Annotated in this window: 48 protein-coding genes and 1 tRNA gene (1 of these 49 cut by a window edge); 18 read left to right on the top strand and 31 right to left on the bottom strand. The window is 69.0% G+C overall.

All coding sequences use genetic code 11. The features are described from left to right. Positions 1–475, top strand: a 475-nt coding sequence (locus H521_RS22240; RefSeq protein ID WP_156891304.1) for an HNH endonuclease signature motif containing protein, incomplete at its 5' end; no start/stop codon positions are given. A gap of 49 nt (positions 476–524) precedes the next feature. On the opposite strand, the gene H521_RS22235 is transcribed toward H521_RS22240, so the two are convergent. From H521_RS22235 to H521_RS0107985, 4 genes are all read right to left on the bottom strand, one after another. Beyond that, positions 525–1742, bottom strand: a complete 1218-nt coding sequence (locus tag H521_RS22235; protein ID WP_022892505.1) for a hypothetical protein — start codon at positions 1740–1742, stop codon at positions 525–527. Positions 1743–1815: 73 nt separating this feature from the next. Further along, complete coding sequence (locus H521_RS22230) at positions 1816–2307, bottom strand: DUF2017 family protein (RefSeq protein ID WP_022892504.1); 492 nt, start codon at positions 2305–2307, stop codon at positions 1816–1818. Further along, positions 2304–2594, bottom strand: coding sequence for an ATP-dependent Clp protease adapter ClpS (gene clpS / locus H521_RS0107990; RefSeq protein ID WP_022892503.1), 291 nt, complete (start codon positions 2592–2594; stop codon positions 2304–2306). The genes H521_RS22230 and clpS overlap by 4 nt, the downstream gene beginning before the upstream one ends. Before the next feature lie 60 nt (positions 2595–2654). Continuing rightward, positions 2655–3803, bottom strand: a complete 1149-nt coding sequence (locus H521_RS0107985) for a class I SAM-dependent methyltransferase (protein WP_022892502.1) — start codon at positions 3801–3803, stop codon at positions 2655–2657. 156 nt (positions 3804–3959) lie between these two features. On the opposite strand from H521_RS0107985, the gene H521_RS22225 reads away from it, so the two are divergent. After that, complete coding sequence (locus H521_RS22225; protein ID WP_022892501.1) at positions 3960–4655, top strand: hypothetical protein; 696 nt, start codon at positions 3960–3962, stop codon at positions 4653–4655. A gap of 34 nt (positions 4656–4689) precedes the next feature. Here H521_RS22225 and H521_RS0107975 read toward each other — a convergent pair whose 3' ends face one another. The 4 genes from H521_RS0107975 to dnaK all read right to left on the bottom strand — a co-directional run bounded on the left by H521_RS0107975 (position 4690) and on the right by dnaK (position 8741). After that, positions 4690–5103, bottom strand: a complete 414-nt coding sequence (locus H521_RS0107975; protein WP_026482055.1) for a heat shock protein transcriptional repressor HspR — start codon at positions 5101–5103, stop codon at positions 4690–4692. Between the two features lie 9 nt (positions 5104–5112). Continuing rightward, on the bottom strand, positions 5113–6111 hold the full coding sequence (locus H521_RS0107970) for a DnaJ C-terminal domain-containing protein (protein WP_022892499.1): 999 nt from the start codon (positions 6109–6111) through the stop codon (positions 5113–5115). A 120-nt stretch (positions 6112–6231) separates the two neighbouring features. Continuing rightward, positions 6232–6870: a nucleotide exchange factor GrpE gene (locus tag H521_RS0107965; protein ID WP_022892498.1), complete on the bottom strand. Its 639-nt coding sequence runs from the start codon at positions 6868–6870 to the stop codon at positions 6232–6234. A 2-nt stretch (positions 6871–6872) separates the two neighbouring features. After that, complete coding sequence (gene dnaK / locus H521_RS0107960; protein WP_022892497.1) at positions 6873–8741, bottom strand: molecular chaperone DnaK; 1869 nt, start codon at positions 8739–8741, stop codon at positions 6873–6875. Between the two features lie 304 nt (positions 8742–9045). Here dnaK and cmtR point away from each other — a divergent pair, with 304 nt between their 5' ends. From cmtR to H521_RS0107940, 4 genes are read left to right on the top strand one after another with little or no spacing between them, the layout of a single operon-like run. Then, positions 9046–9399, top strand: coding sequence for a Cd(II)/Pb(II)-sensing metalloregulatory transcriptional regulator CmtR (cmtR, locus tag H521_RS0107955; protein ID WP_026482054.1), 354 nt, complete (start codon positions 9046–9048; stop codon positions 9397–9399). Further along, complete coding sequence (locus H521_RS0107950) at positions 9396–10061, top strand: cation efflux transmembrane domain-containing protein (RefSeq protein WP_040424014.1); 666 nt, start codon at positions 9396–9398, stop codon at positions 10059–10061. The genes cmtR and H521_RS0107950 overlap by 4 nt, the downstream gene beginning before the upstream one ends. 43 nt (positions 10062–10104) lie before the next feature. Beyond that, positions 10105–10728: a hypothetical protein gene (locus tag H521_RS0107945; RefSeq protein WP_022892494.1), complete on the top strand. Its 624-nt coding sequence runs from the start codon at positions 10105–10107 to the stop codon at positions 10726–10728. Then, positions 10725–11405, top strand: a complete 681-nt coding sequence (locus H521_RS0107940; protein WP_022892493.1) for a class I SAM-dependent methyltransferase — start codon at positions 10725–10727, stop codon at positions 11403–11405. Before H521_RS0107945 ends, H521_RS0107940 begins: the two co-directional genes overlap by 4 nt. A 13-nt stretch (positions 11406–11418) precedes the next feature. Here the strand turns inward: H521_RS0107940 and H521_RS22220 are convergent, their stop codons facing one another. Beyond that, entirely contained in the window at positions 11419–12009 is a 591-nt protein-coding gene (locus tag H521_RS22220) for a TOPRIM nucleotidyl transferase/hydrolase domain-containing protein (RefSeq protein WP_022892492.1), read from the bottom strand. A gap of 218 nt (positions 12010–12227) precedes the next feature. Between H521_RS22220 and H521_RS22215 the strand changes: the two genes are divergently transcribed. The 3 genes from H521_RS22215 to H521_RS22210 all read left to right on the top strand — a co-directional run bounded on the left by H521_RS22215 (position 12228) and on the right by H521_RS22210 (position 15379). Then, positions 12228–13133, top strand: coding sequence for a serine protein kinase RIO (locus H521_RS22215; protein WP_022892491.1), 906 nt, complete (start codon positions 12228–12230; stop codon positions 13131–13133). Between the two features lie 140 nt (positions 13134–13273). Continuing rightward, a complete protein-coding gene (locus H521_RS0107925) occupies positions 13274–13816 on the top strand; it encodes a hypothetical protein (RefSeq protein ID WP_022892490.1) in 543 nt (180 codons plus the stop codon). A gap of 156 nt (positions 13817–13972) precedes the next feature. Further along, a complete protein-coding gene (locus H521_RS22210; RefSeq protein ID WP_022892489.1) occupies positions 13973–15379 on the top strand; it encodes an MFS transporter in 1407 nt (468 codons plus the stop codon). Positions 15380–15421: 42 nt separating this feature from the next. On the opposite strand, the gene H521_RS25435 is transcribed toward H521_RS22210, so the two are convergent. Beyond that, positions 15422–16132 carry a MarR family winged helix-turn-helix transcriptional regulator gene (locus tag H521_RS25435; protein ID WP_084512074.1) on the bottom strand — a complete coding sequence of 237 codons (711 nt, stop codon included), beginning with the start codon at positions 16130–16132 and terminating at the stop codon, positions 15422–15424. 157 nt (positions 16133–16289) lie between these two features. Here H521_RS25435 and H521_RS24955 point away from each other — a divergent pair, with 157 nt between their 5' ends. After that, positions 16290–16907, top strand: coding sequence for a hypothetical protein (locus H521_RS24955; RefSeq protein WP_022892486.1), 618 nt, complete (start codon positions 16290–16292; stop codon positions 16905–16907). A 95-nt stretch (positions 16908–17002) separates the two neighbouring features. Here the strand turns inward: H521_RS24955 and H521_RS22195 are convergent, their stop codons facing one another. Further along, the gene (locus H521_RS22195; RefSeq protein WP_040424189.1) at positions 17003–17662 is read right to left on the bottom strand and encodes a TetR/AcrR family transcriptional regulator; all 660 of its coding nucleotides are present in this window, start codon (positions 17660–17662) and stop codon (positions 17003–17005) included. 67 nt (positions 17663–17729) lie between these two features. On the opposite strand from H521_RS22195, the gene H521_RS22190 reads away from it, so the two are divergent. Then, positions 17730–18641, top strand: coding sequence for an alpha/beta hydrolase family protein (locus H521_RS22190; protein ID WP_022892484.1), 912 nt, complete (start codon positions 17730–17732; stop codon positions 18639–18641). Between the two features lie 6 nt (positions 18642–18647). On the opposite strand, the gene H521_RS0107890 is transcribed toward H521_RS22190, so the two are convergent. After that, the gene (locus tag H521_RS0107890; protein ID WP_051159207.1) at positions 18648–19193 is read right to left on the bottom strand and encodes a TetR/AcrR family transcriptional regulator; all 546 of its coding nucleotides are present in this window, start codon (positions 19191–19193) and stop codon (positions 18648–18650) included. An 88-nt stretch (positions 19194–19281) separates the two neighbouring features. On the opposite strand from H521_RS0107890, the gene H521_RS0107885 reads away from it, so the two are divergent. Next, a complete protein-coding gene (locus H521_RS0107885; RefSeq protein WP_022892482.1) occupies positions 19282–19674 on the top strand; it encodes a DUF4267 domain-containing protein in 393 nt (130 codons plus the stop codon). A 30-nt stretch (positions 19675–19704) separates the two neighbouring features. On the opposite strand, the gene dcd is transcribed toward H521_RS0107885, so the two are convergent. The 3 genes from dcd to H521_RS22180 all read right to left on the bottom strand — a co-directional run bounded on the left by dcd (position 19705) and on the right by H521_RS22180 (position 25944). Beyond that, the gene (gene dcd / locus H521_RS0107880) at positions 19705–20310 is read right to left on the bottom strand and encodes a dCTP deaminase (protein ID WP_022892481.1); all 606 of its coding nucleotides are present in this window, start codon (positions 20308–20310) and stop codon (positions 19705–19707) included. A 9-nt stretch (positions 20311–20319) separates the two neighbouring features. Beyond that, the gene (locus H521_RS22185) at positions 20320–22527 is read right to left on the bottom strand and encodes an MMPL family transporter (RefSeq protein ID WP_022892480.1); all 2208 of its coding nucleotides are present in this window, start codon (positions 22525–22527) and stop codon (positions 20320–20322) included. Positions 22528–22614: 87 nt separating this feature from the next. Next, positions 22615–25944, bottom strand: coding sequence for a 3-keto-alpha-glucoside-1,2-lyase-like domain-containing protein (locus H521_RS22180; RefSeq protein ID WP_084512071.1), 3330 nt, complete (start codon positions 25942–25944; stop codon positions 22615–22617). Positions 25945–26279: 335 nt separating this feature from the next. Here H521_RS22180 and H521_RS0107865 point away from each other — a divergent pair. Beyond that, positions 26280–26353 (top strand) — tRNA-Gly (locus H521_RS0107865). Between the two features lie 85 nt (positions 26354–26438). Here H521_RS0107865 and H521_RS24950 read toward each other — a convergent pair. Further along, positions 26439–28691 (bottom strand): DUF2339 domain-containing protein, encoded by a 2253-nt coding sequence (locus H521_RS24950; protein ID WP_156891303.1) that lies wholly within the window; start codon positions 28689–28691, stop codon positions 26439–26441. 245 nt (positions 28692–28936) lie between these two features. On the opposite strand from H521_RS24950, the gene H521_RS0107845 reads away from it, so the two are divergent. Then, positions 28937–29182 (top strand): RNA-binding S4 domain-containing protein, encoded by a 246-nt coding sequence (locus tag H521_RS0107845; RefSeq protein ID WP_022892477.1) that lies wholly within the window; start codon positions 28937–28939, stop codon positions 29180–29182. A gap of 88 nt (positions 29183–29270) precedes the next feature. Here H521_RS0107845 and H521_RS0107840 read toward each other — a convergent pair whose 3' ends face one another. The 4 genes from H521_RS0107840 to H521_RS22165 form a co-directional block, all read right to left on the bottom strand. Further along, complete coding sequence (locus H521_RS0107840; RefSeq protein WP_022892476.1) at positions 29271–35792, bottom strand: hypothetical protein; 6522 nt, start codon at positions 35790–35792, stop codon at positions 29271–29273. A gap of 330 nt (positions 35793–36122) precedes the next feature. Then, positions 36123–38858: a LuxR C-terminal-related transcriptional regulator gene (locus H521_RS0107835; RefSeq protein ID WP_169513973.1), complete on the bottom strand. Its 2736-nt coding sequence runs from the start codon at positions 38856–38858 to the stop codon at positions 36123–36125. Between the two features lie 282 nt (positions 38859–39140). Further along, on the bottom strand, positions 39141–39743 hold the full coding sequence (locus tag H521_RS22170; protein ID WP_022892474.1) for a hypothetical protein: 603 nt from the start codon (positions 39741–39743) through the stop codon (positions 39141–39143). After that, entirely contained in the window at positions 39740–41332 is a 1593-nt protein-coding gene (locus tag H521_RS22165) for a response regulator transcription factor (protein ID WP_022892473.1), read from the bottom strand. The genes H521_RS22170 and H521_RS22165 overlap by 4 nt, the downstream gene beginning before the upstream one ends. A gap of 150 nt (positions 41333–41482) precedes the next feature. On the opposite strand from H521_RS22165, the gene H521_RS0107820 reads away from it, so the two are divergent. Beyond that, positions 41483–42187 carry an SOS response-associated peptidase gene (locus H521_RS0107820; protein ID WP_022892472.1) on the top strand — a complete coding sequence of 235 codons (705 nt, stop codon included), beginning with the start codon at positions 41483–41485 and terminating at the stop codon, positions 42185–42187. Here the strand turns inward: H521_RS0107820 and H521_RS22160 are convergent. Further along, entirely contained in the window at positions 42168–42983 is an 816-nt protein-coding gene (locus tag H521_RS22160; RefSeq protein ID WP_022892471.1) for a DUF2306 domain-containing protein, read from the bottom strand. The two genes, H521_RS0107820 and H521_RS22160, sit on opposite strands and share 20 nt — an antisense overlap. Positions 42984–43221: 238 nt before the next feature. On the opposite strand from H521_RS22160, the gene H521_RS0107810 reads away from it, so the two are divergent. Continuing rightward, positions 43222–43506, top strand: a complete 285-nt coding sequence (locus tag H521_RS0107810) for a (Fe-S)-cluster assembly protein (RefSeq protein WP_022892470.1) — start codon at positions 43222–43224, stop codon at positions 43504–43506. Positions 43507–43555: 49 nt separating this feature from the next. On the opposite strand, the gene H521_RS0107805 is transcribed toward H521_RS0107810, so the two are convergent. The 3 genes from H521_RS0107805 to H521_RS0107795 form a co-directional block, all read right to left on the bottom strand. Then, complete coding sequence (locus H521_RS0107805) at positions 43556–44353, bottom strand: class II glutamine amidotransferase (protein ID WP_245560952.1); 798 nt, start codon at positions 44351–44353, stop codon at positions 43556–43558. A 137-nt stretch (positions 44354–44490) separates the two neighbouring features. Beyond that, positions 44491–45795, bottom strand: a complete 1305-nt coding sequence (locus H521_RS22155) for a serine hydrolase domain-containing protein (protein WP_051159206.1) — start codon at positions 45793–45795, stop codon at positions 44491–44493. A gap of 78 nt (positions 45796–45873) precedes the next feature. Then, complete coding sequence (locus H521_RS0107795) at positions 45874–47181, bottom strand: ATP-dependent DNA helicase (protein ID WP_022892467.1); 1308 nt, start codon at positions 47179–47181, stop codon at positions 45874–45876. A 142-nt stretch (positions 47182–47323) separates the two neighbouring features. On the opposite strand from H521_RS0107795, the gene H521_RS0107790 reads away from it, so the two are divergent. Continuing rightward, complete coding sequence (locus H521_RS0107790; RefSeq protein ID WP_156891301.1) at positions 47324–48370, top strand: hypothetical protein; 1047 nt, start codon at positions 47324–47326, stop codon at positions 48368–48370. A 17-nt stretch (positions 48371–48387) separates the two neighbouring features. Here the strand turns inward: H521_RS0107790 and H521_RS0107785 are convergent, their stop codons facing one another. The 5 genes from H521_RS0107785 to rpmB form a co-directional block, all read right to left on the bottom strand. Continuing rightward, on the bottom strand, positions 48388–50367 hold the full coding sequence (locus tag H521_RS0107785; protein ID WP_022892465.1) for a bifunctional copper resistance protein CopD/cytochrome c oxidase assembly protein: 1980 nt from the start codon (positions 50365–50367) through the stop codon (positions 48388–48390). 132 nt (positions 50368–50499) lie between these two features. After that, positions 50500–50787 (bottom strand): HU family DNA-binding protein, encoded by a 288-nt coding sequence (locus H521_RS0107780; RefSeq protein ID WP_022892464.1) that lies wholly within the window; start codon positions 50785–50787, stop codon positions 50500–50502. Positions 50788–51035: 248 nt separating this feature from the next. Beyond that, on the bottom strand, positions 51036–51341 hold the full coding sequence (gene rpsN, locus H521_RS0107775; protein ID WP_022892463.1) for a 30S ribosomal protein S14: 306 nt from the start codon (positions 51339–51341) through the stop codon (positions 51036–51038). 3 nt (positions 51342–51344) lie between these two features. Continuing rightward, positions 51345–51512 (bottom strand): 50S ribosomal protein L33, encoded by a 168-nt coding sequence (gene rpmG, locus H521_RS0107770; protein ID WP_022892462.1) that lies wholly within the window; start codon positions 51510–51512, stop codon positions 51345–51347. Next, on the bottom strand, positions 51512–51748 hold the full coding sequence (rpmB, locus tag H521_RS0107765) for a 50S ribosomal protein L28 (protein ID WP_022892461.1): 237 nt from the start codon (positions 51746–51748) through the stop codon (positions 51512–51514). Before rpmB ends, rpmG begins: the two co-directional genes overlap by 1 nt. 262 nt (positions 51749–52010) lie before the next feature. Here rpmB and H521_RS0107760 point away from each other — a divergent pair, with 262 nt between their 5' ends. Beyond that, complete coding sequence (locus tag H521_RS0107760; protein ID WP_022892460.1) at positions 52011–52403, top strand: MmcQ/YjbR family DNA-binding protein; 393 nt, start codon at positions 52011–52013, stop codon at positions 52401–52403. A gap of 73 nt (positions 52404–52476) precedes the next feature. Here the strand turns inward: H521_RS0107760 and H521_RS0107755 are convergent, their stop codons facing one another. Beyond that, a complete protein-coding gene (locus H521_RS0107755; protein ID WP_026482048.1) occupies positions 52477–53373 on the bottom strand; it encodes a glycine betaine ABC transporter substrate-binding protein in 897 nt (298 codons plus the stop codon). Between the two features lie 83 nt (positions 53374–53456). After that, positions 53457–54189, bottom strand: partial view of an ABC transporter permease gene (locus H521_RS22150; protein WP_084512068.1) — the 3' portion only. The gene runs 191 nt beyond the window's last position; 733 of the gene's 924 nt are visible here — the last part of the coding sequence; its start codon lies beyond the right edge, outside the window; its stop codon occupies positions 53457–53459.

The following is a 54189-nucleotide window of genomic DNA, read 5'->3' as shown; positions in this document are numbered from 1 at the left end:
CGGGCACCTCGACGGCTACGGACCCATCGACCCCGACACCGCCCGCCGACTCGCCGCCAACGCACCATCATTCGTGCGGCTGCTCACCCACCCCATCACCGGCACCGTGCTCGACCTCGACCGCACCAACTACCGACCACCCGCCGACCTGAAACGCTGGCTCCAAGTCCGCGACGGCACCTGCCGCTTCCCCGACTGCAACCGCAACGCCACCCGCAGCGACCTCGACCACAACCGCGACTGGCACGCCGACACCGGCCCCACCAACCACGACAACCTCGCCCACCTCTGCCCCCTCCACCACCACCTCAAACACGAAACATCCTGGACGCTACGACACCTCCCCGGCGCCACCCTCGAATGGACCTCCCCCACCGGCCGAATCCACCGCACCCAACCAGCACACACCATGACGGGCCACACCCATTACGAGGTCGAAGCCGAAGCCAGATTCGCCGGTGATCCACCGTTCTGACGCACGACCGCGGCGTGACTCGGCACGCCGTTCGAGCAGGTGCTGCCCGTCAGACGCGATGAGCCGAGGTGGGCGCGAGCACCTCGGATACCGGCGCCGCCGCGGCATCCGTCTTGGGCTCGCCGTGCATCGCGCCCGAGTTGCGGAGGAAGACGATGATCCAACTGAAGATGAGCACGGCCGCGACGAGTTCGACCGCGGTCAGGTTGTAGTACCCGGTCGCGAAGAACACGGCGAGCACCACGATCACCCCGACGTAGACGTAGCCGAGCAGCACGAACACCCGCGGCATCGACGGGATGAACCAGCGCAAACCGATCACGAGCACCGAGTAGGCGACCGCCATGCCCGTCGCCACGGTGTTGTGCAGAATGAAGAACTGGTCGACCGGAAAGATCCCGACGCAGGCGAGGAAGGTGCCGATCAGGATCATGCCGACGCGCACGATGTTTCGCCCGCGCACCTCGACGTGCGTCGTCGCGGGCACTACCGCGGTGGCGTAGCGGGCGATCGTCGTGACGATCACGCCGGCGACGATGAGGGTCACGTTGAACGCGAGCGACGAGATGTCGTTCGTCATGCCGAGGGCGCTGAGGTTCATCTTCCACCAGAGCGGATCGCTCGAACTGAGCATGCTCGCGAGCGCACCCACCACGAGGAAGAGGGCCAGCACGAACGACAGCAGCATCGGCGTGAGGTGCGCCGAGGAGAGGAACACGGCATAGGCGGTGACGGCCATGCCGACCCCGGCGAGCACGGCCCCAGGGATGGTGAAGACGACCGCGCCCTGGAAGCTCTGTTCCAGCAGGTCGGCGAGGCCGACCCAGCCGAGCAGCGCGATGAACGCGTGGGCGAGGGCGATCGCGGTGAGGTCGAACCAGTGGATGCGCGCGCCCGGCGCGTCGAGGCCGGGCATCGTCGCGTCGGCGAAGCCGGCCGACCGTCGGGTGCGCAGCACCAGCCGGCCGAGCACGAACGCCACGATGGTGGCGAGCGCTGCGCCGATGGCCACGAACTCGCCGAGCGAGCCAGGGCCCGCGATCGGCAGATCGCGGCCGAGGAACACGATCCACGCGACGAGTCCGCCGACGACGAAGGTCGCGGCGCCGATGAGCAGTGCGATCGATTCGAGCGACTCCGCGGTGGCCGCCGGATGCCGCAGCACCCGGGCGATCGACGACGGGGCCGGGGCGATGCTCGGGGTCGGGGCGATGCTCGGGGTCGGGGCGGTGCCCACTGACGAACTGCTCACGGTGGCTCGGCTCACGGGCTGCTCCTTCGAGGTCTGCTCGGCATCAGCATGTCAGCGATCTGCGCGCCGAGCGGGGAGCGACGCCGGGTCAGCCCGTGATCGGGTCGAGCACCTCGAGCATCGAGCCCTGCACGAAGCCCGCCCATTCGTAGGCCGCGCGCAGGTAGTCGTCGCGGGACTCGTCGGAGCCCGCCTCGTCTTCCTCGACGATGCCGACGCGCTCGGCGAGGATCAGCCGCAGGTCGGTGAGGAAGGTCAGCCAGCCCCACGCCTCGGCCTGGTCGAGCTCGATCTGCACGACCCCGCCCGGCTCTTCGACGGCGGTCGCATCGCGCACCCGCTGCGCTGCCTGCCGCTTGCCGTCGACGAGGCTGTCGCGCGTGTACCGGGTGAAGTCGTGGGCGGCATCTCGGTCGTCGGGATAGGCGTTCGGCAGCAGGCGGCCGAGCGCGGGGTCATCGGCCTCGCCGAGCAGCAGCACCGAGTCGACCTGGTCGGCGAGCTCTGAGAGCAGCATCGCCTCTTCAGTCTCGAGCACGATGCGCACGCCGTCGCCACCGCCGAGGCCCGCGACGATCATGGCTCGAACCGCTCGACGGTGGCCTGCAGTCCGTAGCCGTGCATCGCCTGCACGTGGCGCTCCATGGCTTCACGATTGCCAGTGGCGACGATCGCCCGGCCCTCGGTGTGCACGAGCAGCATGAGCCGCTCGGCCTCGTCACGGGCGAGCCCGAAGTAGCTGCGGAAGACGTAGCTCACGTAGGTCATGAGATTCACCGGGTCGTCCCACACCACGACGCGCCACGACGGCTCCGGCGTGGAACGCACGGCGCTTTCGAGGTCGAGTTGCTCGATCGTGGTCGTCATGGTTCAAGCCTGACACGATGCGACGGTGCACGCACCCCACCCGTGGGCGAGATCGTCATGTCATGCCTCCCGCCTCGACGCCGTCACCGTGAACTTCGCGTTACGGCCGATCTGCCGCGTCGGCCCCACGACGCGCTCGAGCAGCGGCCGATAGCGCAAGTGCGAGTTCCAGACGCACCAGAGCTCGCCGCCCGGCGCGAGTACCCGACCGGCATCGGCGAAGAGGTGCGCGGCGATGCCGGTCGAGATCGCCGCGTCGCTGTGGAACGGCGGGTTCAGCACGATGAGCGTCTCGCTCGAGTCGGCGAACGACTCGAGCCCATCGGCCTGCTCGACGCGCACCCGATCGGCGACGCCGTTGGCCTCGGCGGTCAGGCGAGCGGATGCCGCGGCCGACGCCGAGCGATCGGTCGCCGCGACCCGCACCGCAGGGCGGGCGCGCGCGAGCCACGCCGCCACGATGCCCGTGCCGCACGCGAGGTCGACGGCGGTCGCGGCATCCGGAACCGCATCGCCCAGGTGCCCGAGCAGGAACCGCGTGCCGATGTCGACACCGGTGCCGGCGAAGACGCCCCCGTGGGCGACGACGGTGAGGCCGAGATCGTCGTGGCGCGCACTGCGCGGCCAGCCTGTTTCGGCCGGTCGCGTCGGCACGCCAGTGCCCCGCCGCGCCACGAGCACCCGCGACTTCTGCCGCGCGAGACTCACGTCGAGCCGGCCGAAGCGCCGCTGCAGCACGTCGTTCATCGCGAGCGACATGTGCTTGATGCGCCCGCCCGCGACCACCACGACCTCGGGGTCGGCATGGGCGGCGATCAACCCCGCCACCTCGTCGAGCCGGTCGAGCGATCGCGGCAACCGCACCAGCACGAGCCGGGCGCCGGTGAGGAGCTCTGCGCCGAGCGGCATCGACCGCACGAGCGGCTCGGCGCCGAGCCGCTTCGCGTTCTCGGCCAGCGCGCGTTCGCCCGTGACGAGGTCTTGGTGCACGCGGATGCCGGTCGCGCCCGCGTGGGCCGCGGCTAGCGCGAGCGCACCGTACGAGTCGTCGACGACCGTGATGGTGCCGGCGCCGGCCTCGCCGTGCACGGTGGGGTCGATGAGCGCTCGGGCCTCGTCGAGAATGAGGCGGTCTGCGGCATCCGATGCCTCGAGACCGGGCCCTTCGACGTCGGGGTGTCGGCGCAGTGCGCCGAAGTCGAAGGGCATGCCCCAAGGGTACGCGGGCGACCGCCGACGCACGCGCGCCTGATCACGGGCGCAATCCTGGGTGCGGTTCACATCGAGGTTTGCTACTCTCGGGGCCGCATGCAGCACGCACAGCCAGGGGGTCGGCGCGCGGCGCGACACGGAGTCGCGACGCCCGTGTCGCGTGCCCAGGGCACGACGGCGACGCCACTGCGCGTTGCGACCCGGAGTCGGCGCTCCCTCGCCGCAGCGGCCGTGCTCTCGGTCATCGGCCTCCTCGCGGGCCTCGCGCTCGCGCCGCAACCGCGCGCGGGCGAAGTGCTCGCCTTCGCCGCGGCAGACTCGTCGCACGCCGCGTCACCGCACACCGGCGACGCGCAGAGCCTCTCGGTCGCACCGGATGTCGCGGCGCCCGCGATCTCGCACGAGTCCTACGCCGCGACGACCGGCACGCAGACGCTCGTCGCCGGCGGCACGAACGTCGACTGGGCGAAGCTCGTGCTCATCGAGGGCGGCTGGCCGCTCACCGAGGAGAACGTGACCTTCATGATGCGCTGGATGCGTCAGGAGAACGGCGCCGACAACTGGTGGAACCGCAACAACCCGCTGAACAACGGTCAGGGCTCGGGCGGCGGTTCCGGTCTCGGCAGCTACCCGACGCTCATCGAGGCCGCCTATTACGCGGCCGAGAACCTGCAGTCGGGGCGCTACCCCGCAGTCGACGCGGCGCTCGCCAGAGGCGATTCAGCGGATGCCACGGCGCAGGCGATCTGGGCGTCGGCGTGGGCCTCGAGCCACTACGGGTACGGCACGCACTGGAGCTCGCGCCCCTACGAGGCCATTGAGGCCCCGGCCTCGGCCTGGGGTCGCTGAGGTCGCTGAGGTCGCAGCGAGCCTGCGAAGTTGATCAGCGATCGAGCGGACGCCACACGACGACCGCGTTCTCACGCCTGATGCGCGTGCCGGCACGCACCGACACCACCTCGCCCGCCGAACCGGCGGCGAAGACCCGGCGCCCCGGCCGGTTCAGCATCTCGTCGGCGAGCGCGGCCTCGAGCTCGCGCACCCTGGCGCGCAGCGTCGTGACTTCGTCTTCGAGGCCGAGCACGCGGCGGATGCCCTCGAGGCTCACGCCCTCGCTCGAGAGCTGCGCGATCTCGCGCAGCTGCACGACGTCGTGCATCGAGTACCGTCGCGACTTGCCCGCGGTGCGGGTCGGCGAGACGAGCCCGAGCCGGTCGTACTGGCGCAGCGTCTGCGGGTGCATGCCCGCGAGCTCGGCGGCGACCGAGATGACGAACAGCGGGCTCCGCTCGTTCATCTCCACCGCCTAGTCCTTGGCCTTGGCGAGCAGTTCGTCGCGCGGGTTCTCGTCGGGCAGCAGCGCCGCGAACTCCTCGAGCTTCTGCTCGGCGTCTTTCGAGAGGTGGGACGGCACGGCGATCTGCACGACCGCGAGCAGGTCTCCGACGCCCTTCGACGTCTCGACGCCGCGGCCCTTGACACGCAGCACCCGCCCGCTCGGGGTGCCGGCGGCGACCCGCAGCTTCACGGGGCCGCCGCCGAGCGTCGGCACCTGGATGGTGGCGCCGAGCGCGGCTTCGGCGAACGTCACGGGCACGTTGACCCGCAGGTTCAGGCCGTCGCGCTCGAAGACCGGGTGCTTGCGCACGCCCACGGTGAGCACGATGTCGCCGGGCGCGCCGCCGTCGGGCGAGGGCTGGCCCTTGCCGCGCAAGCGGATCTTCTGCCCATCGGCCACTCCGGCCGGGATGCGCACGGTGATCGGCTTGCCCTCTGCGGTCTGCAGGGTGATCTGGTCGCCCTTGGTGGCGGTGATGAAGTCGAGGGTCGTCGAGGCAGTGACATCCCGCCCCTTCGACGGACCGCCGGAACCCCGGTAGCCGCCGGTCGGTTGGCCGAATCGGCCACCGCCGAAGAGCCCGCCGAGCAGGTCGTCGTAGTCGCCGCCCTGCTGGAACGTGTACTGCTGCTGGCCGCGGCCGGCGCCCTGGCCGAACATGCCGCCGAAGACGTCTTCGAAGCCGCCGCCGGCGCCGCCGCCGCTGCCGGGCGCCGTGAAGCGGGCCCCGGAGCCCATGGCGCGCACGGCGTCGTACTCCTTGCGCTGCGCGGGATCGGAGAGCACCGAGTTCGCCTCGCTGATCTCCTTGAACTTCGCCTCGGCGGCAGCGTCGCCGGGGTTGGAGTCGGGGTGGAACTTGCGGGCGAGCTTGCGGTACGCCTTTTTGAGTTCGGCGTCGCTCACATCTTTGGAGACGCCGAGCACCTGGTAGAAGTCCTTGTCGAACCAATCCTGACTGGCCACTGGCACCCCCTTCTCGTACTGAATCTAACGTTCGTCGTCGGTCGAGTAGCGACGAAGGAGCGTATCGAGACCTCGCGCGGGTCTCGATACGCGCTTCGCGCTACTCGACCGACGGACGCACTACTGCGGCGTCTTCACGACGACCTTCGCAGCACGAAGCTGCGTGCCGCCGAGCGTGTAGCCCGTCTCGACGACATCGGCGACCGTGTCGACCTCGACCTCATCGGAGGGCTGCTGGAAGATCGCCTCGTGCCGCTGCGGGTCGAACGGCTCCCCGACCTCGCCGAACGGAGCGAGGCCGAGCTTCTCGACCGCGCCGCGCAGCTTGGCCGCGATGGTCGCGAACGGCGCGTCGCTCTCGAGATCGCCGTGCTTCTCGGCACGGTCGAGGTCGTCGAGCACGGGCAGCAGCACGGCCACGGCCGCGCCGACCGCGCGCTCGCGCTCGACCTCGCGGTTCGCCTCGGTTCGCTTGCGGTAGTTGGCGTACTCCGCTGTGATGCGCTTGAGGTCGGCGAGGTGCTCGTCGCTCGGCTCCTGCACCTCGGCGTTCGCCGCGTTCAGGATGTCGTCGACCGTGAGCACCTCGTCGTCGTCACCGGCAGCGGATGCCGCGGCATCCGTCTCGGCCTCGGGCGTCTCGGCCTCGGACTTCTCGGCTCCCGGCGTCTCGGCCTCGGGCGTCTCGATGTCGGGCCCCTCGGCCTGGGTGAACTCGTCACCCAGACCTTCGGGCTCGTTCTCGTGCTGGCCTGACATGGTTACTTCTTCTCTTCTTCGTCGTCGATGACCTCGGCGTCGACCACGTCTTCGTCAGACGTGGCCTCTTCACCGGTGGGCGTCGCGTCTTCGCCGGCGGGAGCGGCCGCGTCGGCCTGCTGGCTCTGCGCGTAGATCGCCTCGCCGAGCTTGCCCTGCGAGGCGTTGAGCTTCTCGAAGGCCGACTTCACCGCGGCGTCGTCGTCACCCGCGAGGGCGGTCTTCAGCGCGTCGACGTCGCCCTGCACCTCGGACTTGACGTCGCCGGGGAGCTTGTCGTCGTTGTCTTTGATGAGCTTCTCGATCGAGTAGACGAGCTGCTCGGCCTGGTTGCGGGTCTCGGCCGACTCGCGACGCGCCTTGTCTTCGGCGGCGTGCTCCTCTGCCTCGCGCACCATGCGCTCGATGTCGTCTTTCGGGAGGCTCGAGCCGCCCGAGATCGTCATGCGCTGCTCCTTGCCGGTGCCCTTGTCTTTCGCCGACACGTGCACGATGCCGTTGGCGTCGATGTCGAAGGTGACCTCGACCTGCGGGACCCCGCGCGGAGCCGGCGCGATGCCGGTGAGCTCGAAGGTGCCGAGCGGCTTGTTGTCGCGAGTGAACTCGCGCTCGCCCTGGAAGACCTGGATCGCGACCGACGGCTGGTTGTCGTCGGCGGTCGTGAAGGTCTCGCTGCGCTTGGTCGGAATCGCCGTGTTGCGCTCGATGAGCTTGGTCATGATGCCGCCCTTGGTCTCGATGCCGAGGCTGAGGGGGGTGACGTCGATGAGCAGCACGTCTTTGCGCTCGCCCTTGAGAACGCCGGCCTGCAGGGCGGCGCCCACGGCGACGACCTCATCGGGGTTGACGCCCTTGTTGGGCTCCTGGCCGGTCTCCTGCTTGACGAGCTCGCTGACCGCGGGCATACGCGTCGATCCACCGACGAGCACGACGTGCGCGACATCCGACAGCTTGATGCCGGCCTCGCGGATGACGTCTTCGAAGGGCTTCTTCGTGCGGTCGAGCAGGTCGCTCGTCATGTTCTCGAACTCGGCGCGCGTGAGCGTCTCGTCGAGGTTGGCGGGGCCGTTCTCGGTGAGCGAGAGGTAGGGCAGCTGGATGGAGGCCTTCATGTTCGAAGACAGCTCCTTCTTGGCCTGCTCAGCGGCCTCCTTGAGGCGCTGCTTGGCGATCTTGTCGTTCGAGACGTCGACGCCGGTGGTCTCCTTGAACTTCTTGATCAGCCAGTCGACGACGCGCTGGTCCCAGTCGTCGCCGCCGAGGCGGTTGTCGCCGGCGGTCGCGCGCACCTGGATGGTGGAGAAGTCGTCGTCTTTGCCCACTTCGAGGAGGGAGACGTCGAACGTGCCGCCACCGAGGTCGAAGACGAGGATGAGCTCGTCTTCTTTGCCCTTGTCGAGGCCGTACGCGAGCGCGGCCGCGGTGGGCTCGTTGATGATGCGCAGCACGTTGAGGCCTGCGATCTCGCCGGCCTCTTTCGTGGCCTGGCGCTCGGCGTCGTTGAAGTACGCGGGCACGGTGATGACAGCGTCGGTGACCGTGTCGCCGAGGTACTGCTCGGCGTCGCGCTTCAGCTTCTGCAGGATGCGGGCCGAGATCTCTTGCGGCGTGTACCGCTTGCCGTCGATCTCGTCGGTCTTCCAGTCGGTGCCGACGTGGCGCTTGACCGACGCGATGGTGCGGTCGACGTTGGTGACGGCCTGGCGCTTCGCGGTCTCGCCGACGAGCACCTCGCCGTCTTTCGTGAAGGCGACCACCGACGGGGTGGTGCGAAGGCCCTCGGCGTTCGCGATGACGGTGGGCTCGCCACCCTCGAGAACGGCGACGACCGAGTTGGTGGTTCCGAGGTCGATTCCTACTGCACGTGACATGTGTTTCTCTCCTTCTCTCCGCACCCCGGCCGTGTCGTGCGAGCATGAAGCGCGAGCGATGACCAGACGGCACGGATGCCGGTTCGAACCGTGCCGGCTCGCAACCGAAGTGCCTGAGCCAAGACTTGAGCCTTGACGACTCAAGCCTCTCAATGCCTCGTGAACGTGTCAAGTCGAGGCGGCGAAACTTGAGTGTACTTGACTCAACTCACAGGTGGTGCCCAGTATTCCTCCGGTGTGCGGCTCGTGAAGTCGGCGGGCGCCTCGGTTCCAAATAGGTCAGCATTGGCTGTATAGTCAGCGTGTGCTGACTCTTGCCTCGCGCCTCGACGTGATGAACCGGCTCGGCCGGGCCATGGCCGACCCGACGCGGTCCCGAATCCTGCTGACCCTGCTCGATCGACCGAGCTACCCGGCGGTGCTCGCCCGCAACCTCGCGCTCACCCGGTCGAACGTCTCGAACCACCTGGCCTGCCTGCGCGACTGCGGCATCGTCGTGGCCGAGCCCGAGGGCCGGCAGACGCGCTACGAGATCGCAGACCCGCACCTCACTCGCGCCCTCAGCGCTCTCGTCGACGTCACGCTCGCCGTCGACGAGAGCGCGCCCTGCATCGACCCCGCGTGCACGATCGACGGATGCTGCGAGGTGGCGGGATGACCGCGGCATCCAGCGCAGCGCTGAGCGACGCCCGGCGCAGCCGGCTCCACCGCCGGGTGCGATTCATCGTCGGCTTCACGATCGGCTACAACGTGATCGAGGCGATCGTCGCGATCTGGGCCGGGTCCGTCGCCTCGTCGGCTGCCCTCATCGGGTTCGGCCTCGACTCGGTCGTCGAGGTGCTCTCGGCCGCGGCCGTCGCCTGGCAGTTCACGCGCGCCGACCCCGAGCGCTGGGAGCGGGCCACGGTGCGCACGATCGGCATCGCCTTCTTCGCACTCGCGGCCTACGTGACCGTCGACGCGGTGCTCGCCCTCACCGGCGTGCAGCAGGTCGAGCACAGCCCCGTCGGCATCGGCATCGCCGCACTGAGCCTCGTCGTCATGCCGGCGCTGGCCTGGTTCGAGTTCCGCACCGGGCGCGAGCTCGGTTCGCGCAGCGTGCAGGCCGACGCGAAGCAGCTGCTGCTCTGCTCCTACCTCTCGGCAACCGTGCTCCTCGGCCTCCTGCTGAACTCGCTGTTCGGTTGGGCCTGGGCCGATTCCGTCGCGGCGCTCGTGGTCGCGGTGCTCGCGATCCGCGAGGGCGTCGAAGCCTGGCGCGGTGACGTCGAGTCGCCGTTCGAGGTGATCGCGGAACTCGAGGAGCACGAACGGGCGTGAGACCGGCCACCGACCGGCAACCCGGGCACGTTACGATGCCCGCATGTCGAAGCAGCCGACCGAGGAAGACACCACCGGCCACGTCGTGCACCTGCTCGATCGGCTCGACGGAGCGGCGGCCGCACCCGAATCGCTCCTGCTCCCGAAGCGCATGCGCGCGCCCGGCCGAGTGGTGTTCGCACTCGTCAGCCTGGTCGCGAGCGTCGGCGCCGTGTTCGCGATCACGATGCTCTGGATCGAGGAGACGCCGGGCTGGTGGTTCAGCCTGATCTTCACCGTCATGATCGGCGGCATCCCCGTCGCGTTGTGGGCGATCCTGATCGGTTCGATCGAAGAGGCGCGGGTCGAGCGCGCGATGCAGCTCGCCTGGCGGGACGGCCGGCACCGCGCCCGGGCCGCGGCGGGCACCGTGGCCGAGCGACGCACCGGTCTCTCCGACGACGGCTCGGTCTCGTCGTTCGACCTCGTCGTCACCCTCGGCGACGGCCAGACGATCGCTGGAAGCTGGCGGCCGCCCACGGCATCGGGCCGGCGGCTGCTGCAGACGCAGGTGCCGGGCGTCGGCACGCTCGTGCGCGTCTGGAACCTCGCCGATGCCGGCGCGGGTTCGAGCGCGAGCCCGGTCGTCATCGAGGTGGCCGACCCGACCGTCGTCGTACAGCCATGAGCGCGACGCGCACGCCCGAGCCGGGCTCTCCCGAGCCTGGCAGCGCCGCCGACGTCGTGCGCGCCTGGGACGCCCGCGCCGACCGCTATCTCGACCTCTTCCGGCACGAGCTCGACGGCAAGCCCTTCGACCGTGCAGCACTCGCCGAGTTCGCCGCTCGGGTCGGGCCGGGCGGCCGGATCGTCGACGCCGGCTGCGGCCCGTGCGGTCACGTGGCGGCCCTGCTGGCGAGCCACGGGCTCGACGTGCTCGGCATCGATCTCTCGCCACGGTGCATCCGTCTGGCTCGATTGGAGCAGCCCGCCATCGACTTCGAGGTCATGGATCAACGACTGATCACGGCCGATGCATTCGGCGGCCCGATCGACGGGCTGGTCTCGTACTACTCGCTGCACGACCAGCCGAAGCGCCTGCTCTCGACGACGTTCGCCGCATGGGCCGCGGTGATCCGGCCCGGCGGGCGGCTGCTCGTGGTGGCGAAGGCGGGCACGAGCGACGGTGTCGTCGATGATCCGCTCGGCAGCGGCATCCGCGTCTACTGGGCCGAGTACACGGAAGCCGAGCTCGCCGCGGCGGCCGAGGGGGCCGACTTCTCCGTCGACACGATCGCCGCCCGCGATGCGTACGACGACGAGATCGACGCGCGGCGCATCGCGTTGTCGGCCGTGCGGACCTGAAGCAGGTTCGTCGTCAGGGCCGGCGCATCGCGACGGTGAGCAGCGCCCGCAATGCCCCCGGGATGCGCGATTCGTCGAGCGCGTCGATCCTGATCGGCGCGAACCGCGCCTTGCGACCACTGTGCGTGCCGAGGAAGCGGCGCAGCTGCGCATCCGTCGGCCGCTCGCGCTGGGCGGGCTGGTACTGGAACCGGCGGAACCGCGGGAGTTCGCCGTGCTCGGCCAGCAGTTCCTGCATGCGTTCGACGCCGAGGGCCCGAATCAGCTCGCCCTCGAGATCGGGCTCGCACGAGAAGAAGCCGCGCTCGGTGAGCTCGGCTTCCGTGCCGGCCGGCCCGAGGCCGCGCGCTTCGAGGGCACGCTGCACGTGAGCGGTCTCGGGCGCGTCGAAGAGACCGAGCACGCGCCCGGCGGGGCGGCCTGCGACGAGCTCGGCGAGGTGCCGATGCAGGTTCGTGACACCGTCCATCGAGACGACGGTCACTCCGGCGCCGACCAGGTCGTGCCCGAGCCGCACGGCGAGCGCCTCGACGGCGAGCCGGTCGCTGTGGCCCTCGACGAGCAGCACGGTGACGGATGCATCGCGCAGCACGTCTCCCGGCATGCGCCGACACTACTCCGTGAAACCGACACTGGACGATGAGCTCCGTGCGCCGTAAACTGCCCGAGTTGCGTGAATCGCGTGACATGGCCCGGTGCATCCGGTGAAGAGAGAGGAGTCGATCATGGCTGTCGTTGTCGTGAACCTCCACGTTCCCTTCACTTGCGAGGCCTCCACCCGCTAAGCGGCCCGGTGGCCTCCGCGACCTTCGGAGATCCACCTTGCACATCACCTCGTCACTCGACGAATCCGCCGTCGTGCGTGCGCACGCGGCATCCATCCCTCTCACGACCCCGCGTTTCGACGTGGGCGACCTCGCCTTCCAGACCACGGAGCCCGGCGAGGACCAGCGCTGGTCGACGTGGCCGGCGACCACCCCCTCCGAGCGCGGCCCCGAGCCGCGGCCGGCCTGGCTCGTCACGGACGCCGCGGCGATCGACACCGAGCTCGGCGTCGTGAAGTCCGGCAAGGAGGCCGACCTCTTTCTCATCGAACGAGCCGTGCCCGGTGCCGAACCCGGCACCCTCGGACGCAGCACGCTGCTCGCGGCGAAGCGCTATCGCGGCAGCGAGCACAGCGACTTCCATCGCTCGACGGTCTACACCGAGGGCCGCACCACCCGTCGCAGCCGCGACGCGCGAGCCCTCGCCAAGGGCACGACGTTCGGCCGCGAGGTCGCGCGCATGCAGTGGGCGTACGCCGAATTCGAGGCGCTGAAGCGACTCACCGAGCTCGGCGCCGCGGTGCCCTACCCGGTGCAGGTCAGCGGCACCGAGGTGCTCATGGAGTTCATCGGCGACGGTCGGGTCGCCGCCCCACGGCTCGCGCAAGTGCGCGCGACCGCCGCCGAACTGCACGACCTGTTCCAGCAGATCGTGGGCTTCATGCGCACCCTCGCGCGCGCTGGTCTCGCGCACGGCGACCTCTCGCCGTACAACCTGCTCGTGCACGAGGGACGCATGGTCGCGATCGACCTGCCCCAGGTGGTCGACGTGATCTCGAACCCGCAGGGCTTCGAGCTGCTGCACCGCGACTGCGTCAACGTGTGCGACTGGTTCACGAGGCAGCGACTCGAGTGCGACGCCGAGCAGCTCTTCAGCGAGCTGATCGGCGAGGTCTACAGCTGAGGGCGCGGTCGCGAGCGGATGCCGGTGGCTCGCGACATCCGCTGTGCCCTCGCTCCTGAGCTCAGGGGCAGCCCTGAGTTCAGGTCACGATTCGTGCAGCCCCATTGCCGAGAGGAAGAGCGGTTCCTTAGCGTCTGGGTATGGGCATTCGAAGCGCAGCGATCGCGGCGAGCACCGCCGGCATCCTCACTTTCCTCTTGAGCGGATGCGCCGCATCCGCGCCGGCACCGTCGGCCACCGGCACCACGGTCGCGTCGATGTCGGCCGAGCCGACGACACCCGCAACCGATGCCGCCGACTCGCCGACGTGCGACACGGTGCTGACGTCGGCGGAGTACGCGAGCCTCGCCGAAGACGGCCACGCGCTCGACGACTCGACCTTCCTGCTCGGCCCGGCCATGGAGCGAATGGATGCGGCCGACGCCCTCATGTGCAGTTGGAGTCGCCCGAACGGCGACGTCACCGTCTGGTACGGCCGCCTCGAGGTGGGCGACGAGGGCGAAGCGTGGATCACCGAGCTCGAGGCTGAGGGATGGCTCGAGGACACCGTGCAGGGCGACGGCAGCTACCAGGCCCCCGCCGACTACGACCCGAACTACCAGCCCTCGGTGCTGCTGCGCGACGGGGTGCTGCACTTCGTGAGCTACAACCCGCTGCTGCTGTCGGTGGCCGAACTGCAGTAGCCGGCCGCGCGGCGCGAGCGGGGCATGGGCTCGCAGCGATACAGTGCCCACGGATCGATGAGGATCCCGGTTCGAGTGCGGCCGGTGCGATCGGGCGAGACCCGGCCGCTCACGGCGCGCCACTCCCCGTTCACCTGAGAGAACGAGACTGCAGCCATGACCGACCCCGACGCGCCGCGCTCGCCAGAAGCACCTCGAAACTTCCCGCCGTCGCATCTCACGCCGCCCGACGGTGCCGCCGCGACGATCGGGGTGGCGACATCGCAGGTCGAGGCGGTCACCGAGGCCGGCGCCCGTAAGGGGCGCATCTTCGCGTGGGGTCTCTGGGACTGGGGCTCGGCGGCGTTCAATGCGGTCGTCACGACCTTCGTGTTCACGGTGTACCTGACGAGCGAATCGTTCGGGCCCGCGGGCACCGTCGAGGCGCAGCTCGGCTGGGCCCTCGCGATCGCCGGGCTCTTCATCGCCCTGCTCGCGCCGATCACCGGTCAGCGCTCCGACACGAGCGGTCGCCGCAAGCTCTGGCTCGCGGTGAACACCTACATCGTCGTCGCGATGACGGTCGCGATGTTCTTCGTGCTGCCCGCACCGGAATACCTGCTGCTCGGGCTCTTCCTCGTCGCGGCCGGCAACGTGTTCTTCGAGTTCGCCGGGGTCAATTACAACGCGATGCTCGTGCAGGTCTCGACTCCGCGCTCGATCGGCAAGGTCTCGGGCTTCGGCTGGGGCATGGGCTACGTCGGCGGCATCGTGCTGCTGCTCATCGTCTACTTCGGCTTCATCCAGCCCGAGGTCGGGCTCTTCGGCGTCACGGGCGAGAACGGCCTCGACGTGCGCGTGACGATGCTGGTGGCCGCGATCTGGTTCGGGCTCTTCGCCCTGCCGGTACTCTTCGCCGTGCCCGAGTACCGCAACCCGGCGGCCGTCGACCGGGAGAAGATCGGGTTCTTCGCGTCGTACGCGCGCCTCGGCCGCGACATCAAACGACTCTGGAAGGAGCAGCGCAACACGGTGTGGTTCCTGCTCGCGAGCGCGGTGTTCCGCGACGGGCTCGCCGGGGTCTTCACGTTCGGCGGTGTGCTCGCGGCATCCGTCTTCGGGTTCTCGCCCGGTGAGGTCATCATCTTCGCCATCGCCGCCAACGTCGTGGCCGGCATCTCGACGATGGCCGTCGGCGCGCTCGACGACCGGCTCGGCGCGAAGCCCGTGATCATGGCGGCGCTCATCGGGCTCGTCGTGAGCGGTCTGCTCGTCTTCTTCCTGCACGACGGCGGCCAGATCGTGTTCTGGACCGCGGGCCTCGCGCTCTGCCTCTTCGTCGGCCCCGCGCAGTCGGCGAGCCGCACCTTCCTCGCCCGGCTCATCCCGGCCGGCCGCGAGGGAGAGGTCTTCGGCCTCTACGCCACGACCGGCCGCGCGGTGAGCTTCCTCGCGCCGACGGCGTTCGCGCTGTTCGTCACGATCGGCGGCGAGCCGTACTTCGGCATCCTCGGCATCGTGCTCGTCATCGCGCTCGGCCTCGCGCTGCTGATTCCGGTGAAGACGAGCGCGCCCACGCGGTGACGCGGGTCGCCGCACGACTCGTATCCGGAGATAGGCCGCTGATCAGTCGCGCGGCCAAGCGGCGATGAAGCGGGAGAAGAGCCGGGCGAACTCGGCGGTCTCGGCCGGGGTGAATCCGGCGAGCGCGGTCTCGACGGCGCTGCGTCGGGTGTCGCGTGCGCTCGCGAGGAGCGTGCGCCCCGCAGCCGTGAGCACGAGGGCGCTCCGCCGCGCGTCCGAAGGATCCGCTTCGCGGCGCACGTGGCCCGCCTCGACGGCGGCCTGCACGAGCCGGCTCGCACGCGGCTGATCGACCCCGATCGCCTCGGCCAGCTGGCTCACCGACGGCGGGTGCTCGGCACCCTCGAGGGCGTCGAGCAACCGGAAGCGGGCGGCGTGGGCGAGCCCGTGCCGCGACGGCATGCCGCGAGCCTCGCCCGGTGCATGGTCATGTGCACCGTCGTCGGGTGCACCGCGGTCGATGTGACCGCCGCCGTCGCCCCGGCCACCCCGCGGCCCGCCCCAGCGACGCCCGCGTTCATGGTCGCGTTCGCGATCGTGGTCGCCATCGCCGCCATGGCCGCCATGCCGGTGACCGTCGCCGTGCCCGCCCCGGCGCTGCAGCCGCCGTTGCTGCTGGTCGCGGCGCATCGTGACGAGTGCCTGCTCGATGAGCGCGATCGGGTCGGTCGAGTCGCCGTCCGCGCCAGCCGAGCCGTCCGAGCCGTCCGACCCTGAGCGTTCGCCGGGAGGGACTTGACTCGATCCATTCATGTATGTCATTGTACATATACATGCTACTGAGCATGCAAATGAATCCGGCAGCACAGCGGGCCCGAGCGAGAGCCGCCCCAGCACCGCTGCCACAGCGAGCGAGCCTCCAGCGCCGCCGCGACACCCGACGCGCAACCGCGTCACGAAAGGAACACCCATGTCGAACCACGACAACAGCACCCCAGACACCACCACGCCCGCCCCTGACGCTCGCCGCCCCTTCGGCTTCTGGCTCCGGGTCATCGACCACCGCCTCGACGATGCGATGCGCGAACTCTTCGCCGCCGAGGGCATCACCCGACGCGACTGGCGTCGACTCAACCTCATCGCCGGCACCGTCGGCGATGCTCGCATGAGCGAGAAGCTCGCCGCACGCCCCGAGCGGGTCGAACCGCTCGTCGAGCGCGGCTGGGTCGACGGAGCGCCCGGCGCCTGGCGCCTCACCGAGGCCGGCGAGAGCGCACGTGCTTCACTGCACGAGCGAGTCTCGGGCCTGCGTGCGAAGGTCTCCGGCGCCGTAAGCCCCGAAGACTTCGCGACGACGCTCGCCTCGCTCGAGGCGATCGCCCGCGAGCTCGGCTGGAACGAAGACGAGCGAATGCCGCGCCGCCACGGCCGCGGTTTCGGCCGACGCCACGGCGGCGAGGAGACCGGCGAGCGCACCCACCGCGGACCGCACCGCGGCCACGGCCGTGGCTGCGGCGAGCACGGCCACCACGGCGGCGGCCACGGCCAGCGCCCACGCCGCGAGCGACCGGCAGCCGAGCTCAGCTGAGCAGCTGAGCAGCTGATCCAACTCGCGACCGGCCGGCAGCTGAGCCGCCTTTGACTCGACAGGGCCCGCTTTCCGAAGCGGGCCCTGTCGATGCGTCAGGCCGCGAGGTCGTCGACGTCGGCGAGCGGCGCGATCGCCGCGGCATCCGCCCCGGCGCTGCGCAGCAGGGCCACGAGCGCACGGCGCGCGAAGACGTAGGGCTGGTTCGAGCCGCTCATCACCGAGCGTGTGTTCGCCGCGTCGAGCAGCGCGGTGGCCACGAACGCGAACTGCTCGGGGTCTTCGCCCGCATCGACCTCGCCCTGCACGATGGCGAACCGGAACGAGGCGGCGACATAGCCGCTCCAGTCGTCGAGCGCGGCCGCGAGCGCATCGCGCACCGGCCCCGGCTTGGCGTCGAACTCCGCGGCGGCAGCGGCGAAGAAGCATCCGCCCGTGAAGATGCGGTCGCGTGAGTATGCGATCCAGCCGTCGAGCAGGCCGACGATGCGACGGATGCCGCGTGGCTCGACCCGGGCCGGCTCGATGACCGTCGCGACGAACCGCAGCCGGGCGGCCTCGACGGCGGCGAGCTGCAGGCGCTCCTTCGTGCCGAAGAGCGTGGCGACGCCGCTCTTGCTGACGTGCGCAGCGTCGGCGAGTCGGCCGATCGAGAGCCCGTCGAGTCCTTCGACCGAGGCGAGGTCGACCGCGTGGTCGAGCACGAGGCGACGGGATGCGTCGCCCTTGAGCCGCCGGCCGTCGGTTTCGATCACCTCTTGATTGTACGCACGATCGTTCGTATAGTTCACGTACGACCGTTCGTATTGTTAGGAGCCCGACATGTCAGCAGCATCCGCCGTCGCCGCCGGAGTGCGCGCAGCATCGCGCGTCTCGCCTGACTTGGGGGCGGCCATCGCCCTCCCGCTCTTCCGGCGCGTCGGCAAGCGTGCACCGGTCGTCGCCACCGACCTCGCGACTCACCGCGCGGCCCGTCGCGGCGTCGTGCGCATTCCCGGCATCCGCGGCACGGGCGTCGATGTCGTCACCTACGAGTGGGGCGCAGGCGAGCGCAGCGTGCTCTTGGCGCACGGCTGGCAATCCCGCGCGAGCATGTTCGCCCCGCTCGTTCGCGAACTCCGCAGCGAGGGCTTTCGAGTGCTCGCCTTCGACGGACCGGCGAACGGCGACTCCCCCGGCCGTCACACCTACGTCGTCGACCACCTCGACATCATCGACGAGCTCACCCGCCGCGAAGGGCCGTGGCACGCACTCGTGGGGCACTCATTCGGTTCGCTCGCGGCTCTGATAGCCGCGCACGACGGAGTCCCGACGACCCGGGTCGTCGGCATCGCCAGCGCGGCCGACCCGCGAATCTTCGTCGAGGGCTTCGGCGAGATGCTCGCCCTCAACGCGCCCACTCGCGATGCCCTCGCAGCGCGATACGCCGCGAGGGACTTCCCCGGGCAGCCCGACCCCTTCGAGCGCTACTCGGCCGTGCGGCATCCGCTGCCCGCCGGCGTGGCGTTGCTGCTCGTGCACGACCGCGGCGATCGGCGCATCCCCATCACGGAATCGGAACGACTGCTCGCGGCGAACCGCGGCCGGGCCCGGCTGCTCGCCACCGCGGGGCTCAGCCACAACCGGGTGCTTCGCGCCGACGCGACCCTCGACGCCGTGATGGAGTTCCTGCTCGCTCGCGACGGGTCGCTCAGGGAATCGACGGCGGCCGGGGCGCAGACGACCGCCGGATGACTCGGATCAGCTCGTGACGAGGGCGAGCAGCACGGCCAGGCGGTCGTCGCCGTCACCCGGAACCCGATTGGTTCGCTGCAGCATCGTCAGGCCGTGCAGGCTCGCCCACAGCACTTCGGCAAGCGTGCCTGAGCGCTCCGAATACGGCTGCACCGCGGCGCGGATCTCGGAGAACGCCGCGACCAGTTGCGGCAGCGTGTCGGCCTGGGCGAACGCGAGCCCAGTGCCGCGCACGAACATCGCGTCGTACATGGCGGGGTGCGCCTCGGCGTACCCGAGATACGCGCGACTCACCGCCTCGAGCGCCCCCTCAGGGCTGGCGGCGTTCGCGCGAGCCTGCGCGAGGGCGTCGGCCATCTCGCCGAACCCCTCGACGGCCACCGCATCGATCACGGCGTCCATCGACTCGAAGTGCGAGTAGATCACCGGCTGCGTGTAGTCGATCGCATCAGCCAGGCGCCGCGACGTGACCGACGACCAGCCTTCGGCCTCGGCGAACCCTCGGGCAGCCGCGACGATCGCAACGCGTCGCTGCTCGCGTCGTCGTGCCATGCGTTCGCTCGTTGCCACGAAATCGAGACTATCGCTCGATCGAAAGGAATGCTAGCGTCGCAATAAATCTTTCAACGATAGGAATAGCATGGATCTCGCACAGTTCACCCCGGCCACCTGGATCGGCGCCTCCCTCGCGCTCGTCCCCGCCCTCGGCATCATCTTCATCGGGATCTCCTATATGGTCGCGCCGACGGCCACATCGCAGGGCTTCGGCTTCACCACCGCGATCACCCCGGAGGTCACACCGTGGCAGCACATCAAGGGTCCGCGCGACGTCGCCTCCGGCCTCGTCGTGCTGGCGATGCTCGTGTTCTTCGGGCCGGTTGCGGCGGGCGTCATCCTGCTCATCGAAGCGCTCATCCCGATCGGCGACGCGCTCATGATCATCCGCAACCACGGCCGGCTGTCGGCAGCGCTCGGCATCCACGTCTCGACGGCGGTGGTGATGGTCATCGCCGCCGTGCTGTTGTTCTTCTGAACAGCCGTGTTCTTCTGAACAGCCTGGAGGCTAGTTGCCCGTCGAACCGGCGTCGGTGACACCCACGTCGGTGCGGTGGAAGTTGTGGAACGAGCGTGACGCCGTCGGCCCGCGCTGCCCCTGGTAGCGGCTCGCATACTCGGCCGAGCCGTAGGGGCGCTCGCTCGGCGACGACAGCCGGAAGAAGCACATCTGGCCGATCTTCATGCCCGGCCACAGCTTGATCGGCAGCGTCGCGACGTTCGAGAGCTCGAGCGTGACGTGGCCCGTGAAGCCCGGGTCGATGAAACCCGCGGTCGAATGCGTGAGCAGCCCGAGCCGTCCGAGCGAACTCTTGCCCTCGAGCCGCGCGGCGACATCGTCGGGCAGGGTGACGGCCTCGTACGTCGAGGCGAGCACGAACTCGCCCGGGTGCAGGATGAACGCCTCGTCGGGCCGCACCTCGATGAGGTGGGTCAGCTCGGGCTGGTCTTCTGCCGGGTCGATGAAGGGGTACTTGTGGTTGTCGAAGAGCCGGAAGTACCGGTCGAGGCGCACGTCGATCGACGAAGGCTGGATCATGCCCGGTTCGTAGGGATCCAAGCCGATGCGCTGCCGGTCGAGTTCGGCCCTGATGTCACGATCCGAGAGAAGCACGGTGACAGCCTACTGCCGCTGCAGTGAGGCATCCGATCGCTCGACCCGGCTCTCATCGGTCGACTCTTCGCCCGCACCTTCCGTCGGCGCGGGGCCCGCTATGCGCGAGCGGAGGAGCGTCGCCGGGCTCCACCAGTTCCAGCGCCCGAGCAGTGTCATCGTCGCCGGAAGCAGCAGACCCCGCACGATCGTGACGTCGATCAGCAGGGCGATCGCCATGCCGAAGCCGACCTCCTTCATCGCGAGCAGGTCGCCGACGACGAACCCGAGGAAGACGATTCCGATGGCGAGTGCCGCGGTCGTGACGACCGGCCCCGTCGCGGTGATGCCCTCGAGCACGGCGCGGTTGTTCGCCGTTCTGAGATCGATCGCCCGGTCGCGAAGCCGCCAACGCTCGTGGATCCGGGCGAGGAGGAAGACCTGGTAGTCCATCGCGAGACCGAATGCGAGGAGGCAGATCAGCAAGGGCGTCGTGACGTCGAGCGCCCCCCACGGTTCGAACCCGAGCACCGCCTGACCCCAGCCCCACTGGAACACGGCGACGAGGATGCCCAGCGTCGCCGCGATCGTCAGGCAGTTCATGACGAGCGCCTTGAGCGGGATGACCACCGAACGAGTCAGCGCGAAGAGCAGGCCGAACGTCGCGATCAGCACGATGCCGAGCGCGAACGGCAGTCGATCCAGCAGGTGCGCCTGCGTGTCGACGACTCCCGCCGCGGGCCCCGTGACCTGCACGGTGAACTCGGCATCCAATTGACGGATGTCGCGGACGAGCTGTTGCGCGTCGGCGCCCGATGCGTCACCGATCGGGGTGAACTCCACCGCGGTGATCTCGGCCGGAAGGTCGGGAACGACGATCGCGTCGTGCACCGTGGGTAGGTCCGCGATGCGGTCGAGGAGGCGGCCGACGGCCGAGTCCTCGACGGGGGCGTCGATCAGCACCGTCACGGGCTCCACCCCGAGGTCGGCGAACCCGGTCGTCACTGCCTCATAGGCGCGTCGCTCTTCGACCGTGGCGGGAAGCGAGTGGATGTCCGAGCTGCCGAGCGTGAGCGAACCGAGTGGAGCGGCGAGCAGGAGGAGCACCGCCGTCGCTCCGATCGTCACGACGGCGGCACGACGCTGCGCGAACTCGGCGAAGCGGGCGAGCAGCCCTCTGCTGTCACCACCGCTGCGGCGAGTCCACGGTCGCGCCCAGGTGCGCTCGCCGTCAGCCGGAATGTGTCGATGGATGAGGGCGACGGATGCCGGCACGAGCGTGAGCCCGGCGATCGTGGCGAACAGCACGACGGCTGATCCGCCCACCGCCATTCCCGAGAGCAGCGGGTCTCCGAGCGCCAGCATGCCGACGAGGGCGATGCACACGGCGAGCCCTGAGACGAGCACCGCGCGACCCGCCGTCGCGGTGGTGCGTGACATGAGCTCCTCGACCGAGGCGCTCGGGTCCAACGCGCGCTCGTCACGGAACCGGGTGATGACGAGCAGGCTGTAGTCGATCGAGAGCCCGAGGCCGAGCAGCGTCACGACGTTCACTGCGAACTCGTTGATCGGCATGACCTCCGCGATGCCGGCGAGGGCCAACAGCGCTGCAGCGATGCTGGCCACTGCGACCAGCACGGGAAGCGCGCCGACGCGGAATCCGCCGAGCACCACGGTGAGCAGCACGAGCACGATGAGCAATGCGATGCCCTCGCCGACTGCGGCATCCTCGACGGCGCGATCGACGAATGCGCGCTCGGCGAGCAGTTCGCCGCCGACGACGACTTCGGGAGCGTCGATGGTGTGCAGGAGGCGGGTGACCTCGTCGGCGACGGCGAGCGCGTCATCCTGGCTCAGTTCCCGGGCCAGCTCCACGGTGACGAGCGAACTCCGCCCGTCGTCGCCGATCAGGCCTCCCGAGGTGTAGGCATCGGTGACCTCCGTGACGCCGGAGATGTTCCGAACCTCGGCGATCACCGAGCCCGCACTGTCGGCGAGGGCCGGCGAGAAGAAGTCCTCATCCGCGATCACCGCGGTGATCACCTCGCCCTCGGGCAGGAGCTGATCGAGCCGTGCCCCCGCGACCATGGACTCCGTGCCCGGCGGGGCGTCTTCGACGTCGGTGGCAGCGTCGAAGATCGCGCCGCCGAACACACCGCCGAGTACCGCGAGCACCGCCCATGCGATGAGCACGAGCTTGGGTCGCCGGGCCGTCATTCGGCCGATCTCAGCGAGCATGTCGGTGTCCTGCCTCTTTGCGTGTGTGTTGCGGGTGGCGCGCTTCCGGGGTGGGCGTGCTCGCCACCCACCCCGGAAGTCGAGGGATCAGCCGCAGCTCTTGGCCGCGTAGGCCGAACTCGCCTCCCCGCTTCTGCCGTCGCCGCTCGCCGCGACCGTCGATTCGCCCGCATCGACCGAGGTCTTCCGCGTGGTGAAGGCGTGGAACGCCGATGCGCCGGGCTTCACCGCCGTCACCGTCTTCTGGCCGAAGGCCGTCGACAGCGTGATGTCCATCGGCACGGTGTCGTCATTCGTCGCCCGCACCGCGAGGTACGCCTTGCCGGCTGCGCAGCGCACCTCGGTGGTCGCGCTGACCGCAAGCTCCGCTGGGGCAGAGAGGTCCTTCAGGCGGATGTTGCGGTAGTAGACCGATTCGCCGGCGCCGTGGTTCTGCACGCCGATGAAGCCCTGTGCGAGGTCTCGAGCCGGTTCGGTGCTCGTGAAGTCGTTCACGAGAGTGCCGTTGAGGAAGACCTTGATGGACTGACCCTCGACGACGATCTCGTACCCGTTCCACTCTCCGACGGGGTTGAGCGCCTCGGCCACTGCCGCGGGGTCCGCACCCTTGAAGGTGTAGATCGCCCCGGTCGTGCGGTCGGCCGCATCACTCGCATCGATCTGGATCTCGTACCCCTGGTTGACCGCGACCCACGGGTCGTTGCCGGGATTCGGGAACCCGACGAACACGCCACCGTTGTGGTCTTCGACGAGCTTCCAGTCGAGCTTGAGGCTGTATGCCCCGAACTCCTGCTGCTGGTACCAGAGCAGGCCGAGGCCCCCACTGGAGCGCACACTGCAGTCGTCGAGTCGACCGAACGACCCGGGTCCCGCCATGCGCCAGTTGTCGAAGCTCGCGAGGGTGCCGTCGAAGAGGCCCGTGTAGCCCGCTTCGATGTCGGCCGGGGCGCAGATGTCGGCGGACTCGCCGACCGACAGGACATCGAAGTTCATGTTCCCGTCGTCGCCCTGGTCGTACTTGAGGGTGATCGTGTTGGCACCCGCGACGAGGCCGAGGTCACGCGTCGCGGTCTTCCACGTCTTCCAATCTCCAGTCGTCGGGAGCAGCCATTGGTCGACCTTCGCCCCGTTGACGTAGACCGAGATGTTCTTCGACCTCAGCTCGGGGTACGGGTGGATGCCGTTCGCGTAGCGCAGGTTGACCGGGTAGGTGCCGTCGGCTCCGACCGTCGCGGTGAACGTGACCGCAGCACCGACGTTCTGGAAGCCCTGCGCGTATCCGGCACCCGAGTAGCCGCTGTGCTCGGTCGACGGGTTGGCTCCGCCGAGGAGCGAGGCCTCTTCCGTCTCGTACCAGCCGCGGTCGGCCGGGGCCACGTACCCCGGGAGGGAGTTGAGCGTGTACCAGGCCTCGGTGTTCCACAGTTCCTGGCCGGCCTCGGACGCGAACGGCCGAGGTGAGCGCAGGTGCACGACGCGTCCGGGCTTGAGGCCCTCGATCGCGAGCGTGACGCTCGTTCGATCCGCCGAGACCTCGGCGCCCGTGACGACGAGTGATTCCTCGTCGATCTTCGGACCGCCGTATGTGGAGGTCGGCAGGTATCGCCACTGCTCGACGCGGTACGCCTCGGTGATCGCGGCCGCGGTGGCCTCGGAGATCGGAGCGGTGTACTCGATCGTGAACCCGCCCTCGACGACGCTCACCGACTTCATGTCGAAGGTGGCATCGCTGACGGGTGCCAGCTTCTGCAGGCCGTACCCGAGCTTGCCGCTCTCGCCCCAGTTGCCACCCTCGCCGATGCCGCCGACGTAGAGTGCGCCGTCGGGCCCGACGATCACCCGGTTGACGCCCGCTTCGAGTCCAGCGGTGTGCCGGAACACGGCACCCTGGTACTCACCGTCGACGTTCTCGATGAACGCCCGCTGCAGGCCGCCGTAGGTCACGTCGCCGAACAGCATCTGACCTGCGAAGGGACCCTGCTCGAGCAGCGTGGGTGTGCTCGGGGAGTTCCCGATCTCGTTCTGCGGAATCCACAGCACCGGCTGCGTGACCGGCTTGGCGTCGAACGGCCCAGCCGGGTTCGTGAAGTGGTTGAAGAAGCGATCCTGCTCGATGTGGACGAGCTTCGAACTCGGCAGCCAACCACCCTGGTTGTCCATCGCGAACAGCTCGCCGTCGGGTCCGAAGGCGACGCCGTTCGGGGTGCGAAGGCCGCCCGCGACGTAGCCGACCTCGCCGGTCGCGCGGTTGATCTTGATGGACGTGCCACGGTTGGCCGCGGGCTGCGGGTTCGTGGTGGCGCCACCGTTGTCGATCGCGACCGACAGGTTCACGTAGAAGTTCTCTTCATCGTGAACGAGGCCGAATGCGAACTCGTGGAAGTTCCCGCCATCGGGCCACGCGGCAACCTTCGTGTGCACGTCGTAGAACCCGTCGCCGTCAGGATCACTCAGCTCGGTCAGCTGGTGCCGTTCCGACACGTAGATCTTGTCGTCGATGACGTCGACGCCCATCGGGTTCTTGAGGCCGGTCGCGACCTTCTCGGCTTCGACGGCCTCGCGGGTCGTGTCACCGGTCACGTTGTCGAGCAGGAAGACCTCGCCCGGTGTCGGGTTCGGCACCCAGCCGCCGGAGCTGACGGATCCCGCGGTGATCACGACCAAGCGGTCGTCGATGAAGTCGAGCCCGGTGACCTTGGGCTGGAACCCATCGGGGCGCAGGTCGGTGAGCTCGTAGTTCGGGTTCACCGCGTCGAGCCGGAGGCCGTCGCCCGCGGTGTCCTCGGCACCCTCGCAGTACTTCGTGCCGGGTGCGGTCACTCGCACGACGTTCGCGTCGGTGCTCAGGGCGCTGTTCGGCACCACCTCGAAGCTCGTGGAGCCGGGGGTCTTCCATTCGAGCTTGAGCTCCTGGCCGTAGCCGGCTTCGAAGAACTCGATGAACAGCGGGTGGTCGCCCGCTGTCAGCGTCACGGCGCTCTCCTTGGCGGTCGAGCCGTGGAGTCCGTCGTGGTCGATCAGGAGCTGTTCGTCGAGATGCAGCTTCGACCCGTCATCGCTCGTGAGTCGCAGAGTGTAGGTTCCGTCACTCGGAGCCTTCAGGTTCGCGATGACGTGCGAGATGAAGTTGTCGCTCGCACCGAAGTCGGCGTCGGTCGTGTACTGGATGGTCGACATCAGCTTGTCGACGTTAGGGGTCGTGCCGGACTTCAGCGTGCAGACGTTGGTCAGCCCGGGCGGCACGTTGAAGGTGCGGAGCGTTACCCCGGCTTCCTGCTCGGGCAGGTCGGCGAACGCCTGCGCGCCGGTGCCGGCGAAGGTGAGCGCACCGATGAAGGCGCCGAGAGCCAAGGCCCTCATGCCATGGCGAAGAACGGGCAGTGGCTGCGTCGGCGGCGGACTTGCGGTGATGGGCATCGTTGCTCCTTCGGTCGTCGTCTCACGTCAACGAAGCGTTAATTCGCTGCGCCAACAACAAACGTCCAGAGTCTAGACAGCTTTTACCGCGCCGTCTACAAGTTTTGCTTGTTCCTCGTCAAAGGGTCGCAGCGGCATTTGATCCCGGAGACCGCCACGCGATCGCGGCGAGCGGCTCGCCGACATCGAGAAGCTCGCGATGGCGCTCGACTCGACGGTCATGCGCCTGAAGAGGCTGGTGGAAGAGTGCCCGACTCGCGCTCACGACGTGGGCGGCAACAGCACGGCACGTCTTGCTAGCATGGTGACGTGCATCTGCGAGACGGATGCCGCGCGCGGATGTAGTTCAATGGTAGAACTTCAGCTTCCCAAGCTGATAGCGCGGGTTCGATTCCCGTCATCCGCTCCACTTGTCATTTCCCACTCGACCTGCGACTCTTCGCGGCCCTCGGCGAGTACTCGAGGAACTGACCCGACACCGGGTGTTCGATATATCACTCCTCGTCAGGTTCAGCCATGTCCGGCGTGGGCCTTTCGCGGGTTCGCTCGCGGAGCTCGCCAGCCTCGTCAGAGGGCTCAGCGGCACTTTCCGCCGTCTCGGGCTGGAGAGGCGTTGGCGGTGAGCCGTCTGAGATCACGACCTCGAGCCCGCATTCGTGAGCCAGCCGGACGAGCCGGGCCGCAGTCGCGGCTGGATACCAGGGGTCGGTTCCGATCCACGTCCAGGCGCGGACAGGTTCTTTCGTGGAGATTCGCAGTACCCGCAATTCGACTTGGGGGTGCATCGGTTGCGGCGCCTCTCCGACCAAGTCGTACTTCATCAACGCTTTGCGGAAGCTCTTCACCGAGCTGATAGAGCCAGAAGCGATGATCGTCGGGTATTCGCGGAGGATGATGTCGCGCAACTTCGCGACGGAGGTTTTGGTGCCGCTCCGGTTTCTGCGTCGTTTGCCGGCTTTCCAGTAGCTGGTATGCGGGAACGAGAACAGGAATGACCCGAGGCCAGGGCTGCGCCCACTCAACGGCCAGTCGTCAATACCTTGGCCGAGTCGGTCACGCAACGGCCCGCCGACCAGGTCGTGTGTGAAGTAAATGTTCGTCCACGTCGTCGCCGCGAACACTGCGGCGTGATGCAGCTTGGTGCAGTAATGCTGGCCCCGCCAGGACCGAAACCTGAACGGATGCTCCTCGCGCGCGGGACTCGTCTGCTGCGGTGCCGGCGGGCATGTCGCGAGAAGCCGGTCTTTGCAGAGCTGTTTAAGGTCGTCCGCGCCGTCGGCGAAGAGGATGTCCGCGTGCGCGAGGGGTGAGCCCAGACTGATGAAATCGGAGACGATCCAGCGGCTCGGCGGCCTCCAGAGGCGGTCAGCGGCCCATCGCACTTCCGTTCGAAGGGCTGCTTGCAGTCGACGCTGGGATCTCCGCCAACTCTCCGGGCTCGTAAGGGTGGCCCGCGCGTCGTCGCGGGTTTCGGCTGTCGTCGGCCGTCGCGTATGTGGCGCTACCGGCAGGTTCGCCTGCTCGAGGGCCTTCAAGATGCCCTCTATCGGGTAGATCTCTTCAGTCGCATCCCGGTCGGGAAGGTAGATCGTGCTGTTGGCCCGAGCCCATGCGGCGCCTATAGCGTCGTAGGCGATGACCCCGCCAAGACTGTGGCCGACGATGACGATGCGGTCGTAGAGGAAGCGCCCTGTCACGGGGTCGCGTTCGATGTGCAGGCGGTGGATCATGTCCACCAGGCCCGCACGGATCTCTTCGCGCTCGTTCAGGTCGTCAGGAGAGTTTGAGAGGTAGCGCGCGGCGTCACCGAACGAACGCAAAGCGAAGCCGCCGGCGAGAGCGGGCAACAACGCGACGATGACCGCAAGGACCGCCTGCGCGCTTTGGAGGAAGTCGACGGCCGGCGCCGGCAATTTGTAGACGACGACAGCCAAGCCGACCACTCCGATTCCGATGAGCACGATCCCCCAGTTCCGACGGCGCGCATACACCCAAAGGGCGGCGCCGCTGAGAATGAGCCAGACCAATGCGAACAGGCTGATCCATCCGAATTGCCCGGAGACGGGCTGCCAGAGATCAGACGTGTTGAGCCCGTCTATGAGGTACCCGCAGAATGCGCCGGCGATGCTGACGAGAGGGATCGCGATTGCCACTCTTGCGGTGCTGAGCACCCCGGCTCGTTCGGCGAAGAGAATTGCCGCGGAAGCTGCAAGAAAGGTGAGGAGAAGCCATGGCCAGGGCACTTGAGGTCGTTGAAGTGTCGCCGTCACGGTGAAGACAACAAGGGCAGACACGGCCACGCAGCACAGCAATGCGGCCGCTCGCCAGATGTTCTCGACCGGCCTGATTCCGCCTTTGACCGCACCATCGGCGAGCCCGGCGCGGTCCGACCGAAGAAGCCGGAAAACGACCGGCAACAGATGCCGCCACACGGTCGACCTGAAGCGGTACGCCCAGTAGTACTCATAGAAATGGGTGATTCGTGAGTACGATCTGCGCTCGACGTCATCGACGTTGAGCAACGGGTTGAGCTTGTGCGCGCCGTCGTACGAGATGCGACGGGAGTACGTCAGCCCGGTCAGGACGTCGGCGTTGATGAACGGGCGTTCTCCCTCGTCGGAGATCAAGAGACCGTTCTGCGGTTCGCCATCTTTCGGCCCACCACCCACGAACCCACGAAGCGTCTCTAGCGGTCGTTGCTCACCGATCCCATGGACAATGACGACAGCGGTGCGTGGCTGCGGCATGGAACTCCCACCCACGAGCCGACTTCACCGTGGGCTCGTTCCTGCCGCCAAGCGTAGGAGCCACGGGACGGGGATGACCACTCCCAGTTCGAGGCTCAGCCGGTTCGCCTCGAACGAGACTCGGGCCGCACCATGCGAGCCTCGCGGTGTTCGAGGTCCAAACTCACGGAGTTCCATCCCTACCTCGATGGGCCCAAAGAGCCTCACCGCACCTTCGCCCTCGACGAGGGCGCTAGCATTCAGCCATGGCGAGCACCCATCCGATCGATGACGTTCCGATCGGCGGCGACGGCATCCGCCTCGGCCAGTTCCTCAAGTTCGCCGGCCTCCTCGACTCGGGCGGCGACGCAAAAGAGCTGATCGTCGATGGATTCGTCAGCGTCAACGGCGAGGTGGAGCGCCGGCGGGGGCGCCAGCTGCACGAGGGCGACCTCGTCACCTGCCAGGGGCGCACGGTGCGCGTGCGGCGCGAGGAGCCGGCCGCACCGTAGGGCGACTCCGCGTCTGATCGTCTCGAGAGCCAACGCAGAACGGCCCGCCGGCTGGGGGCCGGCGGGCCGTTCGGTCTTTGGAGCAGAACTACTCGGCGATCATGCGGCGGCGCCGCGAGAGCAGGAGCACTCCGCCGAAGAGCAGCAGCAGCACGCCGCCAGCAACCGAGGCCATGACCGTCACACCCGTGCTGGCGAGGTCAACCGGCTTCAGCGGGATGTCGAACGGCGCGCATGCCGTGGCATCGCCGCTCAGCCCGTTGTGGTCGACCGCCGCGACGTTGCGTACGCCACCGGCATCCGAGCCCTCGGCACAGGTCGCACTCGCGGGCGTTGCCGCGTCCGTGATCGTCGCGGTGACGACGACCTGGAAGGTGTGCGAACCACCCGCGGCCAGCTCGGTCGCGTCGGTCACCTGGTTGGCGGCATCCGTCAGCTCGGCGCCCTGGCCCGTGTAGCCGGCCAGCACGGGAACCCCGCCGGGGGCGGTGTTCGTCGCCGAGACCGACTGCACCGTGAGGCCCGAGCCGTACCGCAGCTGGTCGCGCAGCACGTACGCACCCGAGGCGGCGCCCGTGTTGGTGACCACGATCTCGTAGCTGGTCGTGACCCGGTCGCCACTGACAGTCGGCGTGCCGATCACCTGCTTGGCGATGTCGAACGAGGGCAGCGCAGCGCAGTCGGTATCGGTCTGCTCGTTGCCCACTTCGTCGGTCAGCGTGGCGGCGTTGTTCAGCCCCTGCTCGAGCGTGTTCTCACCCGAGGGAACCGTGCAGCCGGGCGCGCCGGTGCCGTCTTCAGCCGGCTCGTCGAAGGTCAACGGCACGTCGACGGTGACGGTGACGCGGTAGACGTGCGCCGCGTATCCTTCGTCGTCGAGCCCGGCGATGGCGACGCCGGTCGCGATGCGCTGGTTCGCGTCGCCGTCGAAGTCGGCCTCGAGATCGACCCCGTCGGGACCGGTCACTTCGACCGTGTCGACGGTCACGACCGGGGCGAAGAGGAACTCGTCATCGAGGTCGTACGTCGTCGACTCGTCCCCGACGTTGCCCACCGTCAGGTCGTACACGACCGTCCACTGGCCGCCACCGATCGGCGTCGCCGAGACGAGCGCCTTGTCGAGCGTCGGCTTGCCGGGGCGGATGCACTCGTCATCGGCGTCGTCGATGCCGTTCCAACCGACCGTCGCGACGTTGTTGAGCGCGCCGTTCACCGGGCCGGACTCGTCGGTGCACTGGTCACCGGCGGGGATCTCGATGTCGGCGAAGTCCGCCGAGTAGCGAACGGTCACGGTGTAGGTGTGCACCACGGGGGCGCCATCGGCACCGGCGATCGGCTGCCCGGTCACGAGACGGATGTCGCCGAGGCCGTCGTAGCCCGCGTTGAGACCGACCGGGTCCGCGGCATCCGTCGTCGCCGACTGGATACCGACGACCTCGATGCCCGCGCCCGGCTGCAGCTCATCATCCAGGTCGTACGATCCGGCGCCCGGGCCACTGTTGGTGACGGTCAGCTCGTAGGCCACGTCGTACTGGCCGGGCTGGCCGTCGACCGGAGTCACCGCGCCCGAGATGGACTTCGTGATCTCGATGAGCGGCAGCGAGGCGCACACGTCGTCGGCCTGGCTCTCACCGTTGTGGCTGAGTTCGGTCGTGTTCGCCAGGCCGCCGTTCTCGCCCGAACCCGGAGCCGGGCACTCGAGGGAGCCGGGGGTCACGGTCGCGGCGTCGAGAGCGACGACGACCTGCACCCGATACGTGTGCGTCGTGCCCGCCGGCAGGGTGACATCGGCGGCGATCTCGTTCTCGGCCGCCTCGAGCGTGGCGCCCTGACCGGTCCACCCCGCGTTCGGGGTGACCTCGGCCGGTGCGCTGGTCACGGCGGCGGACTGGATCAGGATGCCGGTGCCGTACTGCAGCTGGTCGGCCAGGTCGTAGTCGCCCTCCGCAGCGCCGGTGTTGGTGGCGACGAGGTCGTACGTGACGGTCCACGTGCCGTCACCGTTGCCGGTGGGGCCGGCCGAGATCGACTTGTCGATCTCGATGAGCGGCAGCGACGCGCAGACCTCGTCGAGCGCCTCGATGCCGTTGTGCGTCAGCGACGTCGAGTTCGCGAGGCCCCCGTCGGCACCCGAACCGGGAGCCGGGCAGGCCAGGTCGCTCGGGTCGACCGTGGCCTCGTCGAGTTCGACCACGACCTGCACCTGGTAGGTGTGCACGCCGGCCACATCGAGGGTGATGCCATCGGCGATCAGGTTCTCGGGCGCATCGAGGGCGGCGCCCTCACCCGTCCAGCCCGCTTCGGCGGTCACGCCGTCGGGCGTGGTGACGACGTCGGCCGAGACGATGTCGATGCCATCGCCGTAGCGCAGCTGATCGGCCAGGTCGTAGTCGCCCGCCGCGGCGCCGATGTTCTCGGCGACGAGGTCGTACGTGATCGTGTACGTGCCGTCGCCGTTCGGCGTCGGGCCTTCACTGATCGTCTTGTCGATCGTGATGAACGCGATCGTGATGCACGCCTCGGCGGAGTCGTTCAGGTCGTTGTGCTCGACACCGGCGGAGTTCGACAGGCCGCCGTTCTCGCCGGGCTCGGCCGAGCAATCGGTGATGACCGGGGCACCACCGGCGGCGGGGTCGATGCCGATGACCACTTCCACCTGGTAGGTGTGCGTGCCGCCGGCGGGCAAGGTGATTCCCGTGGCGATGACGTTCTCGGGAGCGCCGTCGACGCCGAGGCCGGTCCAGGTCGGCGACGCGGTCACGCCGCCCGGGGCGCTGGTCACCGCACCCGAGACCACGGTCAGGTCGCCGTCGGCCGTCATGCGGTCGGTGACCTCGTAGACGCCCTCGAACGAACCGGTGTTGGTCGCGACGATGTCATAGGTCACCGTCCAGGTGCCGTCGCCGTTCGGTGTCGGGCCAGACGAGACGCCCTTGGTGATGTCGATCGAGGGGATCGGCGCGCACGCCTGATCGTCTTCGGTGTCACCCGCCGAGTCGGTCAGGGTCGACGTGTTGTTGAACGCGCGATCTGCGTCGTCACCGTCGGGGCCGCACTGGGTCGGGTCATCCGCTCCGGAACCGGCGCCGTCGAGCTGCAGTGGCACGTTCGCGACCACGGTCACCTCGTAGTGGTGCACGGCGTAGCCGGCGTCGTCGTTGCCGAGCAGCGGCACGTCGGTCGCGATGCGCGTCTCGCCCTGGCCGTTCCACGCCGGGTCGGCGAGCGTCACATCGGCGGGAGTCGCCGTGACCGTCGCCGAGGTGATCGCGGCCTGGTCGGTGAAGTGCAGCGTGTCATCGAGCGAATAGGAGGTCGACGCACCAGAGGTGTTCGACACGTCGATGCCGTAGACGAGCTGCCACTGGCCGCCGCCGATCGGCGTCGCCGAGAGCAGCGACTTCACGTGCGTCGGCTCGCCGTCGATGACGAAGCCGGCGGGGTCGCAGTTGATCGTTGCCGGCAGCTCAGGACTCGGCGGCAGATCCGCCGTGCCGCACGCCGTGTTCACGACCGTGTCGCCCATCGCCGCATCCGCGACGATCTCGAACTCATGCGTCTCGCTCTCGCCGCGGGCGAGGGACTCGACCACGAACGAGCCCAGCTCGGGCTGCAGGTCATCGGAGACCGTGAGGTTCGTCAGGGTGCCCTGGCCGACGTTCTCGACCATGATGCGGTACTTGATCGTGTCGCCGACCTTGAACGTCGGGTACTCCGCGATCGTGTTCGCGTCGAGCCAGTTGCCGTCGGCGTCCTGCACGTACTTCTTCAGGTTTGCGGCGTAGCAGCTGCCGATCTCGGTGACTGCCGACGAGAGCATGGGCAGCGCCGTGTGACCCGCGTAGGAGCCGGCGGAGTTGACCAGGATCTGACCGGGCTTGTTGTCGCCGTCGGCCGGGGCCTCGCAGCTGCTGCCGGCGGGCGTCGAGAACTCGATGCGGATCGTCTGGGTCGCGCCCGGAGCGAGCTCGCCCGCGATCACACGGATGGCGGTCGGGTTCGGGATGGCCGTCGTGGACCAGCCGACGGTGTTGCCGGAGACCGACCCCGGGGTGCCGCCGTTCGACGCCTCACGCGGGTCGCTGCTCAACGAGGCCAGCGGCGCGGAGGTGTAGTACACCGTCGAGCCGGCCGGTGCGTCGACGCCGGTGACCGTGTAGCTGCCGTCGATGTCGGTGCCGCGGCCATCGCCGACGGCCGGAAGGATGTCGATCGTGTCGGTGAACTCGTTCACGACCGGGTCCTGCGAGTTGAGCGTCAGCACCCAGGCGGAGTTGTCGCCCTCGAACGAGAGCACGTTCGCCTCAGCGGACTTGCCGAAGATCGTGGCGGAGGCGCTCGGCACGACGACCGTCGCGTTCGCAGTGCGGCCGGGCGTGTTCGCCGGACGGTTGTCGCCGACCACGTTGATCACCGCGGTGTTGGTCAGGCGGGTGCCCGGAGCGATGACACTGTCGGCCGGTCGTTGCCCCTGGTAGCGGATCGTCTGGAACACGTTCGGCGTGACGCTCGGATAGTTCCACGTGAGGGTGCGGCCATCGGGGCTGACGCTCGTGGGAGCGGGGTCGGCCGAACCGGGCACGAAGACCATGCCGACCGGAAGGGTGTCGACGACGGTGAAGTTCGCCGGCGGCGGGCTCGTCACGAGATTCTGCGCCTGTGCGCGGAGCGTGTAGGTGACCGGCACTCCCGGTTGAGCGGTGGTGTCGGACACCACCTTCTCGATGAGCCCCTGAGCACCTTGGAGGCGGTAGGCGTCTCGCGCGCCGTTCGTGTTCGGGCCGTACGTGCTGCCGGGAATGATCGTGCCGCCGGGACCGGTGCTGATGTTGACCCAGTTGTTCAGTGTCGGGTAGCCCGGGAACGTCGTTGCGACGTTGTACGGAGCGTTGAACGCACCGGTGGTCCAGCCTTCACCGGAGGTCGGCGCTGCCGGGTCGATGTGGCCGAACGCGCGGATGAAGGTGTGGGCGGACCGGTCGACTGCGGGATTCCAGGTCATCTTCACCCCGGTCACTCCGGCAGGCAGGTTCATCAGGATGGAACTGGCGATACGGGGATCCGTGAGTGACTCACCGGCCGTCGGGACGATCTCGACCCACTTCGCGCTCGGTGCCGGCTGTCCGCAGGTCTCCGTCTTCGTGTCGATCGCCTGCGTCGTGTAGAAGAACCGCGCCGTCTCGTAGTTCTCATACCCCTCGAGGCCGCCGCCATTCCAGCCGCCACCGTCGAATGACGTCGGAACGAACGCCGGATTCTGGTTCAGGGTGCAGACGCCCGCCATTTGCGCACCGCCGGGACCCTGGTACCCGTTCCAGGTCAGGATGTTGGCCTGGTGGTAGAGCGGAGTCTGGGCCTGTGCGGTGCCGTCAGCGACTGCGTCGACCCAGTCGTCCTCGGTTTCAATGCCGGGTTGCGGCAGCGGGACGTTCTGACTGGTGCCGGGGCTGACCCAGAGGTTCGCGTCCCAGGCGCTCCGCGACGCTGCCGGTGTGCCGATCCAGTGGTTGCTGAAACTCCCGGGCGGGGTGAGCGTTCCGCTCGAGACGTTGTTGGCCGCGTTTCCGTCGGCCTCCGAGACGCCATCGTCGAACACGAAGGCGCCAGGCGCGGCGCTGAACGTGTATGTGGTGATCGCGGTGACGGCGGCCGGGATGCTGAATTCCACGGTTCCCGAAGCGATATAGACCCCGTTCCCGGGGAGCGGCTGTCCGAAGCTGTCATTGACCGGAGCGTTGACAAGCGTGTAGTCGAGGTTCGAGAGCGAAACGGTGTAGTTCGTGCCGGTCCCGCTCACGCCGCATGTGGGGAAGTTGGTGCGGTCTTCCTGCGCGGGGTCGGAGAACGGCTGGCCTGTCGACATCGACTTGTCGCTGATCGGCAGACAACGCTCCCAGGCGAGCCCGTTGGTCGCCCCGGCGATGTTGGCGCTGATGCTGACGGGGAACGAGTACGTCGCGGGCCCTGGGCGGCTGCCTGCTTCCAGGATGAGCGAGTAGTTCATCTGGAGCGTCGGGCGGTTGCCGCCGAGACGGCTGGCCTTCACAGCGCCCTGCGAGGTGTTTCCGGGAGCTTGGGCGAGTGAGAGGTCCATGCCGTGTGCATAGGTGATCGGAAGGGGCCCGGGGTCGGCGGGGCCGGCCTCGGCGATCGCCGAGTCCGAGGTGGCGGTGCCGACCGCCGTCAGATCGCCGCCCTCGGTCGAGGTCGCGCGCACCGGCGTCTGGATGACGGTGGCGGTGCCCTCCTTCACGGTGCCGAGGTTGCACAGCAGACTCGTGCCGTCGGCCGAGATCTCGGAGATGGGGGTCACATCCGTGGTCTTGCAGACTGCAGGGATGCTGGTGAAAGCGCCGTCGCCAACGGTCAGGGTGGCCCGCACGTTGTCGACCAGCTCGTTGGAGTACGGGTCGTCGACGTCGTTGGTGTTGACGTGCCACTCCGCGGTCACGGGCTGGCCGAACGGCGCCTCGGTGGGCGCCGGGTCGCCGGCCCAGTTGGCGGTGATCTCGTGCACCGATGCGGGGGCGGCGGTCGCAGCCGGAGCGCTGATGAAGACGCCAGCCGCGATCGTCGCTACGGCGACGATCGCAGAGAGTGCTCGATGCATCCCTACTCGTGCCGCTCGACGATCGTGCACACGCCGACGATTCGCGCTGACGCGCTCGCCCGATACCGTTCCATTGAGCCGGTTCACCTGAACATCCCCCTTGTTACTCGCTGAACGCAGGCAGCCCCCACCGGACGCCTGCGCAGCGACACTGCTCTATTTGTATTGGAACGAATCGAAGCGACCACGGCCGGCCGTGAGGAATGGTCCACGAATGGTCCGCGCCTGGTCCGGCCTGACCCGGCTCGGGAGTCGGCGCGTCTGGGCGCGACGAAGCGCCCGGCAACCGATGCCAAGGCCGGGCGTCGCCTCCCGATGGAGGCGGCACCATCAGCGGCTCGCGGCCCCCGATGCATCCGCTCGCCGCGTGGCGGCACCGGCGGCATCGTCGTCGACCGAATCGAGCAGCCCGAGCCGCTTCGCCTGGGCGAGCGCCGCGCGCCGATCGTGCACGCCGAGCTTGGCGTTGATCGCGGCGAGGTGCTTCTTGACGGTGTTCACCGAGAGGTGCAGCGAGCGCCCGATCTCGGCGACCGTGCGGTGATCCTGCATTCGCTGCAGCACGTCGAGCTCGCGCGGCGAGAGCGCGATGAAGGATGCCTCGAGGGGGAAGATCCCGCCGCGAGCGGCGAGGTGCTCTTCGACCGCTCGGGGCAGAGAGAACTCGATGTCCGCGGCGAGCGCGCGAAGATCGCCCTCGGCGACGATGAGGAACGCATGCACCGAGCCGATCTGCTCGGAGAGCACGACCGACTGCCGGAACGCATCGATCGCCTTCTCGCGCTCCCCCAGCCGCCACGAGGCCGCCGCCTTGATCATCAAGACGTCGGTACGGTCGCGCACCACGACATCGGGGGCCCACAGCGCCGCCGTCGCGAGCCGTTGCGCTCTGGCGTGGTCGCCGGTGATGAGGAACAGCTGCGCATACGACACGCGCAGCCAGGCGAGGTCGGCCGGGCTGGTCTGGTGCGCAGCGGCTCCTGGCCGGTCGACGGAGTACTGCGCCGCGATGTCGAGCATCATGCGCTCGGCGCGATTGACCTCGCCCATCGCCATGAGCGTGTCGACAGTGCAGCGGTCGAGCACGCGGGTGGCCGTGTGATCGTCGACGAGGTCGCGTTGTCGCACGAAGCGAAGGTGCTCGAGTCGCGCGAGCGACACCTGCGGCTCCTCGAAGAGCTGCGAGTACGCCGTGATCGCGAGCGCGGCGAACGGCCACATCTCGATCGACAGGGCGTTCGGGTCATCGAGCAGCCGGCGGGCCGGCTCGGGCTCGAGCCGCATGGTTGCGAGGTAGGCGTCCACGATGGCGACGGGGTAGCTTGCGAGGCGCTCGAACGGATGCCCCGCCACCCGGGTGGCACGCGACAGCTCGAGCCAGCGCTCGGCCTCCGCCGGACTCCCGACGAACGTGTGCAGCACGGCCAGGTGACCGGCGGCGAGCGCGGCGATGAGTTCGCCGTCGGGCACGTCGGCGGTTTCGTACGCTCGAATGCTGTGGGCGATGCCCTCGGCGAGGCCGGATCCGAGAATCGAGGTGACGGCCCAGTGGTGGTAGAAGGCGGCGATGCGCGAAGGATCGGCTCGTTCACCGGCCCGGCCGCGACGTTCCAGTTCCGCGGCGATCTCCTCGCCGGTGCGCGCGGCCTGAGTGAGCTGCCCGCGCAGCCGCTGGTCGGCCATCACCGCGGTTCTCGCGGTGAGGTACGTGTCGACCCCGGCGTTGCGGTGGTCGCGCGCCTGCAGCGCCGGACCGACCTCGGTGTACACCCGCTCGACCTGGCTTGCGCGTTCACGCCCGCTGCTCGCAATCCGCACCACGGCAGCCGCGAGCGCGAGCACTGGTTCGGTCCCGGTCGACGTTCTGGGCGGGTCGGAGTACGCGAACCGCGCGGCCCGCAGGTGCCGGGCGACGATCGTCATCGCGTGCTTCGACCAGAGCAGTGAGAGCAGGCCCCAGTGCTTGCCGGCGCGAGCGTGCTCGAGCACGCGCGAGAGGTTGCCGCCCTGTTCGTAGCCCGTCTCGGCGAAGATTCGTTGCACCGCGGCTGCGTCGTCGCGGCGATGGTGGGTCATGACGTCGAAGAGCACGTGACGAAGCAGCATGGCGAACGCCCAGCTCGCGTTCGAGCCCGGCAGCACCGTCAGGTACCCCTCGAGCCGCAGCCGGTCGCTCGATCGGGCCGCGGGGGGCGTCATGGTCGACCGGAGGTCGCGCGGATGGAGCGTCGGCCGGCGATGCAGGGCGGTGAAGTGCCACGGCTCGACGACCGCCGCCAGCGACAGCGACAGCGACACCTCGAGCAGGCCACCGGCTGCGAGGTTCGGCAGCACCACCTCGCGCAAGTACGATTCCGCGCTCGTGGTGCGAAGTGCACCGGCCGCGGATTCCGCCAGGATGCGAACGCAGAGCTCGGGCCAGCCCCCGCACAGCGTCAGGATCTGCTGCAGGTCGGATGCTCCGAGCGAGCTGTGCCAGGCATCGGCGAGGAACCCGAGTTCTGCACCGCTCAGCGCGAGGTCGTCGGCGGTCACCGAAGTGAGGTCGAGATGCCGGCGGGCGGCGACCGCCGCGAGCGGATGCTTCACTCGAGACGCGAGCGCCAGGTGCACGACGGGCGAGCGGTCGACGAGGTCGACGAGCTCCGCCACGAGTGCGTCGTCGGTTACCTGCCCGGCGTTGTCGACGACGATGACGAGGCGTTCGATGGCGTTCGCCTCGATCAGCGCATCGATGGCGCGAAAGCTCGCCGAAGGCGACGGCAGGTGCTCGGTCGGCGCGAGTCGATCGAGCACCGCCTGGGCGAAGGCGCCGGGGATGTTCAGCTCCGGGGTCGCGACGATCCACGCAACGGCATCGCCCGCCGCTGCACGGTGGCGCGCCCACATCGACGCGAGAGTGCTCTTCCCGTAGCCGGGGGGTGCCTGGATGACCGAGATGGCAGCGAGATGATCGAGTCGTTCCATCAACGGCCCGCGAATCACCGAGCGGTTGGAGCCACGAGGCAGGCCCGCATTGTGCGGGAGTCGCCGGCCGTCGGCGTCAGCAGTCGCATCCAACGACACGTCGCTCGTCTTTCTCGAAAGGGGAGGAAGATGGGCATCGGCCCACACTGAATTCTCGTTCATCGTGCGTTGCTCTTCGACGCTCGTGGTCCCCCACTCGTGCCTGTCCCGCGCATCTGCATCCCCGCCGGAGTCGTGTGTTTCCCCATCATGTACGCATCGCGCGGGCGGCTCTCCTGAGCGCCGCGCGAAGATGGTCCGCTGGTGGTCCATCGCTGGTCCATCCTGTCGGCGCGACCCGGCACCGTCCGCGGGTTTCACCCTCGGTTTCACCCTCGACGATCACCGCGAGGGCGACGATCGCACTCCGGCGCGCCTGAGCCGCCCGACCATGCGAGCGGCGAGCACGGATGCCCCGATCTCGCCCGCCATCCGTGCGGCGAGCGTCGCGGCGAGCATCGGCCAGATCAGGTGCTCGGCCGAGAACACCGGCAGCGAGACGGCGAACAGGGCGACGCCCGCCACCGCCCCGGCTACGACGTTGCGCGCGAGCGGGCGCACGGCCGAGCCGTCCCTCCGCGCAAGGAGGGCGAGCGCGAGATCGTACGCCGCGCCGCCGACGGCGAGCGGCACCATCAGCAGCAGGCCGATCGGCGAGAACGGACTCGCGAGGAAGCCGGCGATCGTCGCGGTGAGCGTCGCGGTGCCGGTGACCCCGAGGTAGTGACGAGCGGCGAAGGGCAGCAGGCTGTGCAGTCCTGCGACGAGCGCATAGCCGGGCGGTAGTGCGGCGGCGAGCGTCGCGGTGAACGGGGCGATGCCGATCAGCACGAGCACCTGCACGGCCGCGAATGCGGCGCAGGTGAGCAGCACCCGGGTCGTGAACGACCCGGCCGACCGGCGTCGAGGCGGCGCGGGCGCCGTCGCAGGGGTCGTCGGCGTCACGTTCGTTCCTCGGCCGCGAGCAGGTGTCGGTCGAGGGCGATCGCGATCGCCTCTTCGCGATTGCGAGCGCCGAGCTTGCGGTAGATGCTCTGCAGTTGCGACTTGACGGTGTTGACCGAGACGACCGCCTCCGCCGCGATCTCCGCGACGGAAGCGGTGTTCATGAGGGCCCGGAGCACCGCGAGCTCGCGCGGGGTCAGCACCGAACCGGTCGAGATGTCGACGAGGAGCGAGCGCACCGGGACATCCGTGAAGATGTCGTCTCGGCCGAGACCTGCCGCGACTTCGCGAACGCGCTCGAGATCTCGAGGCTGGAGCAACCCCAGCGGCATCCTCAGCGCACTGACGTCGAGTGCGGCGCACACGTGCTCGATCGCCGACCGGGCACGCTGCGGGTCGGCCAGGCGAAGGAAGACCGCCGCCTCGAGCGCCGCGGCCTCGGCGGCCGTGCGTGTCGACTGCGGCACGCCGGCGACGGCGCGAAGCTCGCGCAGCGCAGCTCCGGGTCGGGCGAGCGCCAGCTCGATTCGCGCCCGGTCGACGTTCGTCTGCGGAGTCGAAGGCGCATCGCGGTGCACGACGTTCTGCGCGGCATCCGGCTTGCCCGAGGCGAGGTGCAGCAGTGATCGCACCGACGCGAGCGCGCTCCGTGCTGCACCCGAGCGCCCTTCGCCGCCGCGCGAGTTCGCGAACGCCTCGAGCCGGGCGAGCGCCTCGGCCGGGTGACCCGCGGCGAGCGTCGTCAGGGCTTCGACTCGTGCGATCGCCGTCCAATGCTCGATCGTTCGCCGATCGTGCATCATCGCAGCCAGATGGGTTTCGGCAACGGCGACGTCGAACCGTTCGAGCGCGAGCACGGCCTCGGCGAGGCGATAGAACGTTCCGGGGTACATGGAACGCTGCAGGTCGGTCCACGGGGCCGAGCGCGCGATCACGAGATCGCGGTCGGCCTCGGGCAGGTCGCCATCGAAGGCATGGATGCCGGCGAGCATCGAGACGTTCGTGAAGCCCGCCCCGTCGCCGGCATCGGAGGTCTCGGCGAGGCCGATCACGAAGGCGTCCATGGCCTCCTCGACGTCGCCCGAGGAGTAGAGGCTGGTGCCGAGCTGGCCGTACAGCCGCGGAAGGTAGCTGAACGTCTCGGCGCGGTCGGCGGCCGGCATCGCCTCCAGCTCACGCAGTGCCGCTCTGGCCGGCCCGGCGGCGGCTGCGGTTCGCCCGATGAGCCGGAGCGCGGCACTCTCGCTCGCGAGAATCAGCACGCGGTCGGCCGAGCTCGTTCGGTCGCCGCGGGTGCGCATGGCCGCCGAGGCGAGGGTGAAGTACTGCACCGCCTTCGCGCGCCGATGGTCCACGCCGTTGTAACAGATGCCGAGCAGCATCGCGAGCAACGGATGGGCGGCGAGCTGTCGCAGCGGAACACGCTCGAGTGCTGCGCGCGACGCGGCACCGTGCACGTGGAGCAACTCGAACCACGCGCCGCGAACCGCCTCGTTCGCTGCGTCGAAGTCGAGCTCATCGATGGCGCGGGTGAGCGTGTCGACGGCGCTCGTCAGTTGCGGTGCCGAACCGCCAGCACTCGAACTCATGGCCCTCCCCGACCGCACGCAGTCATCGCCGGCCACCCCGCCGGATCAACGCTGTTCCCCCAAGCCTAACCAGCGTTCGGCGTGCTCCCGCGCAGCGCGTGCTCGCCCTCGCCCTGCCGGAATGCCGGTGGTCGGGTGCAGACTGGCAGCATGTGCGGACGATTCGCGAACGACGCCAAGATCGACGAACTGATCCAGGAGTTCGTTGCGCAGGGAAACGACTACCGTGACTGGAGCCCGCAGTACTCGATCGCCCCGACCGAGGTCGTGCCGATCGTGCGCGAGCGGCGCAACAGCCAGACCGGCGAGGTCGTTCGCTCGATCGATCCCGCGGTGTGGAACTTCCACCCCTCGTTCATGAAAGAGGCCAAGCGCCCGCAGTTCAACACCCGCATCGAGACGGTCGCCACCAACGGACTGTGGAAGGGCGCGTTCGCGTCGTCGCGGTGCCTCGTGCCGATGCGCGGGTACTACGAGTGGACGGGTGAGCCCGGCAGCAAGCAGGCCTTCTTCCTGCACGGCGATGCACCGCTGCTCGCCGCCGCCGGCATCTACACCGCGCGCAAGGTCGGCGACGAGTGGGAGGTCTCGACCTCCATCATCACGCGGGAGGCGAGGGATGCCTCGGGCGAGGTGCACGACCGCATGCCCGTCTTCCTCGGGCGCGACGCCTGGCAGGAGTACCTCGCTCCGGTCAAGCTCGATGACGACGGCAAGGGCGAGATGGTGGCGCTGCTCACCGCCGAGTCCGAACGGGTCGCCGCGACCATCTCGAACTACGAGGTCGACCGCAGGGTCAACAACTCACGAGCCGTCGACCCCGGCGACCCGACGCTCATCGAACCGCTGGAGTGAGGGCCGGGTCGGCTGATTCGACCGTCGGCAGCGCAGACGACGGCAGGGCATACGACGGCAGGCCGCGACGGCGGATCAGCCACTCGGCGACGACGAGGTTCGGCACCCAGCAGAGGAACGGCACCGCGAGGTAGGCATTGTCGAATGCCGCACCGAAGTCGAACTCGCCGCCGGGCAGCGCCTGCACGCCGAGCAGCACGCCCACCCACAGCCTGAGGGTGACCGCCGCGTAGGTCAGCGCGAAGCTGCGCATCATCCAGGCGCGGTGGCTCGCGACATCCCCCGCCCTGATCGCGCGGTACCCGCGCCAGCCGGTGACGAGCCAGAGCACGGCGAGCGCACCGAACCCGAAGAAGCCGGCGAGCCCGGCGCTGTTGAACGGCGCCATGACGAGGCCGGCCGTGCCGGCGACCGCGATAGCGAGCAGCGAGCTGCGGCCGATCCAGCGATGCACCCGCGGATGACGCGTGCGAAGGCCGCGCCAGAACTGCAGCGGCCCCGCGACGAGGGCGAGGCCGCCGGCGACGATGTGCACGTAGAAGGCCCACTGCACGAACGCCGGGCGGCCATCGTAGTTCGATGAGAGCCCGACGCCCGCGTCGGAGAGCTCGGCGAGCGAGGCGGTGAGATACGGCACGACGGCGTAGACGGTGATCGCGAGCGACGAGAGCAGCACCCAGGTCCAGCCGACCCGGGTGACGAGGGTGCGGCGACGCGAGCCGGGCGCGCGTGCGGCGGTCGTGCGGGTGGCGCGTTCGGTGGTGGTGCGCTCGGTGGTGGTGCGCTCAGTGGTCATGCGCCCAGCTTGGCGAGGCCGCCGACCGGCCGACATCCGGCACTCCCCCTGACCCGGGTGGGGGCGCACCCCCACAGCGCCAGCACCTCCGGCCTCGGTACCTGGACGCGCTGATCGGCTGAGAGCCGTTCGGAACCCCGTTCTTGGGAGTCTCCGCAGAGTCGGCACGCATCCCTTGCGGCATCCGCTCGCTCTCGGAATCGTGGCTGACTCACCGACCGACAGGAAGGGGAGCAGCATGCTCACACTCACCGAATCGGCGACCACGGTCGTCAAGGCCATCGTCGAGCAGAGCATCGGCACGACCGATGGCGGCCTGCGCATCAACAGCGAGGATCCGGCGTCGACCGAGTTCGCCGTGCGTGTCGTGCAGGCGCCCGAAGAGCTCGATGCGATCGTCGAGAACGACGGTGCACGGGTCTACCTGGGCACGAACGCGGTGCTCGCGCTCGACGACAAGGTGCTCGACGCCGAGATCGGCGACGACGGCACCGCCCGCTTCGCCATCGCGCCGCAGGGCTGAGAGCCAGCGACCCGGCCGGCGACCGCATCGAGCCCGCTGGCCGGGCCCCTCAGGCGTGCACGCCTTCCATGAACGGCTCATACCGGTAGCCGTCGGCATCGAGGGTCGCGACGGTGGACTCCGGCACTTCGACGAACGCACCCGGCAGGTCGTTGAGGGGCTCGGAGACGACGACACGTGCCTTCTGCCCGAACAGGCGCAAGCGTGGCAGGTCGGGATACATCTCCTGCAGTGTCGGGATGTCGATGGAGTGGAACAGCGAGCGCGACTCGCCCCTCGACGAGTACCGGAACGCCCAGATCGTCGCGCCGTCGGCGATGGCGACCGTGCCCTGCATCGGGTACTCGATGCCGTGCTCCCGACCGGTCTGCTCGACGAAGCGAACGGCCGCGGTCATGCCCGCGATGGGATCGTCTCGCAGACCGAACGTCAGGGCGAGGTGGAAGAGGACCTCGGAGTCGGTCGTTCCCTGAACGTCAGGGTAGAGCGACGGGTCGATCGCGAAGGTCAGTTCGCGTTTGATCGTGCGGAAGCCATGGATCACGCCGTTGTGCATGAAGAGCCAGTTGTGATGGCGGAACGGGTGGCAGTTCGTGCGCTGAATCGGCGGCCCCGCGGCCGCGCGCACGTGGCTGAAGAAGAGCGGACTCTCGATAGCGTCCGTGAGCTCACGCAGGTTCTCATCGTTCCACGCCGGTTCGACGCTGTGGAACAGCGATGGGTGGCTCCCGGCCGTCGAGTCGGCGGGATACCAGCCGACGCCGAACCCGTCGCCGTTGACGGTTTCAGCGCCGAGCGGCGAGTCGAGCGACTGGGCGACCAGCGAGTGCTGCGCGTCGAGGATCACGAGTGAGGGCTGGAGTGGTTCTCCAGAGTAAGCGAGCCAGCGGCACATTCGCCTCAACTCCTTGCTGCACGTCGATGTGAGAATGCAGCCATGCTACCGCTGTTCGACGATTCCTCACCTTCACGCGGGCTGTTGCGTCAGCCTGCCGCCGGCTCCGCGGCCGGTTCGGCCTTCGGGCATTTCGCCAGCTCGCGCATCTTCGTGGTCGCCTGCTCGATCGACCACGGCAGCTCGACCAGCGGCTGCTCATGCCCCGCCACCGCCGGCGCCTTCGAGGCGATCGATGCGAGCGCGAAGGCCGCCTCGCGAGCGAAGTCGGCGCCCGAGGTCGAGTTGTTCAGGGCGACGACGACCGTGAGACCGCTCTTCGGGTCCGTGAAGGCGGCGGTGAGCGCGCCGGCGGACTCTCCTGCCAGCCCCCGCATCGGGCCGTACTGGGCGCCGCCGAGCCCCCAACCCTGCCAAGCGGGTGCATCGCCGCCCAGCGGAATCGCGTTCCACTGCTTGCGCGCCGTGCTCTCGTCGAGCAGGGCGCCGGTCGCGAACGCTGCACTGAGGCGTCGCGCGTCGTCGAGATCCGAGACGGCGCCCGCCGCCGCCCCGCCCATCGAACTCGACTGCGAGCTGTCGTCGCGCAGCACGGCGCAGTCGACTGCGCCGTCGGGAGCGATGGCGGCCGAGTAGGCGCCGAGGCCCGATTCGAGCTCGGTGTCGGTCGGCGAGGGAAGCGAGGTGTGGTCGAGGCCGAGCGGGGCGAAGACGTACTGGTCGGCGAGCTGGCTCCACGACCGGCCGGTGCGACGCTCGAGCGCCATCGCGAGCAGCAGCACCCCGGTGCGCGAGTGCGCCCACTGCTCCCCCGGAGGGCCGGTGCGCGGCAGGGCGAGCCCGCTCGACAGCAGCTCGTTCGGCGGCCAGATGCGCTCGGGGTTCGCGACGAAGTGGCTGCGCAGCCCGGGGAAGTAGTCGGCGATGCCCGAGGTGTGCTGGCAGAGCTGGCCGAGCGTGATGCCGTCGAGGCCGGGTACCCAGTCGACGATCTCGGCGACCTCGTCGTCGAGCCAGACCTGGCCCTCGTCCACGAGGCGCAGCAGCACGGTGCACGTGATCTCGGTGGTGAGGGTGCTCAGGTGGAACTGCGTGTCGACCGCGACCGGTGCCGGCTTCTCGCCGAAATCGACGCTGCCCGTCGCGCCGGTCCACTCCCCCGACCACGGTGACCACGCCCCGGCGACCCCGCCGCTCGAGCCGCTGAGGGCGACGGCTTCGTCGAGCACCGCCTGCAGTTCGCCGGCGAGCTGTTCGTCGAGCACGGTACTGACGGGGTCGAGATCGGCCAGCGGGTCGACGGCACCGCCGGTGCACCCCGCGAGTGCGAGCGCGCCGACGATCACGACGGCGAGAACGCCCCGCCGCCGATTGACCCGTTGCTGGCCAGCCACCAAGCTCCCCTCAGCCGTGTGTCCGAGAGGAAGTCTATCGGCCCTCGCCGAGAAGCCCGAGCGGACGGGCCGCGCGCCTCAGCGCTCGGGCGAGGCGATCTCCCGATTCGCGCCCATCATGAAGCGCTCGACGTTGCGATCGACGATGATGTCGCTGGGCCGCAACGGCCGGGCGAGGTAGAGCCCCTCGAGCGAGGTGAGCCGGCTGAGGGCCACGTACGTCTGGCCGGGGCTGAAGACCCGCTGGCCGAGGTCGACGATGGCACTGTCGTAGCTCGCGCCCTGCGATTTGTGGATGGTAACCGCCCAAGCCAGTTTCAGCGGGAACTGCGTGAACTCGGCCACGATCTGCTTCTCGAGCTTCTTGCGCACCGGGTCCCAGGTGTACTTGTACTTCTCCCACGTGACCTGCTCGACCTCGTGCTCTTCGCCATCGATGTCGACGCGCACGGCGCGGTCGAGTGATGTGACGGTGCCGATCGTGCCGTTCACCCAGCGCTGACCCTCTGGCCCGATCGCCGTGTCGTTGCGCAGGAACATCACCTGCGCGCCGACCTTCAGCTCGAGGTTCTCGTCGGCTGGAAAGGCCCTGCCACCGAAATCGCCGGTGACCTCGGCCTCGTTGCCCTGCGACTGCCCCGCCAGGCGGTGCAGCTGCGTGCGGTTGATGCGGTTGACCGTGTCGTTGCGCGTCGCGAGGGTGATCGCACCCTGCTCGGGCAACGGGCGCCGTGCGCCGACGCTGTTGAGCACGCCGGCGATCTCGGCGGTGACCCGGCCGTGACGCACGGCGTTCAGCATCTGCTTGAAGTCGTCGTCGTGCTGGCGGTGGATCTCGCCGAGCTCGAAGATGCGCAGGTCGGTCTCGCGCCACACCTTGGCGTCGAAGAACCACATCGAGTCGTAGGTGTCGGCGAAGTACGCCCGCTCGTCGGCATCGCCCGGCACCGGCGCGAGTTGGTACGGGTCGCCGAAGAGCACAACCTGCGCGCCGCCGAACGGCTCGAGCGGGCGCTGCCGCGCCTGCCGCAGCGAGCGGTCCATGGCGTCCATGAGGTCGGCGTTGACCATCGAGACCTCGTCGAGCACGAGGGTGTCCATGGCGTTCAGGATCTTGCGGACCGTGTCGTTCTGGTCGATGACGTGGTCGGCGATGACCCCGATCGGCAGCCGGAACAGCGAGTGGATCGTCTGGCCGCCGACGTTCAGCGCAGCCACGCCCGTGGGCGCGCAGATCACGATCTGCTTCTGCGTGTTCCAGTTCAGGTGGTTCAGCAGCGTCGACTTGCCGGTGCCGGCTCGCCCGGTCACGAACACGTGCTCACGGGTGCCCTCGATAGCCTGGAACACCGCGGCCTGTTCACGGCTGAGGGTCACGTTCTGCACTGGGAGCTTTCGGTTCGGCGAGCGGATGCCACGGCCGGTTCACCGCTGGCGCTCCCACTGTAATCGCCTCGTGCCGGGCGGGCATGCGCGGGCTGGGGATATCCTCAGTCCCGCCCACTGCCGCCCATCTAGACTTGGCCGGGTGGGGAGCTCCGGGGTACGTGCCAGTCGAGTCTCACCGCTGGCCGTCGCCGGTTGGGCCGGTCTCGCGGTGCTCGTCGTCGGCGCCTTCCTCGCCGCGCTCGGCTCGCTGAACCAGACCGTCTACGGGGCGTCGAGCTTCATCGAGCGCTACCTCTCGGCCATCGCGAACGACGACATCGCCACCGCGTCGACGACGCCGGGCGTCGCGCTCGATGCCGCAGAGCTCGAGGCGCTCGGCCTGCCGGCCGACGTCTCGACCGCGATGCTGCGCACCGGTGTCGTCGAGTCGGGGCCCGAAGACGTGCGCATCATGAGCGATGTCGCCCACGAAGACGGCACGCACACCGTCACCGCCAGCTACCGGCTCGAAGACGCGATCATCGAGTCCTCGTTCGACGTGCGGCCGATCACCCCGCTCTACGGCGTGCTCAACCGGTGGGAGTTCGCGGTCAGCCCGCTTGCGATCGTCGACGTGACCGCTGCGCACAACCCCTTCTTCACCGTCGGCACCCTCACGCTCGACGCTCGCGCGACCAAGACCGGCGACGAACTCGCCGCCTTCACCCAGGTCACGCCGTACCTCGCGATCGCCCCGGCGGTCTACGAGTTCTCGTACAACTCGGTGCTGCTCGAGGCGGTGCCGGCGAAGCTGCAGGCCGATGCCGCGGCTCGCGTTCCCGTCACGGTCGACGCGCAGCCGACGGCCGCCTTCGTCGAGCGCGTGCAGTTCAAGGTCGACGGCTTCCTCGCCGCGTGCGCGACGCAGACCGTGCTGCAACCGGCGAAGTGCCCCTTCGGCATCGAGATCGACGACCGCGTGGTCGGCGACCCGGTCTGGAGCATCGTGAGCCTGCCGCAGGTGACGCTCACGCCCGGCGAGACGTCGTTCGACATGCCGCCGACCGAGGGCGTCGCCCACATCTCGGTCGAGGTGCAGTCGCTCTTCGACGGGCACCGGTTCACCCTCGAAGAAGACCGGCCGTTCACGCTCGCCCTCTCGGCGACGATTCAGCCTGACGAAGACATCGCGATCCAGCTCAGGTAGCTGCCGGTCGAGCCCCGCTACCCCCGCCCGTCGCGCTCGGCGATCGCCGCGAGCTGCGCGTTGTACGCCTCGAGCTCGGCGTCGCCCGTGCGGTCGGCGTGCCGGTCGCGTCGCTTCGACTCCTTCTCGTCACTGCGCGCCCATTGCACGGCCACGGTGATCGCGAGCGCCACCGTCGGGATCTCGCCGATCGACCAGGCGATGCCGCCGCCGAGCTGCTGGTCGACGAGCGCGTCGGTGCCCCAGCCCATCGCGCCGTACCAATCGGCGAGCAGCAGCCCGGTGCTCGACATGATGGTGAGGCCGAAGAACGCGTGGAACGCCATCGTGCCGAGCAGCAGCACCAGCCGGAACGCGTACGGCAGCCGGTAGGGCACCGGGTCGATGCCGATGAGCGACTGCACGAAGAGGTACCCCGTGATGAGGAAGTGCACGATCATCCACTCGTGGCCGATGTGGTCGAGCATGGTCCAGCGGAACAGCGGCGAGTAGTAGAACACCCAGAGCGAGCCGGCGAACAGCACCGCCGCCACGATCGGGTTCGCGATGATGCCCGCGAACTTGGAGTGCACGGCGAGCAGGATCCACTCGCGACCACCGCGGCTTCCGTCTTTGCGGGCACGGATGGCGCGGGCGGCGAGCGTGACCGGCGCGCCGGGCACGAGCAGCACGGGCACGGCCATGGTCAGCACCATGTGCGCGAGCATGTGCGCCGAGAAGAGGTACTGCTCGTAGACGTTCACGCCGCCGTTGGTCACGTAGGCGAGCAGCAGGAGGCCGGCGACCCACAGCACCGAGCGGTAGACGGGCCAGTGGTCGCCGCGCTTGCGCAGGCGCCGCACCCCTGCGAGGTAGAAGAAGATGCCGAACCCGCAGGCGAGCAGCCAGATCAGGTCGGGATTCCACTCGGTGAAGTACCGCGTCCACTCGGGCCACGGCGGCAGCGGCTCGCCCGTGAGGATCTCGGCGGGCGTGCGCGCGAGCGTGCCGGTCTCTTCAGACACCGGCGTCGCCGTGCGGGCGAGCGCCGCCGCCACGCCCGAGGCCAAGCCCATGAAGGCGAGCTCGGCGACGACGAGCCACCAGAACGCGCCGCCCCGGCCCGAGCCGCCACCCGCACCCCGCGACATCCGCCCGATCAGGAACCGCCGCTGCGCCGCACCGAACGCGCCGAGCGCGATGAGGGCCGCGACCTTCGCGACGACGAGCCCGCCATAGGGCGTGGCGAGCTGCTCCCACGATCCGATGCGCAGCTCGGCGCTCGCGTACCCCGACAGCGCGACGACCAGAAAGCAGATGAGCGCCACGGTCGAGTACCGCGCAAGCACCACGACCAGGCGCTTCGGCCCGAGCTCGCGCTTCAGCAGCACCATCGTCAGCAGCCCGCCGAGCCACACGGCCGCGAACACGAGGTGCAGACCGAGCGCCGTGATGGCCGCCGAGTGGCCCGCCGCACCGGCCGCGTGCCCCTGCTGCGCGAGCGGCACGAGCGAGGCCACGGCGAGCACCGTCACGAAGACGAGCGCCGTGTGATTGCGCACGGCGAAGCAGAGCACCGCGACGGCGGCCGCCACGAGCGTCGTCGTGAGCCAGGCCTGCCCGAGCTCGATCGTCGTGACGAACTGGCCGAGCTTCTGGCCGAAGGCGTCGCTCAGCTCGAAGGGCACGCTCGTGACGAGCAGGAACGTGAAGAGCCCGCTCGCGGCACTCGCGACCGTCAGCACGGCAGCGGATGCCGCGGCGACATCGAGCGCCACGTCGAACTCGCGTCGCTTCGGGCTGAGCGCCCAGACCGCGAGCACGAGCGCACCGATCATGCCGGCCGCGCCCAGGTTGACGAAGAGCTTCGCAACCGGCACGCCGTAGCGGGCGATCGGACCGGGGTCTTGGATCAGCTGTTCAGCCGCTCCCCCGCCGAACGCGAGGCCGGCGAACGTCGCGGCGAGGGCGACGGCGATGAGCGCGGCAGGGCCGAGCACTCGGACAGAGCGAGGCACCGCACCAGCCTAGACGCCGCCACCCGAGCGCCAGCCCAGAGCGAGCGGCCGGGCAAGACGAAGGGGCAAGACGAAGGGGCAAGACGAAGGGGCGCACGGCTCACGCCGCACGCCCCATCGATGAAGTCGCAGTTACTTCGCAGCAGCCTTGAGCTTCGAGCCGGCCGAGATCTTGACCGAGTGACCGGCCGGGATCTGGATCTCGGCGCCGGTCTGCGGGTTGCGGCCGGTGCGCGCGGCACGCGACGTACGCTCGACGGCGAGCCAGCCCGGGATGGAGACCTTGGTGTCCGAGGACACGGACTCGGCGAGCGCCTCGAAGAGGCCGCCGAGAACGGCGTCGACGGTTGCCTGGCTCTGTCCGGTCGACGCTGCGACCTTCGCGACGAGCTCGGTCTTGTTGAGCGACTTGTCAGCCATTGAATGTCCTCCTCGGACGTTCGCTGTTCGGTACAGCAGTTGTGAGTTCTCAGGAACGATCGTTCAACCGCCCCCGTGGCCCTTCAGGCCGCCTCGAATGTAACAGAGTTCCCCGGAATCCCGCGGATTTCCGGCCGTTTCGGGCAGCTTCGCCTCGGCGTGTCGCCCTCAAGTTCGCTCTCGGCGTGCGGAAACGACGAACGGGACGCCCCGAAGGACGTCCCGTTCGCTCAGAACTGCGGTGCTGCTTACCAGCTCGACTTGGTGATGCCGGGCAGCTCGCCACGGTGCGCCATGTCGCGGAAACGAACACGCGAGACACCGAACTTCGTGAGCACGCCACGGGGGCGGCCGTCGATCGCATCGCGCGAACGCACGCGGATCGGCGAAGCGTTGCGAGGCAGCTTCTGCAGGCCCTTGCGAGCCTCTTCACGGGACTCGTCGGTGCCGTTCGGGTCGACGAGCGCCTTCTTCAGCTCGAGGCGCTTCGCGGCGTACCGCTCGACGATCACCTTGCGCTGTTCGTTGCGCGCGATCTTGCTCTTCTTCGCCATGTCTTAGCGCTCCTCTCGGAAGTCGACGTGCTTGCGCACTACGGGGTCGTACTTCTTGAGCACGAGACGGTCGGGGTTGTTGCGGCGGTTCTTGCGGGTCACGTAGGTGTACCCGGTGCCGGCGGTCGACCGAAGCTTGATGATCGGGCGGATGTCTTGTGCTTTCGCCATTAGATCTTCACCCCACGTGCCTTCATGTCCTTGACCACTGCCTCAATGCCACGAGCGTCGATCACCTTGATGCCCTTGGCGGACACGTTGATGGTGATGTTCCGACGAAGCGACGGCACGAAATAGGTCTTCTTCTGCACGTTCGGGTCGAAGCGGCGCTTCGTCCGGCGGTGCGAGTGCGAGATGTTGTGCCCGAAGCCGGGAACGGCTCCAGTCACCTGGCACACTGCTGCCATTGGTTTCCTCCAATACCGAGGGGCGGATGCCCCTCCCAAGGTCTCTTGTCTGCTGACCTTCCCCACGCTGAAGCCGGCGATTTCTCGCACGGTTTCGATGGGGAGTGTCGCGGCATGGGCAGTGGAAGTGCCCAGCCAACGAGCCAGCTTACCAGACGCGGCTGGGGCGGCCGAACCGAGCGGGTTGACCCCGCGCTCGAGCGGATGTCCCAGCCGTCCCGGGATCGATGCGGTGCGACATCCGACGGCGTAGCCTTCGCCCATGGCCACGTGGGACGACGTGCGGGAGATCGCGCTCGCGCTGCCGGAGACGAGCGAGCACGTGCCGCGGGGCACGCTGCAGTGGAAGGTGCGCGCCAAGACCTTCGTCTGGGAGCGGCCCCTGCGACGCGCCGACCTCGACTCGCTCGGCATCACCGCGCAGACGGGACCGGTGCTGAGCGCCGCGACCGAAGACGAAGCGGTCAAGCACGCACTCATCGCCGACGACCGGTCGACGTTCTTCACGACGCGGCATTTCGACGGCTATTCCGCGGTGCTCGTGCGGCTCGACCGCATCTCCAGACGCCGGCTCGAAGAGGTCATGGCGGAGGCGTGGGCCGTCAAGGCGCCGGCGAAGCTCTTGCGGGAGTACTTCCGCACGTATCCCGACTGAGCGAGGCGGGTGACGGATGCCGCGGCATCCGTCACCCGCCTGTTCGACTCGCGCTACTTCTGGTCGTCTCGCGCTACTTCGTGAGCGTGTCGACGTACTCCTGGTTCTCGGCGATCCACTGCTCGACGACCGGTGCGTAGTCGTCGGAATCAGCGTCACTGTTGAACATGGCGTTCTCGAGCGAGAAGAGCAGCTCGGAATCCATCGTGAAGTTCTTCAGCCAGCCGGCCACCGTCGGGTAGTCCTGCTCGAAGCTCTTGCCGCCGAACGAGTGGATGCCCTCGGCGTCGCCGAGCGAGCCCTCGGGGTCTTCGAGGTCCTTCAGCGGGAATGCGTCGTACGCCCAGTGCGGGCGCCACAGCGTGACGGCGATGTTCTCGCCGTTCTCAGTGGCCGCGGTCAGTTCGGCGAGCATCGCGGGCGTCGAGCTCGTGAGGTACTCCATCTTGTCGAGCCCGTACGTCGGGATGACCTCGTCGGTCGTGACCCGGTTCAGGCCAGAGCCCGGCTCGATGCCGACGAGCTGGTTGCCGAAGAGGTCTGCGTTCGCGGCGAGCTCGTCGAGCGAATCGATCGGAGCATCCTCGTTCACCGCGATGGTGAGCTTCGCGTCCTCGTTCCAGGCGCCGAGGTCGACGAGGTCATCGCCGTACTGCTCGATGTAGTCGGCGTGCGTGATCGGCAGCCAGGTGTCGAGGGTCACGTCGTAGTCGTCGGTCGTGAGCCCCGTGTAGACGGGAGCCGGGTCGGCGTACTCGAGGGTGACGTCGTACCCCTGCTCGGTGAGCACGGCCTTCCAGAGCTCGCTCGCGGCGACTCCTTCATCCCAGCCGTTGAACACGGCGATCGTGAGGTCCTTCTGGTCGCCGTTCTCGAGGGTCTCCGCCGCTGCGCCGCCGGCGCAGCCGCTGAGTGCCAGAGCCGAGACGGCTCCGAGTGCAAGTGCTCCGGTGAGGGTGCGCTTCTTCATATGTTCCTTTCCTCCCGTGTGCTGTGGTCACGGGTGTTGGGGAGCGTCGCGCGATTCCGCGCGACGAGGGTTCCGCTGCCGGTTCAGGCGTTGGCGGATGCCGCGGGCAGACGCTCAGCCTCGGGGCCGAGCGGCTCCGCGGCATCCGTCGTCGGCGACTGCACGCCTCGACGGCGCGGCGCCCGCTTGGTGCCGAGCGCGCCGGTGACGCGGTCGAGGATGATGGCGAGGATCACGACCGACAGGCCCGCCTCGAAGCCGAGCCCGACGTCGATGCGCGTGAGCGACTGCACGACCTGCCCGCCGAGACCGCCCGCGCCGACCATGCCGGCGATGACGACCATCGAGAGCGAGAGCATGATGACCTGGTTGACGCCGGCCATGATGCTCGGCATCGCGAGGGGCAGCTGGATCTGCCGCAGGATGCGCCACGGCGAGGAGCCGAACGCCTGACCGGCCTCGACCACCTCTTTGTCGACGCCGCGGATGCCGAGCTCGGTGAGCCGCACCCCGGGCGCCATCGCGAAGATGATCGTCGCGACGATGCCCGGCACCACGCCGACCCGGAACAGGATGAGTGCGGGGATCAAGTAGACCATCGCGGGCATCGTCTGCATGAAGTCGAGCACCGGACGGATCACCTTGGACGCGACGTCGGAGCGGGCGGCGAGCACACCGAGCGGCACCGAGATGACGACCGCGATGAGCGAGGCCACGAGCACGAGGGCGAGCGTCGACATCGCGTTCTGCCACTGGTCGACACCGACGATCACGAGCAGGCCGACGGTCGTGCCGACGGCGAGCTTCCAGCCCTTC

Origin of the sequence: Agromyces subbeticus DSM 16689, assembly GCF_000421565.1 — a bacterium.
Taxonomy (GTDB): domain Bacteria; phylum Actinomycetota; class Actinomycetes; order Actinomycetales; family Microbacteriaceae; genus Agromyces; species Agromyces subbeticus.
The sequence above is the reverse complement of the archived record's forward strand: the minus strand, read 5'-3'. Positions and strand labels throughout refer to the sequence as shown.

What these genes read in the sequence shown, in the direction of transcription:
- H521_RS22230 (WP_022892504.1), bottom strand. Translation starts at nt 2,307, where the DNA reads ATGATCGTCGCGGGCCTCGGCGGTGGCGACGGCGTGCGCATCGTGCTC.
- clpS (WP_022892503.1), bottom strand. Translation starts at nt 2,594, where the DNA reads ATGACGACCACGATCGAGCAACTCGACCTCGAAAGCGCCGTGCGTTCC.
- H521_RS0107985 (WP_022892502.1), bottom strand. Translation starts at nt 3,803, where the DNA reads ATGCCCTTCGACTTCGGCGCACTGCGCCGACACCCCGACGTCGAAGGG.
- H521_RS0107975 (WP_026482055.1), bottom strand. Translation starts at nt 5,103, where the DNA reads ATGAACGAGCGGAGCCCGCTGTTCGTCATCTCGGTCGCCGCCGAGCTC.
- H521_RS0107965 (WP_022892498.1), bottom strand. Translation starts at nt 6,870, where the DNA reads ATGTCAGGCCAGCACGAGAACGAGCCCGAAGGTCTGGGTGACGAGTTC.
- dnaK (WP_022892497.1), bottom strand. Translation starts at nt 8,741, where the DNA reads ATGTCACGTGCAGTAGGAATCGACCTCGGAACCACCAACTCGGTCGTC.
- H521_RS0107950 (WP_040424014.1), top strand. Translation starts at nt 9,396, where the DNA reads ATGACCGCGGCATCCAGCGCAGCGCTGAGCGACGCCCGGCGCAGCCGG.
- H521_RS0107945 (WP_022892494.1), top strand. Translation starts at nt 10,105, where the DNA reads ATGTCGAAGCAGCCGACCGAGGAAGACACCACCGGCCACGTCGTGCAC.
- H521_RS0107940 (WP_022892493.1), top strand. Translation starts at nt 10,725, where the DNA reads ATGAGCGCGACGCGCACGCCCGAGCCGGGCTCTCCCGAGCCTGGCAGC.
- H521_RS22220 (WP_022892492.1), bottom strand. Translation starts at nt 12,009, where the DNA reads ATGCCGGGAGACGTGCTGCGCGATGCATCCGTCACCGTGCTGCTCGTC.
- H521_RS0107925 (WP_022892490.1), top strand. Translation starts at nt 13,274, where the DNA reads ATGGGCATTCGAAGCGCAGCGATCGCGGCGAGCACCGCCGGCATCCTC.
- H521_RS22210 (WP_022892489.1), top strand. Translation starts at nt 13,973, where the DNA reads ATGACCGACCCCGACGCGCCGCGCTCGCCAGAAGCACCTCGAAACTTC.
- H521_RS25435 (WP_084512074.1), bottom strand. Translation starts at nt 16,132, where the DNA reads ATGAATGGATCGAGTCAAGTCCCTCCCGGCGAACGCTCAGGGTCGGAC.
- H521_RS24955 (WP_022892486.1), top strand. Translation starts at nt 16,290, where the DNA reads ATGTCGAACCACGACAACAGCACCCCAGACACCACCACGCCCGCCCCT.
- H521_RS22190 (WP_022892484.1), top strand. Translation starts at nt 17,730, where the DNA reads ATGTCAGCAGCATCCGCCGTCGCCGCCGGAGTGCGCGCAGCATCGCGC.
- H521_RS0107890 (WP_051159207.1), bottom strand. Translation starts at nt 19,193, where the DNA reads ATGGCACGACGACGCGAGCAGCGACGCGTTGCGATCGTCGCGGCTGCC.
- H521_RS0107885 (WP_022892482.1), top strand. Translation starts at nt 19,282, where the DNA reads ATGGATCTCGCACAGTTCACCCCGGCCACCTGGATCGGCGCCTCCCTC.
- H521_RS22185 (WP_022892480.1), bottom strand. Translation starts at nt 22,527, where the DNA reads ATGCTCGCTGAGATCGGCCGAATGACGGCCCGGCGACCCAAGCTCGTG.
- H521_RS22180 (WP_084512071.1), bottom strand. Translation starts at nt 25,944, where the DNA reads ATGCCCATCACCGCAAGTCCGCCGCCGACGCAGCCACTGCCCGTTCTT.
- H521_RS24950 (WP_156891303.1), bottom strand. Translation starts at nt 28,691, where the DNA reads ATGCCGCAGCCACGCACCGCTGTCGTCATTGTCCATGGGATCGGTGAG.
- H521_RS0107845 (WP_022892477.1), top strand. Translation starts at nt 28,937, where the DNA reads ATGGCGAGCACCCATCCGATCGATGACGTTCCGATCGGCGGCGACGGC.
- H521_RS0107840 (WP_022892476.1), bottom strand. Translation starts at nt 35,792, where the DNA reads ATGCATCGAGCACTCTCTGCGATCGTCGCCGTAGCGACGATCGCGGCT.
- H521_RS22165 (WP_022892473.1), bottom strand. Translation starts at nt 41,332, where the DNA reads ATGAGTTCGAGTGCTGGCGGTTCGGCACCGCAACTGACGAGCGCCGTC.
- H521_RS0107820 (WP_022892472.1), top strand. Translation starts at nt 41,483, where the DNA reads ATGTGCGGACGATTCGCGAACGACGCCAAGATCGACGAACTGATCCAG.
- H521_RS22160 (WP_022892471.1), bottom strand. Translation starts at nt 42,983, where the DNA reads ATGACCACTGAGCGCACCACCACCGAGCGCACCACCACCGAACGCGCC.
- H521_RS0107810 (WP_022892470.1), top strand. Translation starts at nt 43,222, where the DNA reads ATGCTCACACTCACCGAATCGGCGACCACGGTCGTCAAGGCCATCGTC.
- H521_RS0107780 (WP_022892464.1), bottom strand. Translation starts at nt 50,787, where the DNA reads ATGGCTGACAAGTCGCTCAACAAGACCGAGCTCGTCGCGAAGGTCGCA.
- rpsN (WP_022892463.1), bottom strand. Translation starts at nt 51,341, where the DNA reads ATGGCGAAGAAGAGCAAGATCGCGCGCAACGAACAGCGCAAGGTGATC.
- rpmG (WP_022892462.1), bottom strand. Translation starts at nt 51,512, where the DNA reads ATGGCGAAAGCACAAGACATCCGCCCGATCATCAAGCTTCGGTCGACC.
- rpmB (WP_022892461.1), bottom strand. Translation starts at nt 51,748, where the DNA reads ATGGCAGCAGTGTGCCAGGTGACTGGAGCCGTTCCCGGCTTCGGGCAC.
- H521_RS0107760 (WP_022892460.1), top strand. Translation starts at nt 52,011, where the DNA reads ATGGCCACGTGGGACGACGTGCGGGAGATCGCGCTCGCGCTGCCGGAG.
- H521_RS0107755 (WP_026482048.1), bottom strand. Translation starts at nt 53,373, where the DNA reads ATGAAGAAGCGCACCCTCACCGGAGCACTTGCACTCGGAGCCGTCTCG.